55 protein-coding genes, 2 tRNA genes and 6 pseudogenes (1 of these 63 only partly in view) are annotated in these 56968 nt (G+C 63.0%); 31 read left to right on the top strand and 32 right to left on the bottom strand.

The features are described from left to right. The first annotated feature begins 143 nt into the window (after nt 1-143). From VJV41_RS14125 to VJV41_RS14105, 5 genes are all read left to right on the top strand, one after another. Nucleotides 144-674, top strand: coding sequence for a hypothetical protein (locus tag VJV41_RS14125; RefSeq protein ID WP_325334686.1), 531 nt, complete (start codon nt 144-146; stop codon nt 672-674). Between the two features lie 43 nt (nt 675-717). Next, a complete protein-coding gene (locus VJV41_RS14120) occupies nt 718-1296 on the top strand; it encodes a hypothetical protein (protein WP_325334685.1) in 579 nt (192 codons plus the stop codon). Between the two features lie 527 nt (nt 1297-1823). Beyond that, entirely contained in the window at nt 1824-4985 is a 3162-nt protein-coding gene (locus VJV41_RS14115) for an Eco57I restriction-modification methylase domain-containing protein (RefSeq protein ID WP_325334684.1), read from the top strand. Between the two features lie 142 nt (nt 4986-5127). Beyond that, nucleotides 5128-5202 (top strand) — tRNA-Ile (locus tag VJV41_RS14110). Nucleotides 5203-5244: 42 nt separating this feature from the next. Further along, the gene (locus VJV41_RS14105) at nt 5245-6294 is read left to right on the top strand and encodes a hypothetical protein (RefSeq protein ID WP_325334683.1); all 1050 of its coding nucleotides are present in this window, start codon (nt 5245-5247) and stop codon (nt 6292-6294) included. Nucleotides 6295-6345: 51 nt separating this feature from the next. Here the strand turns inward: VJV41_RS14105 and VJV41_RS14100 are convergent, their stop codons facing one another. From VJV41_RS14100 to VJV41_RS14090, 3 genes are all read right to left on the bottom strand, one after another. Next, on the bottom strand, nt 6346-6582 hold the full coding sequence (locus VJV41_RS14100; protein WP_325334682.1) for a hypothetical protein: 237 nt from the start codon (nt 6580-6582) through the stop codon (nt 6346-6348). Nucleotides 6583-6856: 274 nt separating this feature from the next. Further along, entirely contained in the window at nt 6857-7087 is a 231-nt protein-coding gene (locus VJV41_RS14095; RefSeq protein WP_325334681.1) for a hypothetical protein, read from the bottom strand. Beyond that, nucleotides 7088-7300, bottom strand: coding sequence for a hypothetical protein (locus VJV41_RS14090; RefSeq protein ID WP_325334680.1), 213 nt, complete (start codon nt 7298-7300; stop codon nt 7088-7090). A gap of 269 nt (nt 7301-7569) precedes the next feature. Here VJV41_RS14090 and VJV41_RS14085 point away from each other — a divergent pair, with 269 nt between their 5' ends. The 5 genes from VJV41_RS14085 to VJV41_RS14065 all read left to right on the top strand — a co-directional run bounded on the left by VJV41_RS14085 (nt 7570) and on the right by VJV41_RS14065 (nt 12743). Then, nucleotides 7570-7713, top strand: coding sequence for a hypothetical protein (locus VJV41_RS14085; RefSeq protein WP_325334679.1), 144 nt, complete (start codon nt 7570-7572; stop codon nt 7711-7713). A gap of 97 nt (nt 7714-7810) precedes the next feature. After that, nucleotides 7811-8566 carry an SDR family oxidoreductase gene (locus tag VJV41_RS14080; protein ID WP_325334678.1) on the top strand — a complete coding sequence of 252 codons (756 nt, stop codon included), beginning with the start codon at nt 7811-7813 and terminating at the stop codon, nt 8564-8566. A gap of 175 nt (nt 8567-8741) precedes the next feature. Further along, complete coding sequence (locus VJV41_RS14075) at nt 8742-11537, top strand: helix-turn-helix transcriptional regulator (RefSeq protein WP_325334677.1); 2796 nt, start codon at nt 8742-8744, stop codon at nt 11535-11537. 127 nt (nt 11538-11664) lie between these two features. Then, nucleotides 11665-12237, top strand: a complete 573-nt coding sequence (locus VJV41_RS14070) for a sigma-70 family RNA polymerase sigma factor (RefSeq protein ID WP_325334676.1) — start codon at nt 11665-11667, stop codon at nt 12235-12237. A gap of 77 nt (nt 12238-12314) precedes the next feature. Then, nucleotides 12315-12743, top strand: coding sequence for a VOC family protein (locus tag VJV41_RS14065; RefSeq protein WP_325334675.1), 429 nt, complete (start codon nt 12315-12317; stop codon nt 12741-12743). Between the two features lie 3 nt (nt 12744-12746). Here VJV41_RS14065 and VJV41_RS14060 read toward each other — a convergent pair whose 3' ends face one another. Continuing rightward, nucleotides 12747-13775 (bottom strand): R2-like ligand-binding oxidase, encoded by a 1029-nt coding sequence (locus VJV41_RS14060; RefSeq protein WP_325334674.1) that lies wholly within the window; start codon nt 13773-13775, stop codon nt 12747-12749. A 55-nt stretch (nt 13776-13830) separates the two neighbouring features. Between VJV41_RS14060 and VJV41_RS14055 the strand changes: the two genes are divergently transcribed. Next, entirely contained in the window at nt 13831-14094 is a 264-nt protein-coding gene (locus tag VJV41_RS14055; RefSeq protein ID WP_325334673.1) for a hypothetical protein, read from the top strand. A 108-nt stretch (nt 14095-14202) separates the two neighbouring features. Here the strand turns inward: VJV41_RS14055 and VJV41_RS14050 are convergent, their stop codons facing one another. Then, entirely contained in the window at nt 14203-15783 is a 1581-nt protein-coding gene (locus tag VJV41_RS14050; RefSeq protein WP_325334672.1) for a PTS transporter subunit EIIC, read from the bottom strand. Nucleotides 15784-15895: 112 nt separating this feature from the next. On the opposite strand from VJV41_RS14050, the gene VJV41_RS14045 reads away from it, so the two are divergent. Genes VJV41_RS14045 through nagA form a run of 3 tightly spaced genes read left to right on the top strand, consistent with a single transcriptional unit; the run spans nt 15896 to nt 18298 of the window. Continuing rightward, a complete protein-coding gene (locus VJV41_RS14045) occupies nt 15896-16366 on the top strand; it encodes a PTS glucose transporter subunit IIA (protein WP_325334671.1) in 471 nt (156 codons plus the stop codon). Further along, nucleotides 16367-17152, top strand: coding sequence for a glucosamine-6-phosphate deaminase (gene nagB / locus VJV41_RS14040; protein WP_325334670.1), 786 nt, complete (start codon nt 16367-16369; stop codon nt 17150-17152). Further along, nucleotides 17153-18298, top strand: a complete 1146-nt coding sequence (gene nagA, locus VJV41_RS14035) for an N-acetylglucosamine-6-phosphate deacetylase (RefSeq protein ID WP_325334668.1) — start codon at nt 17153-17155, stop codon at nt 18296-18298. It begins immediately after the preceding gene. On the opposite strand, the pseudogene VJV41_RS14030 reads toward nagA, so the two are convergent. From VJV41_RS14030 to VJV41_RS14020, 3 genes and pseudogenes are all read right to left on the bottom strand, one after another. Then, nucleotides 18295-19312: pseudogene (locus tag VJV41_RS14030) on the bottom strand (AMP-binding protein); the annotation flags it as partial. The gene nagA and the pseudogene VJV41_RS14030 overlap by 4 nt on opposite strands. A 50-nt stretch (nt 19313-19362) precedes the next feature. Further along, nucleotides 19363-19494 (bottom strand): annotated as a pseudogene (locus VJV41_RS14025) (hypothetical protein); the annotation flags it as partial. Between the two features lie 173 nt (nt 19495-19667). After that, nucleotides 19668-19862, bottom strand: a complete 195-nt coding sequence (locus tag VJV41_RS14020) for a hypothetical protein (protein WP_325334726.1) — start codon at nt 19860-19862, stop codon at nt 19668-19670. Nucleotides 19863-19881: 19 nt separating this feature from the next. On the opposite strand from VJV41_RS14020, the gene VJV41_RS14015 reads away from it, so the two are divergent. The 4 genes and pseudogenes from VJV41_RS14015 to VJV41_RS14000 form a co-directional block, all read left to right on the top strand. Beyond that, complete coding sequence (locus VJV41_RS14015) at nt 19882-20241, top strand: DUF488 domain-containing protein (protein WP_325334667.1); 360 nt, start codon at nt 19882-19884, stop codon at nt 20239-20241. Nucleotides 20242-20251: 10 nt separating this feature from the next. After that, nucleotides 20252-20677, top strand: coding sequence for a hypothetical protein (locus VJV41_RS14010; protein WP_325334666.1), 426 nt, complete (start codon nt 20252-20254; stop codon nt 20675-20677). Between the two features lie 12 nt (nt 20678-20689). Then, nucleotides 20690-21562, top strand: coding sequence for an LLM class F420-dependent oxidoreductase (locus tag VJV41_RS14005; RefSeq protein WP_325334664.1), 873 nt, complete (start codon nt 20690-20692; stop codon nt 21560-21562). Nucleotides 21563-21660: 98 nt separating this feature from the next. Next, nucleotides 21661-22095 (top strand): annotated as a pseudogene (locus VJV41_RS14000) (GNAT family N-acetyltransferase); the annotation flags it as partial. 87 nt (nt 22096-22182) lie between these two features. Here VJV41_RS14000 and VJV41_RS28965 read toward each other — a convergent pair. The 4 genes and pseudogenes from VJV41_RS28965 to crcB (VJV41_RS13985) all read right to left on the bottom strand — a co-directional run. Next, nucleotides 22183-22309 (bottom strand): annotated as a pseudogene (locus VJV41_RS28965) (acyl-CoA dehydrogenase); the annotation flags it as partial. Nucleotides 22310-22341: 32 nt separating this feature from the next. Further along, entirely contained in the window at nt 22342-23406 is a 1065-nt protein-coding gene (locus VJV41_RS13995; protein WP_325334662.1) for a DUF190 domain-containing protein, read from the bottom strand. Further along, on the bottom strand, nt 23403-23768 hold the full coding sequence (gene crcB / locus VJV41_RS13990; protein WP_325334660.1) for a fluoride efflux transporter CrcB: 366 nt from the start codon (nt 23766-23768) through the stop codon (nt 23403-23405). The genes VJV41_RS13995 and crcB (VJV41_RS13990) overlap by 4 nt, the downstream gene beginning before the upstream one ends. Next, on the bottom strand, nt 23765-24163 hold the full coding sequence (gene crcB, locus VJV41_RS13985) for a fluoride efflux transporter CrcB (RefSeq protein ID WP_325334658.1): 399 nt from the start codon (nt 24161-24163) through the stop codon (nt 23765-23767). The genes crcB (VJV41_RS13990) and crcB (VJV41_RS13985) overlap by 4 nt, the downstream gene beginning before the upstream one ends. A 71-nt stretch (nt 24164-24234) precedes the next feature. Here crcB (VJV41_RS13985) and pgm point away from each other — a divergent pair, with 71 nt between their 5' ends. From pgm to VJV41_RS13970, 3 genes are all read left to right on the top strand, one after another. After that, the gene (gene pgm, locus VJV41_RS13980; RefSeq protein WP_325334656.1) at nt 24235-25869 is read left to right on the top strand and encodes a phosphoglucomutase (alpha-D-glucose-1,6-bisphosphate-dependent); all 1635 of its coding nucleotides are present in this window, start codon (nt 24235-24237) and stop codon (nt 25867-25869) included. After that, nucleotides 25866-27131 carry an MFS transporter gene (locus VJV41_RS13975; RefSeq protein ID WP_325334654.1) on the top strand — a complete coding sequence of 422 codons (1266 nt, stop codon included), beginning with the start codon at nt 25866-25868 and terminating at the stop codon, nt 27129-27131. The genes pgm and VJV41_RS13975 overlap by 4 nt, the downstream gene beginning before the upstream one ends. A 55-nt stretch (nt 27132-27186) precedes the next feature. Beyond that, nucleotides 27187-27262 (top strand) — tRNA-Ala (locus tag VJV41_RS13970). Between the two features lie 213 nt (nt 27263-27475). Here VJV41_RS13970 and VJV41_RS13965 read toward each other — a convergent pair. The 5 genes from VJV41_RS13965 to VJV41_RS13945 form a co-directional block, all read right to left on the bottom strand. After that, nucleotides 27476-29062 carry a YcaO-like family protein gene (locus VJV41_RS13965; RefSeq protein WP_325334652.1) on the bottom strand — a complete coding sequence of 529 codons (1587 nt, stop codon included), beginning with the start codon at nt 29060-29062 and terminating at the stop codon, nt 27476-27478. Nucleotides 29063-29127: 65 nt separating this feature from the next. Further along, complete coding sequence (locus tag VJV41_RS13960) at nt 29128-30279, bottom strand: SagB/ThcOx family dehydrogenase (protein ID WP_325334650.1); 1152 nt, start codon at nt 30277-30279, stop codon at nt 29128-29130. 136 nt (nt 30280-30415) lie between these two features. Further along, nucleotides 30416-31450, bottom strand: coding sequence for a radical SAM protein (locus tag VJV41_RS13955; protein WP_325334648.1), 1035 nt, complete (start codon nt 31448-31450; stop codon nt 30416-30418). 40 nt (nt 31451-31490) lie between these two features. After that, complete coding sequence (locus tag VJV41_RS13950) at nt 31491-32015, bottom strand: hypothetical protein (RefSeq protein WP_325334646.1); 525 nt, start codon at nt 32013-32015, stop codon at nt 31491-31493. 320 nt (nt 32016-32335) lie between these two features. After that, the gene (locus VJV41_RS13945) at nt 32336-33364 is read right to left on the bottom strand and encodes a hypothetical protein (RefSeq protein ID WP_325334644.1); all 1029 of its coding nucleotides are present in this window, start codon (nt 33362-33364) and stop codon (nt 32336-32338) included. 896 nt (nt 33365-34260) lie between these two features. Here VJV41_RS13945 and VJV41_RS13940 point away from each other — a divergent pair. Further along, the gene (locus tag VJV41_RS13940; protein ID WP_325334642.1) at nt 34261-36171 is read left to right on the top strand and encodes a hypothetical protein; all 1911 of its coding nucleotides are present in this window, start codon (nt 34261-34263) and stop codon (nt 36169-36171) included. Nucleotides 36172-36718: 547 nt separating this feature from the next. On the opposite strand, the gene VJV41_RS13935 is transcribed toward VJV41_RS13940, so the two are convergent. From VJV41_RS13935 to VJV41_RS13915, 5 genes and pseudogenes are all read right to left on the bottom strand, one after another. Beyond that, the gene (locus VJV41_RS13935; RefSeq protein ID WP_325334639.1) at nt 36719-36856 is read right to left on the bottom strand and encodes a hypothetical protein; all 138 of its coding nucleotides are present in this window, start codon (nt 36854-36856) and stop codon (nt 36719-36721) included. Between the two features lie 29 nt (nt 36857-36885). Continuing rightward, nucleotides 36886-37452: a dihydrofolate reductase family protein gene (locus VJV41_RS13930; RefSeq protein WP_325334637.1), complete on the bottom strand. Its 567-nt coding sequence runs from the start codon at nt 37450-37452 to the stop codon at nt 36886-36888. 55 nt (nt 37453-37507) lie between these two features. Further along, nucleotides 37508-38153: pseudogene (locus VJV41_RS13925) on the bottom strand (transposase); the annotation flags it as partial. Between the two features lie 179 nt (nt 38154-38332). After that, a pseudogene (locus tag VJV41_RS13920) lies at nt 38333-38564 on the bottom strand (IS481 family transposase); the annotation flags it as partial. 7 nt (nt 38565-38571) lie between these two features. Continuing rightward, the gene (locus tag VJV41_RS13915; protein ID WP_325334635.1) at nt 38572-38799 is read right to left on the bottom strand and encodes a hypothetical protein; all 228 of its coding nucleotides are present in this window, start codon (nt 38797-38799) and stop codon (nt 38572-38574) included. A 126-nt stretch (nt 38800-38925) separates the two neighbouring features. Between VJV41_RS13915 and VJV41_RS13910 the strand changes: the two genes are divergently transcribed. Beyond that, nucleotides 38926-39621 carry a DUF4189 domain-containing protein gene (locus VJV41_RS13910; protein WP_325334633.1) on the top strand — a complete coding sequence of 232 codons (696 nt, stop codon included), beginning with the start codon at nt 38926-38928 and terminating at the stop codon, nt 39619-39621. A 56-nt stretch (nt 39622-39677) separates the two neighbouring features. On the opposite strand, the gene VJV41_RS13905 is transcribed toward VJV41_RS13910, so the two are convergent. Next, nucleotides 39678-40007, bottom strand: coding sequence for a hypothetical protein (locus VJV41_RS13905; RefSeq protein WP_325334631.1), 330 nt, complete (start codon nt 40005-40007; stop codon nt 39678-39680). A gap of 43 nt (nt 40008-40050) precedes the next feature. Here VJV41_RS13905 and VJV41_RS13900 point away from each other — a divergent pair, with 43 nt between their 5' ends. From VJV41_RS13900 to VJV41_RS13890, 3 genes are all read left to right on the top strand, one after another. Then, entirely contained in the window at nt 40051-40443 is a 393-nt protein-coding gene (locus VJV41_RS13900) for a hypothetical protein (protein WP_325334629.1), read from the top strand. Nucleotides 40444-40787: 344 nt separating this feature from the next. Then, the gene (locus tag VJV41_RS13895; protein WP_325334627.1) at nt 40788-41780 is read left to right on the top strand and encodes a GGDEF domain-containing protein; all 993 of its coding nucleotides are present in this window, start codon (nt 40788-40790) and stop codon (nt 41778-41780) included. Nucleotides 41781-42173: 393 nt separating this feature from the next. Then, nucleotides 42174-43208, top strand: a complete 1035-nt coding sequence (locus VJV41_RS13890; protein ID WP_414684951.1) for an extracellular solute-binding protein — start codon at nt 42174-42176, stop codon at nt 43206-43208. 130 nt (nt 43209-43338) lie between these two features. On the opposite strand, the gene VJV41_RS13885 is transcribed toward VJV41_RS13890, so the two are convergent. Next, nucleotides 43339-44235, bottom strand: a complete 897-nt coding sequence (locus tag VJV41_RS13885) for a DMT family transporter (RefSeq protein ID WP_325334623.1) — start codon at nt 44233-44235, stop codon at nt 43339-43341. 18 nt (nt 44236-44253) lie between these two features. Between VJV41_RS13885 and VJV41_RS13880 the strand changes: the two genes are divergently transcribed. Further along, nucleotides 44254-44433: a hypothetical protein gene (locus VJV41_RS13880; protein WP_325334621.1), complete on the top strand. Its 180-nt coding sequence runs from the start codon at nt 44254-44256 to the stop codon at nt 44431-44433. A 181-nt stretch (nt 44434-44614) separates the two neighbouring features. On the opposite strand, the gene VJV41_RS13875 is transcribed toward VJV41_RS13880, so the two are convergent. Next, entirely contained in the window at nt 44615-45712 is a 1098-nt protein-coding gene (locus VJV41_RS13875) for an acyl-CoA dehydrogenase family protein (protein WP_325334619.1), read from the bottom strand. Further along, on the bottom strand, nt 45713-46945 hold the full coding sequence (locus tag VJV41_RS13870) for an acyl-CoA dehydrogenase family protein (RefSeq protein ID WP_325334617.1): 1233 nt from the start codon (nt 46943-46945) through the stop codon (nt 45713-45715). Between the two features lie 137 nt (nt 46946-47082). Here VJV41_RS13870 and VJV41_RS13865 point away from each other — a divergent pair, with 137 nt between their 5' ends. Then, a complete protein-coding gene (locus VJV41_RS13865; RefSeq protein ID WP_325334615.1) occupies nt 47083-47445 on the top strand; it encodes a PAS domain-containing protein in 363 nt (120 codons plus the stop codon). Here VJV41_RS13865 and VJV41_RS13860 read toward each other — a convergent pair whose 3' ends face one another. Both VJV41_RS13860 and VJV41_RS13855 read right to left on the bottom strand, forming a co-directional pair. Next, a complete protein-coding gene (locus tag VJV41_RS13860; protein WP_325334613.1) occupies nt 47446-48105 on the bottom strand; it encodes a ScbR family autoregulator-binding transcription factor in 660 nt (219 codons plus the stop codon). 75 nt (nt 48106-48180) lie between these two features. Further along, nucleotides 48181-48837 (bottom strand): TetR/AcrR family transcriptional regulator, encoded by a 657-nt coding sequence (locus tag VJV41_RS13855; protein ID WP_325334611.1) that lies wholly within the window; start codon nt 48835-48837, stop codon nt 48181-48183. Between the two features lie 510 nt (nt 48838-49347). On the opposite strand from VJV41_RS13855, the gene VJV41_RS13850 reads away from it, so the two are divergent. Further along, nucleotides 49348-50283 carry a hypothetical protein gene (locus VJV41_RS13850; protein WP_325334609.1) on the top strand — a complete coding sequence of 312 codons (936 nt, stop codon included), beginning with the start codon at nt 49348-49350 and terminating at the stop codon, nt 50281-50283. Here VJV41_RS13850 and VJV41_RS13845 read toward each other — a convergent pair. From VJV41_RS13845 to VJV41_RS13835, 3 genes are read right to left on the bottom strand one after another with little or no spacing between them, the layout of a single operon-like run. Then, the gene (locus VJV41_RS13845; protein WP_414684953.1) at nt 50230-52026 is read right to left on the bottom strand and encodes a putative bifunctional diguanylate cyclase/phosphodiesterase; all 1797 of its coding nucleotides are present in this window, start codon (nt 52024-52026) and stop codon (nt 50230-50232) included. The genes VJV41_RS13850 and VJV41_RS13845 overlap by 54 nt on opposite strands. Before the next feature lie 51 nt (nt 52027-52077). Further along, nucleotides 52078-54225 (bottom strand): Rv1355c family protein, encoded by a 2148-nt coding sequence (locus VJV41_RS13840; RefSeq protein ID WP_325334605.1) that lies wholly within the window; start codon nt 54223-54225, stop codon nt 52078-52080. Beyond that, nucleotides 54222-54974, bottom strand: coding sequence for a hypothetical protein (locus VJV41_RS13835; RefSeq protein WP_325334603.1), 753 nt, complete (start codon nt 54972-54974; stop codon nt 54222-54224). The genes VJV41_RS13840 and VJV41_RS13835 overlap by 4 nt, the downstream gene beginning before the upstream one ends. A 532-nt stretch (nt 54975-55506) precedes the next feature. Between VJV41_RS13835 and purU the strand changes: the two genes are divergently transcribed. Together purU and VJV41_RS13825 are read left to right on the top strand one after the other, a co-directional pair. Then, nucleotides 55507-56409, top strand: coding sequence for a formyltetrahydrofolate deformylase (purU, locus tag VJV41_RS13830; protein ID WP_414684950.1), 903 nt, complete (start codon nt 55507-55509; stop codon nt 56407-56409). 20 nt (nt 56410-56429) lie between these two features. Further along, entirely contained in the window at nt 56430-56882 is a 453-nt protein-coding gene (locus VJV41_RS13825) for a MaoC family dehydratase (RefSeq protein ID WP_325334599.1), read from the top strand. A gap of 26 nt (nt 56883-56908) precedes the next feature. On the opposite strand, the gene VJV41_RS13820 is transcribed toward VJV41_RS13825, so the two are convergent. Next, a protein-coding gene (locus VJV41_RS13820) for a mycofactocin-coupled SDR family oxidoreductase (RefSeq protein ID WP_325334598.1) crosses the window boundary here: on the bottom strand, nt 56909-56968 show its 3' portion. Its footprint extends 762 nt past the window's final position; only the last 60 of its 822 coding nucleotides appear in the window; the start codon falls outside the window, past its right edge; its stop codon occupies nt 56909-56911.

The raw sequence follows: 56968 nt of genomic DNA, 5'->3' as shown, positions 1-56968 counted from the left end.
GATTTAATCCTTGCGCCGCTGTGGATAGTGCCGTTGAGGCCGGGCAAGATGGCAGACATCTGACCGTTGGGATGGGGCGTCAACTGATGGTTACGAGTCCCAGCAGAGGGAGCGCTATGCCTTACGACAAAGACGGCAACTCGATGTCTCTCGCCGCCGCACTGGAGCAGCTTGTGCCAGTCGCCTTCGAAAAGCTGAAGCAAACGGCGAAGACGTACAACGCGTTTGTGACGTATAAGGAGTTGGGCGACGCGGCGAAAGAGGCGACCGGCATCCGATACGACGCCACCTATCGCTGGGTGGGCAAGCTCCTTGGCCCCATTGTCTGGCGTTGCAAGGAGGAAGGCTTGCCGCCACTCACCTCGCTGGTCGTCCATGCCGACGACCACTCGGTCGGCGAGGGCTATGACGAAGTCTTTCGAGCAGCGGGTTTGCCGGTTCCGGAAGGCTCCGACAAGATTGCTCAGCTTGACGACCACGCCGCCGCCTCGCGGTTGGAGTGCTATCGCCACTTCGGCGCTGAACTGCCGCCAGATGGAGGCGTGCCTACGCTGACGCCGAAGATCAAAGCCGCGCGTGACGCATCGAAGAGTTCTAAGCCGAGGCCTCTTCAGTTCTGCGAAATACACAACATCGCCTTGCCGGCGACCGGCCGCTGCGATGAATGCGACTGAAACCGTGATTGGTTGCCGACTGTCGCGTGACAAGAAGTAAGCCGTGGCCTCTTCGCTCTCTGACGATGATGTTCGAAAGTTCCTGAGCTATCTGTACTTCGGTGACGTGCAGGACGAGATCGATGCCTCGATACGGCGGGCATATCGCGACTTCAGCCGCACCCTTCATGGTCTGGGGAAGTACGTTGACAGATCGAGGAGCAAGGCAGCCGCCAGGGAGGTGTTACGCGACTCGATACGTGAACTGACCGCTTCGGCCACGAGCCGCCAAGACGAGTTCGATGCTTGGCACAAGAACACCTGCGACGAACTGCGAGCCAGCTTTGGCGACTTCCATGTCTACTACGGCCAAGCGCAGAAGTGGATCAACATGTCACTCAAGTACCTGTTCATCCTCGACCGATCTCGTATCGCTCCGTACTGGGACTACTGCCATGTCCCCGTGGACAACATCCTGCTCGGCAAGATTGCAGGACACGAACCTCCCCGCTTTGGCTGCTGGTGGAGCCGAATCGACGACTACCAACGCTATCGTCACTTTCAGGACTGGTTTCGAAACGAGTTCCCTGGTGCCCCAATGGATAACGAATGGCGGCTGTGGCTTGGCGCAGAGGATGCTTGAAAACTACAGGCTTCGAGCATCCGCCCACAGAAGTGTTCGACAAGCGCATCCTCGTCTGCGCCGTAGCCGGTTAACTGTTCCGACTTTGCTGCCGATCCTCGTCCGCGTTGCTTCGCAAATGCCAGCCGCATCGTTCGCACATCACCCATCCCGTTTGACCGCGAACCTCCGAATACGTCGACGACGGCAACGTCACTGGTGTTGGGGTGTGCCTTGATTTGCGGTAGCGCTGGAGCCACAGCACCACGCCCAATTGCTTCTGGAATAGTTAGCTGAAGCTTAGCTTTTCGACTGAAAGATGTTGACTCACAAGCTAGTTCATATCACAACTCAGATCTTATGCGTTGCCAGAACCTTGCCCTATCGTTCGAACGCCTGTACGATCACCGTTGGCCCGGGTCAACGGCCGGTTCCACTGCGCTGCGGGCCGGGTCCCCTGTCCATCGAACAGGAGGGATAGCACCGCGGGCGATTGGTCGAAGTTGGAGTTGACCCAGGGTCGGGAGACTACTCAGAACCCTGATGTCGTGGCAAAAACTGTTGAAGCGTGGATGACCGACGACATGTCGGTGCCGCGATCTAAGCTGCGGGTTATGGCGGGGTTGTTCGGCAAGTCAAGACTGCGGGAGCGTGCGTTAGAGATCCACACGGATCAGATCATGCAGCACATTGAGCTGATACGTACCTGGCAGCACAGCTACCACCACGGAACATTGAAGTCGGACACTGAGACGAGCCGAGAGCAGCAGTACAACCAGGACTTCTTCGGCACGATCCTCGGGTACAGGTCTCTGCCCACAATCCCGACTACGTTCAAGCCGAAGGACGTGACCGAGAACCGCCAGATTCCCGACGCGATCTTGAAGTACGAGGACCCGACGCACGGCATCAACAACGTCTTTGGGGTGGTCGAGCTGAAAGGCGCGGCCATTGCTCTCGACAAGCCACAACAGCGTGCAGGCAACCTGACCCCGGTGCAGCAAGCGTTCAAATACAAGATCGACTATCCGACATGTCCGTTCGTTGTGGTCAGTAACTTTTGGGAGTTTCGCCTCTATAACAACAACACTCTCGTCTACGAATGCTGGACGCTCGATGACCTTGTCGACCCGGCAGACGACTATCTGAATTTCAAAACGTGGTACGTCCTCATGCATGTCGACAACTTCACTGTCGACCGCGGGCTCTCGAGGACCCAAGCGCTTCTCCGGCTGGTCCAGACGGCGCAAGAGAAGATCGGCAACGAGTTCTACGCGAAGTACAAGGAGGCTCGGATCGACTTGCTCCGAGACATCCTGAAAAAGAACCCCTCGGTGGAATCCGACCTCGCCATCGAGAAGGCACAGACCATCGTTGACCGCGTCGTGTTCGCATGCTTCGCGGAAGACATCGGTCTGCTGCCGCCGGACACCATCGCGATGGTTATGCGCGAGGCTGACGCGTCGATGATCGACTCCAACCAGTTCAATGCCTTCAAGCGCCTCTTCGCGGCTATCGACAAGGGCAGCAAGCAGCTTGAAATCCCGAACGGTTACAACGGTGGTCTTTTCGCGCACGACGAGGTGATCGACAGCCTCGATATCTCCGATGACGTGATGCGCAACCTCGGCAAATTGGGAGAAGACTACGAGTTCGAGGACGAGCTACCTGTCAACGTGCTTGGCCACATCTTCGAGCAATCCATCACCGATTTGGAGAGCATTCGTCGCCAGGTCCACGACGACATCGACCCTGATGAGCTGAAGCCCGATGCGAACGCTCACGACGGCCAGCGTCACAAGGAGGGGATCTACTACACCCCTGACTACATCGTGCGGTACATCGTCGACAACACGGTCGGCACGTACTTGCGCGAAAAGGAAAGAGAAATCCAAGCCAAGCACAAGCTGACAGGCCGCCTAGGAGAGAAGGGCTACGAGGAACGCCAGGGCAAGGCTTACATCGAGTATCAGTTCATCTTGCAAGACATCAAGGTGCTGGATCTAGCCTGTGGCTCAGGCGCTTTCCTCGTCTACGTTTTCGATTATCTGCGGCGGGAGAATCAGCGCGTCGCTGACATCCTGGGCGACGCGGCACTGTACTCGACCGACGAGTTCGTTCGAAACATTCTGACCACCAACATCTTTGGTGTCGATCTGAACCGCGAGTCCGTCGAGATCACCAAACTCAGCCTGTGGCTGAAGACGGCCGAGAAGAACAAGCCGCTGGCATCACTCGACGGCAACATCAAATGCGGAAACTCTCTGATCGACAATGCCATGTTCACCGATAAGCCGTTCAACTGGGCGGAAGACTTCGCCGGCATCCTCGCGAAGGGCGGCTTCGATGTCGTCGTGGGGAATCCGCCGTACGTCAACGCTATTGAGATGTCGAAGAACATCGCAGCGCCCGAACGCAGGTATATGCGGTCGGGCTACACCACAGCAGTCGGTGCGGTCGACCTCTACATCTACTTCTTCGAGCGAGGTATCGAGCTCCTGAAGCAAGGTGGCAAGCTCGGGTTCATCACTCCGAACCGATGGTTGTCCGTCAGTTACGGTGCTGCGCTACGTCAGTGGCTGATCGACAATACGGAGTTCGAATCGATCTTGAACGCCTCCGACACGCATGTTTTCGAGGATGCGGACGTGTATCCGGTCATCACCATCTTGAACAAACATTCGACAAGCGTGCCGTACAAGATCACGGCGGGACGTCTCGAAGAGATGTCTGCCGTTCCGCTTGGGACGGACCACGATTCGGCAAAGTTGTCGTCCCTTCCCGAAAACATCATGGGATTTCTGCTGAACGACAAGTTGCCGATCACCGAGAAGGTGTTCAGCCAGTCCGCCCGTCTGGGGATCGTTGGGGAGATCAATGCGACGTCGACCGCCGGCGAAGCCGACGACTATGCCGCATACGTCAGCGACCTTCCTGGGCACAAGATCATCAACACTGGCACGATAGATCAGTACACAAGCCTCTGGGGTCTTCGCGGTTTCAGGAAACAGGGTCGGGTCATCGCCAAGCCCTACCTCGACCTTGATCAGGTGAGCGACAACCGCCGAAAGCTTTACGAGACATCGAAGATCATCTTCGCCAAGGTCGCGCTGCGCGCCGAGGCCGTCTACGACAGCCTCGGCGAGTACGCGTCCATCGACACCAACTGCATCCACACCTTCAAAGAAGACTTTCTTCCCGAATACGTTCTCGCATGGGTGAACTCAAGGCTCTACAACTACGTCTTTACTTGCCTGTTCGATGGTGCGCGGATGGCCGGCGGTTACCTTGGCTTCTCCGCTCCGAATCTCCGATGCACGCCTATCATGAAGATTTCCATCGCTGATCAGGAACAGTTCGTGAAGCCTGCTGCCCAGTTGTCGACGCTGTACCGCGAAAAGATGGAAGCCGACGAGAAGTTCAAGACGCTCGTCAAGACCACCTTCAGCCTGAGCTCATGGCCGGTGGCCAACAGCGAATGGTGGCTCCTCGACGCACCCTCATTCGTCACGAACTTCCGCAAGAAGTTCAAGACGACACAGGTTGAAGACTTGATGGGTTCGCATGCAAAGCACACCGCAATTGTGGGAGACAAGGTCGCCGAGATCGTCAAGATCAATCAGCAGATCGATCGCGGCTTTTACAAGCTATTCAACTTGACGAGGCGGGAAATCGCTCTCGTCGAGGCAATGGAGTTCAGTTACTTCTAATTGAGTTGAAGATGTGAGACTCAGCCTGGCAGTTATAGCGACATCATGCAGGAACTACTCGCCTTGTCGCAGGGCCAGATATAGATATAATGGTCATAGGTGTGAGGTGTGACGTAATACCATTCTTGCGGATTCGAAATATGGGGCTGTAGCTCATCGGTAGAGCAGGCGGCTCATAACCACTTGGCAGAAGGTTCGACCCCTTCCAGCCCCACCAAATTTTACGTATTATTTAAGCTCTATCCCGACAGAGCCTGAATTGAGAACCGACACCATGCCTGCTTCCCCCGACGAAAAGCCTGAACTCACTGATGCGCAAAAAGAGCAGGTCAGAAAGGCGTACCAAGGTCTCGTCACCGGTATGCAGGGCCTCGACCTGTCGAAAATCATGCCCTCATTGGCGAAGATCCAGCGTGACGCCATGCCTAACCTGGATGCGATAGCAAAATCTCTGGTGCAGACTCAAAACTTCGGAGTGGATTTAGCGAAATCACTCCAGGTGAATTTACCGAAATTCAAGCTTGATCTTCCGCCGCTTAAACTCGATTATGCACGGCTACTTGGTCCAGCCCTCAATTTTGAATCCCTCGCGCTTAAGAATCTGATCGATACGTCGAGCCTAGAGGCCTTTAACAAGATCTATGCCGATCAACGGGCTCAGTTCGAAAGCATTTTCGAGAATGTCAGCAGAATCATCGACCGCATGCTCCCGCCGAATTGGCGTGGCGTTCGTGGTATGAGTCAGCTCGAAACTCTCCTGCTTGACGAGGGGCTTGCGCTGGCTTGGGTTCCCCCGGCCGACATTCTCAACGCTCTGTTGGCAGCCTCATCAAAGCAGGAACGTCGTCGCATTCTCGGCAGACGCTGGAAGCGGGTCGTTGCTGCCTGTCGCGAGTCGATCGAATCGGCGTCGGAGGCTGAGTTCGCTCAGTACCGCGGATTCGCGCTCAATGTCATCAAGATGCTGGAGGAGGGCCATTCCGAAGGGGCTCAGGCGCTTGCCGCCAACCTACTCGACACCATGCTGCGCGAGACGCTCGACGGGCCTTCGCATAGGGAGGTAACGAATCAACGCAACCGGCTCTCAATCGATGACCTGCCGATGCGGGCCGCCATGGTGTTCGGTGGCATCTGGGGTTCGCACACGGAGTTCTGGCAGAGTCGCGGCGATTCCATCCCTCGCGAGTTCACCAGACATGGCAGCGCGCATGCTGTTTCGCGGCTGCAGTACTCGCGAATCAACGCCGTGATCGCGCTGATGCATGTCACCGCATACATCATGCTGCTTGAGAGCGGTGATTTGTCCTAGCTTGATTTCCGCGCGTTATCCATGGAAACCGGCGGTAGCGCAGCGGTGATCTCAAGATCTACCCGACCGAGATCGAATCGCAATGCCACGTTTGCGCAGAGCTCGGAGGATAGTTGTGGGGGAGATGTCGTCGAAGTGGTGGGCGATCCAAGCCAGTGAGTGACCGGCTTGATAGAGGTCGGCGGCTTCCCTGGCCTGTTTGTCGGTGAGGCCCTGACGCCGGAGCTGGACGTCGTTCGCTTTGAGGAGCGCAGAGATGGTTCGCTTGGCGAGGTGATGCTCGGTCATGAGCTGGTTTGTGGAGACGCCTGATTGATATTTCGCGATGATCTGGTCAACTTCCTCTCTACCGACCTGTCGCTTCAAGGCACGGGTTCGGCCGGTCTTAACGGTCGGCTGCGGTCGAGGAGCTGCGTCCTGAACCCGTTTGACCAGGTCACGGTAGTGGTCTCTTAAGAATGATTTATTCGAATAACCTCGCGCCAGCTCCACCAAGTAGGGAACGGGCCAGGGCGAAAGTCCTGGCCCGTTTCGCTGAATCACTGCGCTTGCGCGGTGAGGGTTACATCGAAGCGGTTTGGCACCGCGCTTGCTCCGTCTGCAACGAGTCAAGATCGGATCCAGCGCTGCCGATCAAATTGGCGTACATGTAGTCGTTCGGATCTACGGTCGGAATTTCCTCTTGGTTGTTGGGATCGGCGAGCTTGCGCAGCTTGGCCTCCTCGACTTGTCTCTGAAACTCGAGGGCGGCGTCGGCGCGCTCTTTCTCTAGTTGAGCTTTTTCATGTGCCACTCATTCGATGAAATCGTCGATTTCCTGGTCGGCCAACGAGGCGAGCGTGGCGAACGGGTTCGGGAATTTGACGGGGACCACCACGTCCACCGAACCGGTGTTCCCGGCGCTGTCAAAGACCACCATGTGCATCGTGTACTCCGTGATCCCGGACAGGACAGTGGTTATCGACGGTGTCCAGCGGAGTTCGCCAGTGGTGCCGTTGATGTACAAGTTTTCGTCTATCGGCCGGCCCTGCAGTGCGTACAGGTAGGGGAAGACTCCGCCTGTGAGCCGTAGTGGACTTCAATCGGGGGAACTGCTGCCTGGATCGTGAACGAGATCGTCGTGGTGACGGCGGCGCCGCAGCCGTCGTAGATCGAGACGTCGAAGGTGTCGATCCGCTTCGGGTCGTTCGCAGGGTGCCCCAGGCGGCGGGCCGGGTGTCGGCCTTCGGCGTGCAGGTGTAGGTGCCGTCCTAGTAGACGGTCAGCGTCCCCTTGGTGCTCGTGCCGCCGCCGAAGTACCTCAGCGGGTCGCCGTCGCCGTCAGTGGCCTTCAGCGTCCCGGTGATCGTCCCGTCCGACCTCGGTGTGGATTTCGTCGGCGCCGTCAGTGCCGACGGCAGCGACGGCACCGACGGGTAAGCCGGTCTGGACCAAGTTCTTTGGTGCCGGGATGAATTCGCGACGGCCCATCCGTTCTGGCTGTCGGAATGCTGTCAGAGACAACGGAAGGCACATCATGAGAATCGTCGTAATCGGTGGCACCGGCCTGATTGGGTCAAAGTTGGTGCATACCTTGACCGAACACGGTCATGACGCCGTCGCCGCGGCGCCCTCGACCGGTGTGAACACGCTCACGGGCGAGGGTCTGCCCGAGGTTCTCGCGGGCGCCTCGGTCGTCGTCGACGTGTCGAACTCGCCGACGCTGGACGACGCGGCGATGGAGTTCTTCCGCACGGCAACCACGAAATTGCTGACGGCCGAGAAAGACGCCGGGGTCGGGCACCATGTCGCTCTCTCAGTGGTGGGTACCGATCAGTTAGCCGTACAGAGCGGCTACTTCCACGGGAAGCTTCTGCAGGAGAAGCTCATCGGCGACGGTCCCGTCCCCTACACCATCGTCCACGCGACGCAGTTCTTCGAGTTCATCAAGACCCTCGCCGACTCCGCGACGGTCGGCGACACGGTGCGCATGCCACCGGCCTATTTTCAGCCGATGGCCGCTGCCGACGTCGCGGAAGGGCTCGCCATCGCCGCGGTCAATGCCCCAGTTAACGGCATCACCGAAATCGGTGGGCCAGAGGCGTTTCTGCTTCCCGATCTCATCCGGACCGCGCTGACCGCTCGCGGAGATGCTCGCGAGGTCGTCGCTGATCCCAAAGCGCAGTACTGGGGTATCGACATCGAAGAGCGCACCCTTGTCCCCGGTGACGGCGCGACTCTGTTCGAGACGCGGTTCGAGGACTGGATTCTCGAAGTGGCCGCCAAAGCGTAGTCGGAACTGCTTGGACGCCACGCTAATTCATTGACGGATGAACCTCGGGTCCGCAGCTGCGGTCCCGGGGCCCTGTGCCACGACGGGCGCCGTCTGGGCCCCTCACCGGTCCGGTGATGGGTGTTCGCGACTGGCCAACCGGTAAGGTTCACTGCAAACGGACGCAGTGGAGCTTATGTCGAGCCAGGGTCGGGGGCAACGTCTTCGCGGTCGCGACACCGAATGCGAGACGCTTCGGGGTCTGCTATCGACCGTTCAATCCGGCAGTAGCCAGGTGCTGGTACTTCGCGGTGAGCCGGGCGTCGGCAAGTCCGCACTGCTCGGGTATGTGTCAGAGCTGGCGTCGGGGTTCCGCTGTGTCCAGGTGGCGGGCGTGCAGTCCGACATGGAACTCGCATTCGCCGGCGTGCAGCAGCTTTGCGCACCGCTGCTGATTCACCTCGATGAGCTACCGGAACCGCAACGGGAGGCTCTGAACGTAGCGTTCGGCCGCGGAGTCGGCGCGACCCCGGATCGTTTCCTGGTCGGATTGGCAGTGCTGAGCTTGATCGCCGCCGCTGCGAACGATCAGCCGTTGCTCTGCATCATCGATGACGCGCAGTGGCTCGATCAGGTGTCGGTACAGACCCTTGCGTTCGTTGCGCGGCGACTGTTGGCCGAGCCGGTCGCGTTGGTCTTCGCGGCGCGCGATGGCGGCGCGGAGGCGTTGGGTGGTCTGCCGGAACTCGTGATCAGAGGCCTGTCTGAAATCGACGCTCGGCAGCTGCTGGAATCGGTTTTGTTGGGGCGGATCGACGAGCGGGTGCGCGACCGCATTGTCGCCGAGACGCGGGGGATTCCACTGGCCCTGCTTGAGGTGCCGCGAAACGTCTCCGCGGCGGAGCTGGCCGGCGGATTTTGGAACACCGGCGGTGCGCGCAAATCAGCGGGACAGATCGAGGAAAGCTTTGTAAGTCGTATCGAGGCCGTCCCAGCCGACACTCGACGGTTGTTGCTTCTCGCGGCTGCCGAGCCGGTTGGCGACGCTGCCTTGTTTCTACGCGCGGCGGCGAAACTTGGTATCCCCGTCGATGCATTGGCGCCGGCCGAGGCTGCGGGGTTGATCGAGTTCGGTCCGCGCATGCGATTCCATCATCCGTTGGTGCGTTCGGCGGCTTACCGTGCGGCCGATCTGATCGAGCGCAGGGCAATACATCGGGTTTTGGCCGATGCAACCGATCGGCAACACGACCCCGACCGTCGGGCATGGCACGCCGCCAACGCCGCGGCGGGACCCGATGATGCAGTGGCCGCGGAGCTGGAAAGCTCGGCCGGTCGGGCGCAAAGCAGGGGCGGCATAGCCGCGGCGGCGGCATTCTTGGAGCGCGCGACCGTACTGTCGTCGGACCCGGCCCTTCGGGGGGCCAGGGCGCTCGCGGCCGCACAGGCCAAACGAGATGCTGCAGCGCCGAGGGCGGCCTACGAGCTCCTTGCGATCGCTGAACTCGCGCCGCTGTCCGACCTGCAACAGGCTCAGGACGCTCGATTGCGCGCCCAGATGGAGTTCGCCCGCCGCCGCGGAGGGGATACCGGTGCGCCCCAACTCAGCGAAACCGCGTCGCAATTGCTCAACGCCGCCAAGCGATTTGACACCCTCGACGATGACTTGGCCCAGGAGACCTACCTCGAGGGTCTTGCCGCTGCCATGTACGCCGGTCGACTCGGTGAACCTGGCGCAATGGCGAAGGTTGCCGAGGCTGCAGGCGCCGCGGTCGGCCGAGTGTCGAAGCTGAATCGGCCGATCGACGTCCTCTTGAGCGGTATGGCAAAGCGGATCACCGGCGGTGGGGGTGCCGGTTCCGACCTGCTGCGCACCGCGTTGGAGATGATGTGCAGTCAAGCGCAGCAAAACGATGGTCAAGCGCTGCGCTGGATGTCGCTCGGCCTGTCGATCGTGCAGGAATCCGCGGTCGGCGAAGTGTGGGACGACGCGATCTACAGTCAACTCGCCGCCGCCGCGGTTCGCCAAGCCCGGGACGCCGGTGCACTGGCCGTACTTCCCCCAGCGCTGGCCTACCGGGCGGGAGTCCACGTGCTGGCGGGCGAGTTCGCCACGGCAGCAACACTTATCGAAGAGGCAGCGTCCATCACCGCGGCGACGGATTACGCGCCGCTGAGGTATCACTCCCTGACCCTGGCTGCCTGGCGGGGGATCCCGGCCGACGCAGTCGGTCCGATCGAGGCGGCCGCCGCAGACGCGACTGTTAGGGGTGAAGGCCGCGTACTCGGTCTGACGGGGTACCTCTCCGCCGTCCTGTACAACGGGCTCGGCCGATACGAGGAGGCATTCGCGGCTGCGCGGGATGGCTGTGAATACGACGATCTCGGCTTCCACGGCTGGTGTCTCTTCGAACTGATTGAAGCCGCGACACGTACCGGTGACAAGGAAACCGCGGCGCAGGCGGTGCGGCGGCTCGAAGAACGCGCGGGCGCTAGCGGGACCGACTGGGGATTGGGTGCCCTGGCCAATGCGCGAGCCTTGCTCGCCGACGACGAGCGGTCCGACAGCCTTTACACCGAAGCCATCGAACGCTTGGAGCGCACCCGCGTCGTCGTGCACCTCGCCCGCACCCGCTTGCAGTACGGCGAATGGTTGCGTCGTATGAACCGGCGCGTCGATGCCCGCAGGCACCTCAACGACGCCCACGAGATGTTCACCCGAATGGGCGCGCAAGCCTTCGCAGAGCGGGCTCGCCGAGAGTTGGTGGCCACCGGCGAAAAGGTGCGCAAGCGGCCGGTCAGCTCGGGAGGCGAATTGACGGCCCAAGAGGAGCAGATCGCGAGGCTGGCCGCTGACGGTCTGACCAACCAGGAGATCGGTGCGCAGCTGTTCATCAGCACGCACACCGTCGAATGGCACCTACGGAAGGTCTTCGTCAAGCTCGGCATCAAATCGCGCAGGCGGCTTCGCACCGTGTCCTGGGCAAGCTGACCCGGCCGTCACTCACGACCGTCAGTACTTTGTCGTCCACTACGGACTACTGACTACGGACTTCCAAGGGTTCGCTTCACCTTCAGCAACCGCGAGTCTGATCTCAACAACGACTTGGAGGTTTCCCGTGACTGTTACTGCTGTTCGCAACGCGTCCGAGCCGGACAACGACCTCGCCGCGCGTTTCGCCCGTGAAGTGGAGCCCCTCTTCCATGTCCTGATGCGTGGGTCGCGGCGGCTTACCCGCAGTCAAGCGGACGCCGAAGATCTGCTGCAGGACACACTTCTGCACGCATATGCGGGCTTCGGCACCTTCCGGGAAGGCTCCAACCTCAAGGCGTGGCTGTTCCGGATTCTCTACAACCGGTGGGTCAGCACGTATCGGACCAAGCAGCGGCGTCCAGCCGAGGTCGCGGTCGACGAAATCACCGAACGGGATCTGGCCAGCAGCGCCGCACGGCCGCCTGTAGGAATGCGTTCCGCCGAAGCGCAGGTCCTTGATGCGTTGCCCGACAACGAGATCAAGGCTGCGATGAGCGCTTTGCCTGAGGGTTTCCGCGAAGTGGTGTACTACGCGGATGTCCAGGGATACACGTACGCGGAAACCGCTGCGATTCTCGGCATCCCTCACGGCACTGTCATGTCGCGGGTGTCCCGCGGTAGGCAACGGCTGCGCATCGCGTTGGCGCATGTCGCGTAACCCACGTTCCGCGCACAGGCAGGCGACCGAGAAATTCCCGTTACGGTGCTCCAGCCCCGTTAAGTACGCTGCCAGGCATGAGTGACGACGCCCCCGGCATCACCGGAATCCACCACTTCTCCGTGACGGTGCGCGACATCGAGGCCAGTGCGGCCTGGTACCAGCGGGTGTTCCGCGCCGATCGAGTGCCAATGGAATTCCCGCATTACGAGCGGGAGGAGACCGGTTACGGTGTGCTGCTTGTCGAGCCGCGTTCGGGTCTGGCCATCGGGCTTCACGCGAATACCGGCAATGCCGGCGAGCAATTCGACGAGGCCCGTACGGGATTGGACCACGTGGGCTTCAACGTGGCCACACGCGAAGAGCTGGAGGCGTGGACGGCCTGGCTCGACGAAGCCGGCGTCGAGCACTCTGGAATCAGAACCGGCGATGTACCGTTCGGATTCGCCACAGTGGTGTTTCGAGACCCTGACAACATCCAACTCGAACTCTTCACGGTGCTCTGAGAACTAGACCGACGTCGCCAGCGCCTTGTCGTCCTCGTCGGCGAACGCGTCCTCCAGTTGAAGCGGCGAGCAGTCGACGTCGATCTCCCCGACGGGCCGGCCGCGCGCGTTACTGATCGTCCCGAGCCGGCGCATCCCCTTTTCGGCGGCGTACTGCTGGAACTCGTCCTTCGAGAAACCGAAGGGGACGTCGTCGCCGTAGATGGCGAAGACCTCATCGGTGTTGCGCAGTGCCAGCGGGATCAACTCGTTCATCCGCGCTTCGAACACCGTCCAGTTGGCATCGTCGGCTGCGACGTGGCGCCGACATGTGAACGTGCCCCACGCCATATGGCGTCGCTCGTCGTCGCTGATCCGCTGGACGAGTTCCTGCATGCCGGGCAGGATGCCGCGCTCGGCGCAGATCTTGTGCCAGGCGAAGTATCCGGTCAGCGCCATCATGCCTTCGATCACGTGGTTATACGTTGCGGATGCCCGGACCTGGGCGGCCGGCGAGGGATCCGACGACAGCGCCCCGAGTGATTCGGGGAGCTCCTCGTAGAACATCTGCCGGTATGCCGGAAGCTCGTCGATGTAGCTGTGCAGGTCGTCGGTGAGCCCGACTGCGTCGAGCCACAGCCGAAACACTTGCGTGTGCTTGGCCTCCTCAAATGCGAACTGCGTCAGATACATTTCGTCGCCCAGGCGCCCTTCTGCGCGCATCGCGGTCATGAAGGGCTGGATGTCCTGGGTCACCGCTTCTTCGCCGGCAATGAACTGTGCGCACAGCCGGGTGGCGGAGTCCCGTTCGCGATCGGTCAGCGCCTCCCAGTCCGCCCGATCACGCGAAAAATCGATGTCGGCCGGATCCCAGAACTTCGCGTTGCCCCCGGCGAACAGCCGCAACGGAAGGCTGTTCCAATTGAGCCCGCCTGCACCCAGCGAGCCGAGTCGTGTTCGTGTCATTGGACTGACCTCCTCACTGCTTTGACGGTAGGCCGATTCGGGGGAAGGGCAACGGTTTCTTGGGATCGGTAGCCACCCCCGCCGCATGTACTTGGCGCCATGACGACGCCAACGAGGCGCGCCTGACGAAAGGAATACAGCAGTGAACATCGTGCCGACTCGCATCCAGGAACAGATCAACCGCGTCGACCGCACACGGAGCCTGTGGTTCGGGATTTCCGCCGGTATTACCGCGCTCTGGTGCATCTATCGACTCTTCTGGCTGCTCTACACGGCCACGGCGCTCTCCAGCGTCGGCTGGTCGCCGGTGTCGCTGGTTTTCCCGTTTGTGTTGTGGGGCGCGATCGGTGTCGTCGCGGTGATCGCGGCGATCGCGTTCCTGACCCGATACGCCAAGCAACCCTGAGTTTCGGCGGCCGGTGGTTCCGCGCTGAACACGTCGAACCACCGGCGCGCGGCGCTTTTCTGAGTCGTCAACACATGCTGACGGCTCGGAAAAGAGACTCCTCTCGCTTTACAAGATTTCGTTGATGTCGTTCTTCAGCGCTTCGGCGTCGGTGCCGAACACCGCTTGGACACTGTTGCCGACCTCGACCACACCCGCGGCTCCCAGACTCTTCAGACGAGCCTGATCGACCTTGCCCTTATCGGCGACCTCCACCCGCAGACGCGTGATGCAGGCGTCGACGTTCACCAGGTTCTCCCGGCCGCCGAACGCCCCGATGACTTGCTCGGCCTTGCTGTCGGTCGCAACGGGGGCGGGTGCAGTGAGTGTGGCGACGGAGCCACCCGCCGCGACGGACGTGACGGCGTCGGCACCCTCGCCGAGGTTTGCTTCCTCCTCTGCCTCGAATTCGTTCTCCGGTTCCCGTCCCGGAGTTCGCAGGTTCCACCTCGTAATCGCGAACCGGAACAGCAGGTAATAGACGACGAAGAACACCGCACCCATCGCGAGGAGCAACGGGATGTTCTTCGCGGCCGGCGCCGTACCGTAAAGGAGCAGGTCAGCCAGCCCTGCAGAGAACGAGAAGCCTAGGTGGATATCGAGCAGGTAGGCGATGGCCAGTGACAGCCCAGTGAGCACCGCATGGATGAGATACAGCGGGAACGCCACGAACATGAACGCGAACTCGAGGGGCTCAGTCACGCCGGTCAGAAACGCGGTCAGTGCTGCCGCGGACAGAATGCCGACGGCGACCTTGCGTTGCTTCTTGTTCGCCACGTGGATCATCGCCAAAGCGGCGGCGGGCAGCCCGAACATCAGAATCGGGTAGAACCCGGACGTGAGATGGCCCCCCGTCGGATCTCCAGCAGCGAAGCGGGTGAGTTCACCGGTGACGACTTTGCCGTCGGGCGTCTGGTAGTCGCCGTAGAGGAACCAGACGTACGAGTTCGGAATGTGGTGCAGGCCCAGTGGAATCAGCATGCGGTTGGCGAATCCATACACGAATGCGCCCAGGGCGCCCGAGCCGCCGATGAACTTGCCGAGGCCAGTGAGCCCCGCATTGAAGATCGGATAGAAGTAGCTCATCGCGAACGCGAGGAACAGGCACGCCAACGACACCACGATCGGCACGAAGCGCCTGCCCCCGAAGAATCCGATGTAGGACGGCAATTGGATGGTGTGGTAGCGATCGAAGAGCCACGCAGTGACCAGACCGACCACGATTCCCGCGAATACGCTGTAGTTGATCTGCGCCTGGTCGCCGGACTTGTCGACCTCGCCGGCGAGAACGATCGGCGACATGGTCTTGAACACGGCTTGCACCACCAGGTAGCCGACGACGGCGGCCAGGGCGGTGGAACCGTCCGCCTTCCTCGCGAATCCGATGGCGACACCGACGGCAAAGAGCAGCGGGAGGTTGGTGAACAGCGCGTCGCCCGCAGCGCTCATCGCCTTGAAGAACGGCCCGATGACCGGAGCATGGATTCTGCCGAGCAGATCGTCCTGGCCCAGTCGCAGCAGGATCCCGGCCGCGGGCAGCACCGCAATCGGCAACATGAGGCTCTTGCCGAGCCGCTGCAGCTGAGCAAATCCCGGAATCCTCATGCCCGACTTCGTCTGCGCCCCTTCAGGTTTCGTCGTATTGCTCATCTATCCTGACCTCCTGTCGCGCAAACGTCACCGCTGCCGAAGCTCAGCGGAAGCCTAGACGAGAACCGCCGAACTTGAGGCCGTCTTTCCGGCACGCTCGTATTGTTGGTGCGTGAGCACGACGCAGGTCCTCGCCCCGGTCGCAGGGCGTGCAGTTCCGCTTCACGACGTCCCTGACCCCGTCTTCTCGCAGGGCATGGTGGGCTACGGCGCCGCCGTCGACCCTCCGCGCGGGGTTATCGACGCGGTCGCTCCTGTCAGCGGCAAGATCTTGAAGTTGCTTCCCCACGCCTACATCGTCATGACCGCCGACAACGTGGGCGTCCTGGTGCACCTGGGTATAGACACCGTCGCGCTGAAGGGCGAAGGCTTCACGGCCCACGTCAGCCAGGGTGACGACGTCACCGCGGGACAGGTCGTCATCACGTACGACGTCCCGTCGGTCGAGGCCAAGGGGCTTAATCCGATTGTCCCCGTTGTCGTCATGGACGAACGCGAGCCAAACAACGTCATCCCGTCCGAGGCCGTCTTCGAAGGCGCTGATATTACTTCGGGGACAAGCCTTTTCACGGCGAACAAGTAAATGGAAGTCGTCATCCTGGCCGACGCCAAGGAGATTGCCGGGGTCGCGGCGGATGCGGTCGGCGCGCTGCTCGGTCGCAAACCGGATGCCGCCCTTGGCCTTGCCACCGGATCGTCGCCGCTGGCCATCTACGACGAACTAGTCACACGCCACGATGCCGGGCTTGTCTCTTTCCGGCAGGCACGGGGTTTCACCCTCGACGAGTATGTGGGCCTGCCCGCCGACCATCCCGAGCGATACCGAAATGTCATCGACAGGGTCTTCGTATCCCGGGTCGACTTCGCTGCAGGGTCGGTGCAAGGCCCCGACGGCCTGGCCGATGACATACCTGCGGCATGCGCGGCATACGAGACCGCGATCCGCGAGGCGGGCGGCGTGGATCTGCAGATCCTCGGCATAGGCACGGACGGGCACATCGCGTTCAACGAACCGGGATCGTCGCTTGCGTCCCGAACGCGCATCAAGACGCTGACCAGACAAACGCGGATGGACAACGCCCGCTTCTTCGGCGGTGACATTGACTCGGTCCCGACGCACTGCGTGACCCAGGGGCTGGGCACCATCATGACGGCCCGGCATCTCATCCTGGTCGCGATCGGCATCCGCAAGGCCGAAGCGGTACACCATCTGGTCGAAGGGCCGGTCAGCGCGATGTGGCCGGCGACCATCCTGCAGCATCATCCGCACGTGACCGCGCTATTGGATGATGCTGCCGCGCACCGGCTTCAGCTTGCCGGCTACTACCGCGAGACATACGGCGCCAAACCGGACTGGCAGGGCATCTGAGTGCTGTTGACCGCTGACACACTGCTCACCGGCCGAGGATTGTTGCGGCCCGGCTGGATTGAGATTTCGCAGGGCATCGTGAATGCCGTTGGGTCAGGCCCTGCGCCGCGGCCCCCGGATCGGGACCTCGGCTCGGTGACGGTGGTACCGGGTTTCGTCGACACACATGTGCACGGGGGAGGAGGGGCGAACTTCACAGCTGCGTCGCACGCCGACACGTCCGCCGCCGTGGCATTGCACCGCCGGCACGGCACCACCACACTGGTTGCCTCTCTCGTGACCGCCGGTCCAGCCGAATTACGGTGCCAGGTCGAGGAATTGGTCGACTACGTCGGCGCCGGCTTGATCGCCGGGATCCACCTGGAGGGCCCCTGGATCTCGACCAAGCGGTGCGGGGCCCACGATCCGTCGCTGATGCGTGACCCGGACAGCGCCGAGATCGACCGCGTGCTCGATGCTGGTGCAGGAGCCATCCGCATGGTGACGCTCGCGCCGGAACGCGACGGTGCGTTGGCGGCGATCGGCAAGGTCGTCGGTGCCGGCGCAGTGGCTGCCGTTGGTCACACCGAGGCGACCTATGAGCAGACGCGATCGGCGATCGCGGCGGGCGCGACGGTAGGCACGCACCTGTTCAATGCGATGCGACCCATCGATCGTCGCGAGCCGGGTCCCGTGATCGCATTGCTCGAAGACCCCAGGGTGACAGTGGAAATGATTGCCGATGGAGTGCATGTCGATCCCGCCCTGTATCGCCACGTTTGCCGGAGCGTGGGACCCGATCAGGTGTCGGTGGTGACCGACGCGATCGCCGCGGCCGGGATGAGCGATGGCAGTTATCAGCTCGGGACCGTGGCGGTGGAAGTCACCGACGGGGTGGCCCGCGTGGCCGGAACGCAAACCATCGCAGGCAGCACCGCGACGATGGACCGTCAGTTCAGATTCGCCGTCAAGCACAGCGGGCTTCCCCATGACGAGGCGCTGATGGCTGCCGTGCGCCAAACTTCGATCAATCCCGCTGGGGCGCTGGGTCTGTCGTGCACCGGTCTCGCTAGCGGGTCTGCCGCTGACTTGGTGGTGTTGGACTCCGAGCTTGCCGTGATCGGCGTGCTGCGCCAAGGATCGTGGGTGATCGAACCTGAGGGCTAGGTCGGCAATGCGTCTCGTTGCACCTTGCCGGCAGGATTACGCGGGATTTCTGTGACGATCTCGATGTCACGTGGTTGCTCATAGCGTGACACCTTGTCTTTCAGGTAATTTCGCAGTTCGTCCGCGCCCAGGCTGGCTTGCGGCCGGGGAACGACGTATGCCGCGAGTCGTTCGCCGTAGTCCTCGTCGGGGACGCCGATCACCGCGTTGTCGGCGACATCGGGATGTTCGGCGAGGGCGTTCTCGACGGCGCGTGGATAGACGTTCTCTCCGCCGGAGACGATCATGTCGTCTTCACGGCCGACGATGTACAGCCGTCCTGCCTCGTCGAAGTAGCCCATGTCGCCGGCGCTCATCATGCCGGCGACCACGTCCTTGGTTTCCCCGCCGGTGTAGCCGTCGAACGTCAGTTCCCCGCCGACGTAGACCCGCCCCGTGACGTGTGGCCCAACAGTTTTGCTGCGTTCGTCGAGAATCCGCACCGGGCACCCGGCGACCGGCCTGCCGACCGTCTCGGGCGCTTCGCGCAGGTCTGCCGGTGTCGCCAGCGCACCGACGCCGACTTCTGAAGAGCCGTAACAGTTGTAGATCACGTCGCCGTATGCGTCCATGAATCGTCGCGCAAGGCTGGGATCGAGGCGCGCTCCGCTCGATATCACCACGCGTAGCGACGCGGGGAACGCCTTTCGGTTGGCCCGTGGTGCCGGAGGTGAGAAGGACGATTCGACCACCCGCAGCAACCTTGGGTCGCCGTTTCGCCGCGCACGCATCGGCCGCGCCGGGATGGGCGACGGTGACGGACTCGTCGGCCGTCCTCACGCGATCAGCGAATTCGTCGTCGCAGATCACGGTTTCGATCCGGTGCGTGCTGACGCTGGCGGCAAGCGCATCGGCGTGAAAGTCGGTGTTGAGCAAGACGATATCGGCGCCGAGCAACGCCGCCCCGAATACGGCCTCGACGAAACCTCGCCCGTTGCGGCACAAGATCCCGACCGCCTGTGAGGAGCGAAGGCCGCGGCCTTGAGCGCCGCCGCCGGCACCTCGACCATCATGCCCACCTGTAAATCGGCCGGTCTGTCCCGGCCGGCGCGGCCGATCACTTCATCCAAAAGCTCACGCGCCGCGAACAATTCGTCGAGCGTGGTGACCATGGGGAACATCACGCCCACCGGCGTGTGTTGCGCGAGCCGCACCATCGCCAACAGCTGGTCGGCCAGCAATTCCGGATGTGCCAGCGACATCTCCGGAATAGGTCGCAACGCCCAGTCCGGCGTTGCGGGCGGCCGTGCCGAGCACACCGAGGATTGCCGCCGTGCCGACGGCCTGCGCGGCGATGTATGCAGGCACCCGCGCTTCCCGATCGTCACCCTCAATCCGCACTCCTGCGCCGATCGCCGATGAACGAAAGCAGGCGTGGATCGTCGGACGTGAACCGGTCGACTTCTTCGCCTCCGTCACAGCGCAGTAGACCAATCGTCACGCTGGTATCCGTTCGGGAGATCACCTCCCAGACCGCGCCCGCGTCTTGCCAGCGCTGCAATTCTGCGACCCGATCGACGTGCATGCTCATACGATTCCACTCCATGGGCGGCCGCAAACGCATCAAAGCCGCGCGCGTCTACGACGATCCCGGTCCCGACGACGGCGAACGGGTGCTCGTCGACCGGTTGTGGCCGCGCGGTTTCCGCAAGGGAGATCCGCGGGTGGGCCAATGGATACCGACGGTCGCACCGTCGACCGAGCTGCGCAAGTGGTATTCACACCAGACCGAGCGGTTCGATGAGTTCGCGGCCCGCTACGCCGACGAACTCGATAGCGAAGACGGAGCGGCGGCGTTGGCCGAATTGCGCGACCTGGCGCGCCACGGCACCGTCACGCTGGTGACCGCCGCGCGTGATCTGGATGCCAGCCACGTCGCCGTGCTGACCAAACTGCTGTCGTAGGCTGCTGGCGGTGGAGGCAGCCTCGGCCGTCGCGATTGCGGCAGTGTTCGTGTGGTTGGGCATGGTGCTGGCGATTTCCTTCATCGAAGCCCCGCTGAAGTTCCGCGCACCCGGCGTCACGCTGCAGATCGGACTTGGCATCGGCCGCCTGGTCTTCCGCGCACTTAACGCGGTCGAGCTTGCCCTGGCCGCCGCCGTCGTCGCATGCTTCGCCGTCAAACTGCCTGCGACCGGCATCGTGGCCGCGGCAGCCGTCGCTGTTCTCGCGCTACTCGCGCAGGTCCTGCTGGTGCGGCCACGGCTGTCTCGGCGATCCGACGCCGTGCTCGCCGGCGCGGAGGGACCGCGCTCGCGGGCCCACTGGGCATACGTCGGCCTGGAAACCGTCAAGGTAATCGCACTGCTCATCGTGGGTGTATTGCTGCTGGCCGCGTGAGACGATCGCCGGATGCGGCTGGGATTGCACGCCCTTGGCATCGGCGCAGGCGCCAGCCGCGCGGTCATCGACGCTGTCGCGGCCGGCGCTCAGCGGTGCGGCTTCGCGACGCTGTGGTCCGGCGAGCACGTCGTGATGGTCGACCGGTCGGCCTCGCGCTACCCATACTCCGATGACGGGCAGATCGCCGTGCCGTCAAGCGCCGACTGGATCGACCCGCTGATCGGGCTCAGTTTCGCCGCCGCGGCCACGTCGACGATCGGTCTCGCGACCGGCGTGCTGCTGCTGCCCGAGCACAACCCAGTGCTGGTCGCCAAGCAGGCGGCGACTCTGGACACGTTGTCCGGTGGGCGGTTGACGCTCGGCGTCGGTGTCGGATGGTCGCGGGAGGAGTTCGACGCGCTCGGCGTCCCGTTCGAGCGGCGCACGGCGCGCACAGCGGAGTATGTCGCCGCGATGCGGACGCTGTGGCGCGACGACGTGGCGTCGTTCGACGGCGAGTTCGTCAGCTTCGACTCGGTGCGAGTCAACCCTAAACCCGTTGCCCGCCGGGGTATTCCGATCGTGGTGGGCGGCAACAGCGACGCCGCTTTGCGCAGGGTGGCGGCATGGGGCGACGGCTGGTACGGCTTTAACCTCGCCGACGTGCAACAGGTGGCCGAGCGGATTGCGTATCTGGACCGGCAGTGCGACGAACGCGGGCGCGATCGACGGGAACTGCTGCTCTGCGTTGCGTTGCGCGACCTGCGCATCGGCGACGTCGGGCCGCTCGCCGACCTCGGCGTGGACGAGTTGGTCGTCGTGGACGGTCCGCCGGCGGACCCGCGCGTGGCGGCCGACTGGGTGTCGGCGCTGGCCGATCACTGGATGTCGCGGCTGCGCTAGCCGCAGCTGCTGACCAAACATCGCCGTGGGGCATATTGCCGTGGGGCAGAAACGAAGGTAAACCTAGCCTCACTTGATCGGGCACGCTCGGCGGTCAAATGACCGATATTGACGAGGTGCTCCAGCCCGTCCTGCCGCGCGAGCTGACGTCGATTTCCGACGAGGTCCGCGCAGTTGGCGCGCCGCCGACACCGATTCTGGCCGAGCCGTACGCGATGCGTTTGGTCGTTCCGGACGCGGACGCCGACACGGAGTGGATGAACCGCCCGCACTTGGTAGAGGCCTGGGAGTAGGACTGGCCATCATGGCGTTGGCAACGGTATCTGCGCGCTCAACTCGACGGTGAGTATTCGCGGCCGTTCATCGGCAGCTTTCGGGGGCGCGACTTCGGCTATGTCGAACTGTGCGGGGCGGCAAAGGATTCCATTGCGCCGCGCTATGCCGCCGATCCGCACGACATCGGCCTGCATGCCGCGATCGCTGACCTGAAGTTCGTCAATCGCGGAATCGGCCCGATCGTGTTCCCGCGGATGTCGCAGGACGAACCCGCCTAGTCGCCGAACGTTCCTTACCACTCGAAATTTCGACAGTTTTTCGGGCGGTAAGGAACGTTCGGTCGGTCAGGGCAGCTGATTGAATTCGGCATACCCGTCGTAGTCCGGTTTCATCGCCGCGGCCACCAGCTCCCACAGCACCTCGTCGTGCCACCAAGATGTGCATGCACTCCGTGAGCACTTCTCCTCCAAGCGAAAGTTGGGCTGGGCGTACCTATATAACTGTCAGTAGTCGTGGCGGGCCATTGCCGTGCCGCCGACCATCCTTCCGTCGTCGATCGACACGGTCGCGGGCACCAGCTCGCTGGTGATCAAGCCGTGCTCGCCGGTCAGTTCGTCGATGATGTCGAAGCTGGCCTGAATTCGCTCAGGGGTTTCGACGACGATTGTGATCACCGGGACGCGTCGCGCCATCTGAATCAGCTTGTCGCCGTGGGGTTTATGGTCGCCGTAGAAGCCCCATATGCCTCGCAGCACCGTTGCACCGCTGGCTCTTTGTGAGTCGAACAGGCGCCGGGCGATCGCGCGGTGGATGGGGACCCCATCGTGAAGCGTGGCCTCCGACGTGTAGACCATCAGCTTCTGCCAGAGCTCACGCCCCTGCCCATCGACGGCCGGTAGGGCAGCCGGTCGGGTCAGAACCTGGCCGTCGCGTTTGCACAGTTGCACACGTTCGACCGTCATCAAGGGTGCGGGGAGTTGCGCCTGGAGTTCGGGAATGGCGGCGTCCACCTTCGAGGCGGCGCCGACAGCGATGATCATCACCGGGACGTCGACGTTGCGGCTGAAAAAGCGGGCCCGCCGACGTTGGCCCAACTTGGTGCCGTCGACGCCGAGAAAGACTGAGGCACCGGCGAATCCGTGACGATGCAGCAGATCGCACGCGACCTGATGGGCCGGCCGTCCCGACGCGCGGTCCTGGCGTCCGATGTAGATGGTGAGTTTCGCGTTGTCCGGCGTCGGCGCCGTCGGAGTGGAGCGACCGACGAGGCGGGCCCGCTCGAGCGTGACGAACCCGCGCGTCGTCTTGGCCACGATCTCGTCGGCCAGGGCGCCGATCTTGTCGGCGGTGTCGACTGCCGCGATCGCGATCGGCGTGTCCTCGGACAGGCTCAAGGACTCGTCGCTGCGGAACTCGTGGTGCGGGCCGAAGCTGGCGATACCGCGCAACACGATGCTGGTCGCGACGGCTTCGCGCGCATAGCTGTCGAGCAGGGCGTCGGCGAGAAATCGGTCCCCGCTGCGCAGGCGCTCGGCGAAGTATGTGGTGAGCTTGAGGTAGTCGCTCACACCCGGCCTCCGATCCACAGGCCCAGCCACGCCGCCGTCAGGCCGAGCACAACGCTGACCACGATGTTGGCCAACGCAGGCGAGACTTGACGCTCTTCGCCCAGCCGTTGGGTTTCGAGCATCCACGTCGAGAACGTGGTGTAGGAGCCGACGAAACCCGTGCCGACGAGCAGAGCGAGATGAGGGCTGAGCGCGAGTCCGGCCAGGAATCCGAGAAGGAGCGCGCCGCTGAGGTTGACCGCCAGCGTGCCAAACGGAAAGGACCCCGCGATGCGCGCCGACACCGCGCGGTCGACGAGGAAGCGCAGCACGGCCCCGACGCCGCCGATGACACAGACGCCCGCCCAGACCGCGACGGTCATCGGCGCACCCCGACCCGCCGCACCGCCGCGGTGGCGAGGTATACGGCGACCAGGCCGGCAGCGATGCTGGCGGCGGTATATCCGGCAGCCAGGCCGTAGTGGCGGTCGTCGATCATCTTGATCGTCTCGACCTGCATCGTGGAAAAGGTCGTGAGGCCGCCGCACAGTCCGGTCCCGAGGAGCGGACGCCGATAGCTCGATACCGGCAAACGCTCGAGCAGACGGGTGACGAAGTAGCCCAACAGGAATGCGCCCACGATGTTGACGATGAACGTCGGCCACGGCCAGCGTCCGGGCTCGGGAGCGGCGAACGTCGCCAACGCTGCCCGGGCCAGGGTGCCAAGCGATCCGCCGACGAAGACCGCGGTCAACTCGCGGACGTCGAAACTGAACATGAGCCAAAGTATCGCCGTCTAGCCGTCGGACCGGCGCACGACGCGTTTGTGGGAGGAGCAGAATCGGATCCATGGCGGCGAATCCCCGTGCCGGTCAGCCGGCGCAACCCGAAGACCTCATCGACGTAGCCCAGGTGGTGACGGCGTACTACACCGTGGAACCCGACCCCGACGACGTCGACCAGCAAGTGGCGTTCGGTACGTCGGGGCATCGCGGGTCGAGTCTGGACGCCGCGTTCAACGAAGCGCACATCCTGGCCACGACGCAGGCCATCGTCGAGTACCGCGCCGGGCAGGGCACCACCGGCCCGTTGTTCATCGGGCGCGACACCCACGCGCTGTCGGAGCCGGCGTGGGCGTCGGCGCTGGAGGTGCTCGCCGCCAACGATGTTGTGGCGATGATCGATTCGGCTGATCGCTACACGCCGACTCCCGCGGTCAGCCACGCGATCCTGACCTTCAACCGAGACCGCGACGGTGACCTGGCCGACGGGATCGTCGTGACGCCGTCGCACAACCCACCGCGCGACGGCGGCTTCAAGTACAACCCGCCCAACGGTGGACCCGCAGACACCGATGCCACCGGCGTGATCGCCAAACGCGCCAACGAGATCCTGCGCGACGGACTCAAAGCGGTGAAGAGAGTGCCGCTGGCCCGGGCGCTGCAGACCGCGCAGCGGCACGACTACATGGACGCCTATGTCGCCGACCTGCCGAATGTGGTGGATGTGCACGCCATCCGCGCTGAAGGCATCCGCATCGGCGCCGATCCGCTCGGTGGGGCCAGCGTCGACTACTGGGGCGCGATCGGCGAACGGCACGGGCTCGAGCTGTCGGTGGTCAACCCGCTGGTCGATGCGACGTGGCGCTTCATGACGCTCGACACCGACGGCAAGATCCGGATGGACTGCAGCTCGCCAAACGCGATGGCGTCGCTGATCGCCAACCGGGACAAGTATCAGATCGCCACCGGCAATGACGCCGACTCCGACCGGCACGGCATCGTCACACCCGACGGCGGCCTGCTCAACCCGAACCACTATCTCGCGGTCGCGATCGACTACCTCTACAGTCATCGACCCGAGTGGCCGGGTTCGACGGCGGTCGGCAAGACGGCGGTGAGCTCATCGATCATCGACCGGGTGGTCGCCGGGCTGGGCCGCAAGCTGCTCGAGGTGCCGGTGGGCTTCAAGTGGTTCGTGGACGGATTGATCAGCGGCACAATCGGGTTCGGCGGTGAAGAGAGCGCGGGCGCATCGTTCTTGCGTCGCGACGGGTCGGTGTGGACGACCGACAAGGACGGCATCATCCTGGCGCTGCTGGCGTCGGAGATGCTGGCGGTGACAGGGCAGACGCCGTCGCAGCGGTATGCCGCACTCGCCGAAAAGTACGGTTCGCCAACGTATGCACGCATCGACGCGCCGGCCGACCGCGAGCAGAAGGCGCGGTTGGCGAAGCTTTCTCCTGAGCAGGTGACCGCGACGGAGCTCGCGGGCGAAGCGATCACCGCGAAGCTGACGACGGCGCCGGGTAACGGGGCGCCGCTTGGCGGTTTGAAGGTGACGACGGAAAACGCCTGGTTCGCGGCGAGGCCGTCGGGCACCGAAGACGTCTACAAGATCTACGCCGAGTCGTTCAAGGGGCCCGAGCATCTTGCGGAGGTGCAAGAAGCCGCCCGCGAAGTGGTGAATAAAGTCATCGCGTGAGCTCAACCGCGGAGGGCGACTGTCCGACAACTGAGAAGCAGCGGCTGCCGCGTGAAGTCTGGGTACTGATCGCGGCGAACGTGGTGGTTGCGCTGGGGTACGGGGTGGTGGCCCCTGTCCTTCCGCAGTACGCGCGCCACTTCGGGGTCAGCATCAGCGCGGCAACGTTCGTCATCTCGGCCTTCGCGCTCATGCGCTTGGTTGCGGCCCCGCCGGCCGGACTGCTCGTTCAGCGTTCGGGAGAGCGGCGCGTCTACATCAGCGGTCTGCTGATCGTGGCGTTGTCCACCGCAGCATGCGCGTTCGCCGAAACGTATTGGCAACTGCTGCTCTTCCGTTCGCTCGGCGGGTTGGGGTCGGCGATGTTCACGGTGTCATCGCTCGGCCTGATGATCCGGATCTCGCCGCCAGACGCGCGCGGCCGCGTCGCCGGCCTGTTCTCGTCGGGGTTTCTGGTCGGCTCGGTCGGCGGACCGGTGCTCGGCAGCCTCACCGCGGGCCTGGGTTTGGCGGCCCCCTTCGTGATCTACGGCGCGGCGCTGCTCGTCGCCGCAACGGTGGTGTTCGTCAATCTGCGGCACTCGGCCGTGGCGGCACCGGAGGCGAATATCGAGCCCGCTGTGTCTGTGCGGATGGTGCTTCGTCATCCGGCATACCGGGCCGCGCTGTTCTCCAACTTCGCAACGGGTTGGGCCGCATTCGGGTTGCGCATCGCGCTCGTACCGCTGTTCGTCGTCGACGTCCTGGGCCGCGGGCCCGGCTTCGCGGGCATCGCGCTTGCGACGTTCGCCATCGGGAACATCTCCGCCGTCATCCCCAGTGGTTATCTGTCGGACCGGGTAGGGCGCCGAAAACTGCTCATCGTCGGCCTTACGGTGTCGGCGGCCTCGACCGTTCTGGTCGGCTACACGTCATCGCTGCCGGTGTTCCTCGCCGCCGCCTATGTGACAGGCGCAGCAACAGGAATTTTCGTCTCGCCGCAGCAGGCCGCGGTGGCCGACATCGTCGGGAACAAGGCGCGCGGTGGGACGGCCGTCGCGACGTTTCAGATGATGGCCGACCTCGGATCGATCGTCGGATCAGTGGTGGTCGGTCAGGTGGCCGAGCACACCTCGTTCGGTTGGGCATTCGTGATCAGTGGCGTGATTCTGATGATTGCGGCGGTGGGATGGACATTCGCTCCGGAAACCCGCGGCCGACCACCCGCTGAACACACGCCGGCTCGGGCCATAGGCCCAGAGGCCGGCGGGGAAGTGCCCTGACCAGCTGTTTTGAACGCTTCCCGCGGGTGGTGTAACTTCGATGAGCACGACTTACGGGGCTATGGCGCAGCTGGTAGCGCACCACACTGGCAGTGTGGGGGTCAGGGGTTCGAGTCCCCTTAGCTCCACCATATGGGTCTTACTCGAAACAACGACCTCTTCAATGCCGCTTGTACGAAAAGAGGGCCTCTGTCGGCTTGAACCACTGCTTTCGGCGGTGGGTTTTGCGTTTCCAGGCAGGCTGTGGGCGCTGACGTTGCCTCGGAGAGCCGCGAGACCGTCAAACTCGGGATTGAATTGATGGCCCGGTCACGTCGTCTTGGTGGGTGTATAGCCTCTATACCTTAGGCCAGCGGATGGAGTGATGGACCCGCAAACTCGGCCAGTTGTGCAGGTGAAAGATGCAGGCGTGCATCAGGAATCGTTCGCGTGCCGCAATGAAACGGGATTGCGTCGGGCACCAGCACGCGCACCACTCGCCACCCGACTGTCTCGAGCACGTCCCTGGGCGTTAGATCGACGAACAAGGCCGGCCCCAGATCGGCTTTAGCCGACGCGCAACTAAGTGATCGCTGAGCTCCTAGGCCGAACGGCCACGGGACTGCGGACGCGTCACGCTGGGAATAGAGCAGTCCGTGGTCATACGGTTCGACCGGCGCGATATTGCCCGCGGCAAGCGAGCGGGCACGGCCAGCCAGCGAGGGTCGCTGAAGCGCCCAAGTCAAGCCACGGTAGACCTGAGCCAGTTCAAGGACGGCATCGGTTAACGCCGCCACCGCATCGTGGGCGGCGCCCAGCCCGAGCGTGAAAGCCGGCTGGTCGGGAGTCGGATTGCGCGGCCAGCAGCATGCACAGCCGACCACCACACCATTGCGCCGACCCAGGACTAGGACTCGTAGCTGTAATCCGCACGCTGTAAACGCCTCTTGCAGCTCGGAGTCGAGCGCAGTGTCGCTCGAAACGTCCTCGGCATCGGTCAGGCCGTACCACACTGAAAAGAACTCGTGGCGTTCGATGACCTCGCGTAACGCCGAATCAATCGCACCGGCAAGATCCGCACCGCATGCCAACCCATTCGACGACGTCGGGAGATCCCCGCGGTGCCGCCACTGCGCAGGCAGGTTGAGGTAGACCGCTGAGGCTGGCACCCACCGTTGTTCGCTGCCGTCGATCGGCTGGCTGGCGACCCATGCGTTCGTTGCCGTCGGATCGAGGCCGGCAGCAGCCGCGGCGGCCGGACTCATACCCGTCAATCGCGAGGGGTGAATCGCCGCGTTGAGCTCATCAAGGCGGGCGGTAATGACGGGCGCGCTAACGGTATTGGCGCAGTAGCGTTCGACGGACTCGCCGAGTGCCGACCGGAGGGCATCCCGCGCGGTCCAACCCTTACCCGACGCTCCGGTCCAGAACGGTCGGTCGGGAACCAGCGAGCTATTGGCCAGCCGCGAGATCACGACGTGGGGGTCCGGTAGCGCGCCGGTCGACGACGGCACGTCGAGGAGCGCCGTGACAATTCCTGCAGTTTCACCGACAAAGTTGAGTGGCCCTCGCCGGTCAGGGGCTACGGCGGCGTCCTGCCAGCAGGTGGTGCAGCTGGGTAGCGGAACAACCGGCTCGATGCGCACCAGCCCGTCCCGCCTGATCCTGGCGAGTTGATAGGGAATCTCAGCTCGACCACGGTCAGCATTGACTCTTCTGGCGTCGACGTGGCGATCGAGTTCGCGTCGTTGGGAGTAGCTCATCTGCAACTGCTGCTTGTCGACGCGCTTATTGAATGCCACCAGTAAGTCCCCATCCTCGCCGCCCCATTCAGCGAGGTCGCGTGGATTCGTCGCCGCCGCTCGTCGGCGGCGCCAGCACCGTTCGCACAGCCTGCCCTTGCCGAGCAATGGGCTGACCACAACGTCCTCGCCCTCGGCTTCAATGCGCACGAGATAGCCTGCGCCAACGGAAATTCCGTTGGAGGGCCCAGCGAGGGAGATCGACGATTCAGCTATCAGGACGGCACTCCCAAAACCATGGCGCCTACCACCACGCCACCGCCGAGAAACTCTGCCAGGGTGCGCTTTTCGAGTCGTCCCCAGCCACCCCCGACGGCGCAGCTGCCGGCGCCGATCGCCGTCGCGGCGAGCGATACGGTTTGGTACACGCATCCGACGTCGCGCAGGATGTTGGCGTAGGCGATGCTGGCGTACTTGGCGGCCATCACCGCGTAGTCAGCGACAAACACCAGTGCGGTACAGGGCAACGGCGTCGCGATTCCGCATGGCGCGCAGAGCACCTCGATCACTCGGTGGGCGCGCTGCGTAGAGTCATCGAGTTGTTGGAGCTCGTGGTCTTTATGCCGATACAGGCTGACGCCGGCGACCGGTCCCGTGCTGGCGACAAGAGTGGTGATCTCGTCGAGTGCGCCGGCGCTGGGATAGCTATGGAAAACCACATCGCGCGAGCCGGATAGGCGTGCCGATCGTGAGCGCAGAGCCAGATCGAGCACGCTGACCAGCGCTGATGTGCTGAGCGGTTCGGCGGCGAATGTGCGACAGGAACGCCGGTCGACGAGCACCTCATGCAGTGGGGGGGTTGAGCGTTGCCGTTGCGGCAGTCGGCTACCGGCACCGCGGCAGTCCTGCTTGACAACGGAGGTCCCTGGTCTTGGACGCGTGCCATAACCGGTCGCGGTCGCCTCGCCGTGCACAGAGACCGCATGGAGTAGGGCGTCCTGGAATTCCCATGCGTTCTCGCGTGCCGTGTCCTCGGTGGTATTCACGAGTAGCTCGTTATCCAGAAGGAGCGTCTCGACCGCGGTCAGACCGACTGTATCGAGTGTTCTACTTAACCGCCCGATGTCGGTTGTGGCGGAGTTGATCTCGATATATGCGGCGGTATCGGCGCGATATATGGTCCACCCGATGTCGCCGCGGCGCATGAACGCCGATTCGTGCAGGCGAACTTGTCCGTCCTGGCACAACTGATCGGCTGTCTTCGCAAGCATCGGGCGATGCGCAATCGCCAGGACCTCACCGTCACTGGAAATGACCCGTTCTGCCAAGACGCCGGCGTGGCCCAGTGCGCCCAGAACAGCGGCTGCGTCCCCATCAATCTTGTTCGCCCGCTCTATCGCTGATCGCACGGGCAATGGCAATGTCATCAAGAGAGCGTCGAAGGCAGGCGGCAGCGGGGGGAGCTGCATTGCGCCGACCGGTGTTTCGATGCGGCCAGGTCGTCCTTTCACCGGGAGATAGCGGTGACCTACGCTAAACGACAGGATGCGTGTGCCATCGGCGTTATCGCCGTGAGGTGACAAGTCCACTCTGAACGTCGTCGCGCATCTCCTCATACGGACAGTGCAGGTTGAGGATGTCACCGTCGGACCATCCCCGTAGCCACGGACGCACGGCGTCTGCACGGACCTCCAGCGACCCGTCGGGAAGCAGGCGACCCACGTTGTTGCGGTCGTCCTCGAAACCGACGGTGCACTTCGCAAGCCTCCCGTCAGCGCGGACTACCCACGCGTTCGGTTTGGCCGCGTAGCACACGTATGCCGAATCACATCCCTTGCCCTTCTTGGCTTTTCGTTTCTGCACCGCTGCGACGCGTGCGGTGAGCCGTCGCATCACCGCGTTCGCCTCGGAAGGATGCAGCACCCGAAAAGCCCCCTGGTTAGGGCCGCCGAGATCGACGATCGGAAAGAAGTAGGCGGAGAACCGGTCGTCGCCGAGGAAGGTGTCAATGAGATGAGTGGTGAAATCGTCCAGCAGGTCGACGTTGGCCGGCGTCACGTGTACGCGCAGATCGATATGCGCGTCGACATCGCTGTCGAGGATCTCTCGCAGATTGGCCTCAATCCGCTCGTACGTGCCGCGGCCACCGCGCAGTCTGCGCGTCAGATCGTGAGTCGCGCCCGGCCCGTCAAGACTGACGTGCAGGTGCGTAACACCGACTGTCGACAGCCTGCGTGCGTAGTCGGCGGTGAGCAACACTCCGTTCGTCGTGATCGAGGACTGGTAATCCAACAGAGGATTGGATCGAGCGAATTCCTCGGCCAGACCGCTGATGTCCTCGATGACGTCCATCGCAAGCAGTGGTTCACCGCCGAACCAATCGATGACGAGTCTGCGCAGTTCCGGTTGCCGCCGGGTCATCAACTCCTTGACGGCGGTGACGACCCAGTCGTCCATCCGGCCGACCGCGAAGGTCTCATAACAGTAGGTGCACCGCAGATTGCACTGCTCGGTCGGCAAGAGCGTCAACTCGAGTGCGTCCGGCGCGAAAGCATCGGCCGCAGCTGTCCAATAGTCGCGGGCGGGCAGAGTTGCCACGGGTTCTCCTCGTCGGGCAGTCGACGTGTCGGACGCAGCGCTACTGAAGGGCCTCGTCGACGCTGCAGCAGCCGATGTTTTTGATCTCGGCCTCGGTGAGCTTGGCAAGTTCGGGGTTGTCCGCGCCCATGCTTTCCACGCTGCAGCAGCCGATGTTCTTGAGGTCGAAGTCGGCGATCTCTTTGGCGGCCGACGTACGCGCAGCCTCCAACTCCGGAGAGCTGCAGCAACCGGCGTTCTTGATCATCGCGTCGCCCATGTTGCTCAGTGCTTCTTTGAAGGACGGCTGCTTGAGAGCCTCCAGCGCAGAGGCGCTGCAGCACCCGGCGTTCTTGATGGCGGCTTCGCTCAGCTTCGAGACCTCGCTGATCAGCGACGGCTCCCGCAGGGCGTCGGCGACCGAACAGCAACCGATGTTCTTGAGCTCATCGGCGGCGGAGATAGCCACTGTGTCGCCACCGCTCAGCGAACGCAGACGCTGCACAATGTCAGGGTTAGAGATGACAGCGCGTCCCTGATCGTCGAACTCGACATCTGTAGGTGAAATGAAGTCCTTACCGGCCATAACGTGATCCTTTCTCACCCTTACATTCGAATTGTCGGCCGACGGGAGTCGCTAGGTCGGCCACTGGTATGGAAAGCTATTCCGGCGTTTGCCTGAGTGTCAATGGCTGAGTCATCGACACGCGAAGATTTCCCGATAGTCGTTCTTGGCGTAAGACGCGCATAACGTACTATTACGCACATATTCATTTGCTTCGAAAAGCCTGAGAATATTCTGGCCGTATTTCTGCCGTGTAATTACGACAATAGGGTATGGATGAGAACGGTGCAAATTGGTCGCGCTTTATCAACAGTGGGGATACTGCTTTGGTGCAAGTCAGGTCAGGACAGTCGCATCTCAGGCCAATGCGCGGTTGCTTCGGACCCGAGTAGTGTCTGCACCCTGTCATATAGACGGACGTAGGTCTGTAGGCGTTCGGCGGGGACCGTGGAGTTGCATTGCGTACTCCTGCGAATGGCGGCGTAATCACACCCCACGATCGCCTCGGCCAGCAGGTCGGTATACCGGCCGCCGGTCGCGCCGCCATCGACTGCGCTCAACGCCTGCAGTGTATTGATGCGCATGACCTGGTCTCCGGCGCGGGTAGCAAGCGCGACAAGCTTGCGACCTAGCGCGATAGTCCGCCGGTCTGCCCCGAGCCGTTCTGCGGAATGAGCGCCGGCCGCGAATAGTCGGAAGAACTGGGGCAGACGCACCGGTGGAACCGTATCCCAGTCGCGGTCCAGCAACAGCTGCGTCACAAGGGCGAGCAGTTCGTGGGCCTGTACATCGACACCGGCATCGATCAGGCCGTGCAACAGATGACAGCGCAGCGCAAGCTTGAGGTCGTCGTCCAGCTGGCTCGCTGACGCCACTACATCGAGCGCTGCATCGACCTCGCTCAGCTCGATTTGGCACAAGAACCGCGTCTCCACAAGTGCGCGTCGATATGCAGTTTCGGCCATCTTCTCCACGTCGTCGACGAAACTCATCGCGGCGGCGTAATCGGCAGTGGCAAGCCACGACTCGACGGTGTCAACGACGTAGGCGTTCATCACCGCAGGACGAAGCAGGGGGTCCGCACCGATGAGGCAACGCCAGTCTTCCGGCGTAATCCGGCAGCCATCAAGCTCAACCGTCTCGTGGTGAGCCAACTTGGCGGCAACCGCCAGGCGACTGCGGCCCTGGCTACGGTGCCCCGCAAGAATGTCGAGGCGTCCAAGATTTATCCAGGGTTGGATCGCCTGTGCCAACACGCGGTGATCCGAGGGGACGAACCGCCCGACCCAGGCGATGTGCGCGTGGCACACCGCAGCGGCCACATCCGTATGCCCGAGATGGCTGAAGATGAGTGCCGCCTGATTGAGCACCGTCGCGTTCGTCGCCGCCGGGCTCGATGGTGCGGTATCGAGTTGTGCGATTAGGCAGCTAGCCCACCCGTCTAACGGACTCTTTGGAGGTCGCTCGTACGGCCACAATAAGCCGGTCGGGCGGCGAAACCCCGCCGACGTGACTTCGACCGCCGAGGCGCGACTCACCGATCGACGGACCGGTAGGTATCGCTGCATCGCGCCGCTACGCCTGACACGATCCTCCTTCAACGGATTCCAAACGTATGCGTGGAGAGCGCCTTCGGCGTGCATACGGATTGCTATTCACCGCACGGCCACCGACGATTTACCTGTGATGACTCCGTGCAAGAAGAAATAGCTTCTCGAAGCTGCATTGGCGCAGTTTTTTGCCCCATTATCCGACCATGCGATCAGCGCTGTGACAAACTGCGCGCCTATGGGCAGTATCTCGCCAGTCATAAACGCAGAACCGTGCAGTCTTGCCTCAACGCAGTACGCTCGGGGCGTTTGTGCGTACCGCATTTTCGACTGGCTCGTATCGGGCCGCGCGATAGGACATCTGCGTATCGCGGTATCGCCGTGGTCAGTACTGGTGCCGCACTTGAATTCAAGTGTGGTCGCCAGGAGACGGTTTGGTGACGGGCAAACGCCGTGACGCAGATGCAGGTCACCTCGAAGGACGGGTGTTGTAGGCGTTGGTTGTGGTCATCAGCAACGGCCAGGCGCCTCTTCCGGGCCAGGCCCCGCCGGAGTCCGCTTGTAACCTCGTTCGGGCAGCTCCCATCGGCGGATGTTTCGGTGCCCGACGCTTTGAGGATGCCTGATCGAGTCCTCTGGAGAGCACGCGGTCGGCAACATATATGCGCAACTTGCCGATCGGGCACGCCCCTTGTGGCGGCGAGGAACGTCGCATCGTGTTGACCACCCCGTTGAACCTGCTTGCCACACTGGAGCATTCGCTGCGGCCGCCGATTCCACGGATGGTGAGTCTGATTGAGCGCCAACTGGATTCCGCGCCGGGAGTCGTCAACGGCGGTTCCGCGCATGTCTACGCCCTGGTCAAGTGTTTCAACTTGGCGGCACTGACCGAAGCGATGTTCGGCCGCGCCGCGATGGCACGGCGCCTATGCGAGGCCGAGATCAGATGGCTCGAGCGGTCGGCCCATCTGTCAGCCAACCCGGGCTTGATGGCATTTGCGTTTCAACCCTGGGTGAACTTGGTCCGCCTCGATCGCGCCGAAGGAAACCTGTCCTCGGCCGTCAAGCGACTTGATGTCCTTCGGAGCGCATGGCAGACGAAATATGCTGCCCTGGGCGATGTTACGGTCTCTGCCACCGATTGGGCCTCGCTGCTCAGGCAGGTGGATGTGCTGCCACAGTTCCTTCGATTCAATTGGACCCACGAAAGCCTGCTGTGCGCACTCCGCGCGGGTGAATATAGCCAGATCGAAACGATAGCGGCCGAGCTGCGCGATCACGGCTCGGCCGCCGAGCTGCACAACATGGTTCTCGAGTCGCGCCTGATCGCCGGCCGACTGGGGTATCGGCCATCCGATGCCGCGGTGGAACAGGCACGATCACGGGCGACGGCAAGCATGGTGGGGGCAGTGTTCGCCGTCCGGCTTGCGGAGCTGCAACTAGGCGGCGGTTCCGTGGTCAGCGCTGACGTGTCCGCCCTCGATTCAGCGGCCAAATACCTGCTAGGCCGCCGAGTTGGTGGCTGGGAGCTTGCCATGTTGCAAGCAATCGTCGCCGTTGAGTGGGAACTCAACCGCGAGGCCGTAGTGCGGTGGGCCACGACCGGATACGACGCGGCATGTCGCCTCGGGGACGAGGTTTTCGAGCGGTGGTTCGCAGATGCGTGCGCCCGCGCACTCGAGGGGCAGCAGGTATGGAAGGAGCGGATCGAGGAGTCGGAGGAGCGGTCCTGGCATTCGGCGATTCGACGCAGTGAACACCAAGACGATAAGGCGCGCTGCGCAACCCTCGAGCGGATTTCGACCCGGCTGCTCGATATCGCCGAGCAAAGAGTCGGCGCGTGTCAGGTGCGACCAGACACCGCGCAGCGTGGTTTCCACTACCCGCCCATCGAACGCGGTAGTGCCATCGCGCCCGTGCTGGTCCAAGGCATTCGGCCAGAACTCGATGATCCGACCCGCGGCACCGCGATCTTGCGGTTCAGCACGAGACGGATCGACTCGCTTGGACCGGTCATCGATAAGGACACCCCCGAGACCGTTCGATCGCGCATCGAGTCATGGGACTTCGCGGGTCAAGCCACGTTTGCGGCGAAACCGTACCCAGCGGCGATCAGGACGGCGACATCGGTCACCGCATACGTTCTGGCAAGGATGGCACGACAGTGTCGGCTTCTGTTCCACGATGACTTCGACGAAAACGACCTAGAGGTCACGATCCGTGTTGACCGCAAAGATGCGTATTTACAGCGGCAAGCCGCTCACATCGACTGGTGCAAGGGCACCGACTTCGATCCGGGCGACTGGGAAGGCGACGCGCCAAGTCGCGCGGCAGGCAACACATTTCGTGCCCTAGAGAACTGCCATTCGATCGACTGTATTCTCGGGGGACCTCCGACGGAATACTTCGTGGAGGAACAGGTGGGCATACTTCGCCTGCGGCAAGAAGGCGGTACGCCGTGGAAGATTCAAGCCATCGACTTCCCAAGCCCGGGGCTGCCACAGCCCGGTTTGACCGGCGAAATTCTGTATCGGCCGCCCTACACCATTCACCAGTTTCCCCCCGCTACGCGGTGGCAGCGCAATAACCCTCTGCGGCTGTTCATTTCGTTCGACTATCGGCTCTAAGACGCCAGTTGTGTCGACCATCGAGTTGCAATAGCTAACGAGCCCATGAAGTTAACAGAGCGCCGCGTGCTGCACCGTCACTGTAAGGTCCGCGCAACGCATAGCTCCGTGAGAGCCTCGGGGCAACACCCTCATGTCGGGCGGCCGGAGACAACCGGTCCCGCCCCAAGACAGCTGTGAGAGATGGTCGCCGGACCGCTGGGTGGAGGATCTTACGCTCAACCGTGTTCGGAAGGGTTGGGTGTAGTTTGCGCCGGAGATCGATTCATCTGAGGAGGCGTCCGCTTCTGACACTTCCTGATTCTGTGCTGCGCGGGACGCTTCGTCGGGAAGCGGCTGCGCCAATGTGCCTTCGTAACCCGGCCAGTTTCGTAGCACGGGTAGTCCGGTGTCATCGCCACCATTGTTGATGTACCGGCGCTGAGTGATGGACGCTCGATGCCATCGACACGCTCGAGACCCACTACGGCACACCGCCGCCGCGCCAGCCCTTGGCGCTGGCCCATGCCGCTGCGAGATATTGTCAAGACCTGCGGATGAGCGAGTTTCAGGCGGCCTCCTCGGTGGTTGGCGGTTCGTCGAGTTTCCCGGGTAGCAGTTCGCCGAACTGCTGGTGGATGTCGAACAGGCCGCCGTGCAACAGCAGTAAGGGGGTGCCGCTCGAGTCGTGTACCTCGTAGTGCATCCGCACGTCACCTGGCTGTGCATGTCCGATCAGTCGTGTTTCGCCTCGTAGCGCAGCAGGACCGTGCCGCCCGGGAAGGTGCGGTTCTCCAACAGTCGCAGCGAGATCCATGACGGTAGTGTCGGGAAGAACGGTGTGCCGCCGCCCACGGCGGTGGGCGTGACCACGATCCTGTACTCATCCACCAGTCCGGCCTGCACGATCGGTGCGGCCAGCGTCGCGCCGGCCACCTCCAGCCTGCCGTCGGTTTCGGCTTTCAGCTTCGTCACCACCTCGACCGGATCGCGGCGTTCCAGGCGGGAGTTCCAGTCGACGGACTCCAGGGTGCGCGAGAACACGACCTTAGGCATGTCGCGCCAGATGCGGGCGAAGTCGACGATCAGAGGGGTGGCGTCCGGGGTCTTGTCGGCGGTCGGCCAGTACGCGGACATCAGTTCGTAGAGCCGCCGCCCGTAGAACGATAGGGCGGTCTCCCGCTCGAAGTCGTTCCAGTACTGGTGCAGTTCTTCGCTCGGATCGGACCAGTCGATGTTGCCTTGTGCGTCCGCGATATACCCGTCCACCGACACGTTGAAGCCGTAGATGAGTTTGCCCATGCAGATCAGACTGCACCGAAGGGCAAAACTCATCGCGACGCCACATGAGATATTGTCAAATCCTTGTGGATGGGCGAGCGTCAGGCGGCCCCTTCGTAGTTGACGAATCGACCGGTCGTTCTATGAGTTTGCCCTTCTCGAACACAGCTCGGGCCCGAACGAGGGCGACCAGGTGCGGCGCGTTCACAGCGCGCCAGCGTGCCTCAGCGGCCTCGATCAGCTTGAACGCCATCGCGAGCCCGGCCGCCCGCGAGCCCGGCCCCTTGGTGACCTTGCTCCTCAAACGCACTGTCGCGAAAGTAGATTCGATGGGTTCGTCGTGCGCAGATGGATCCAATGCTCCGCCGGGTAGTGGTAGAACTCCAGCAGCACGTTGGCGTCGTCGACGATCTTCGCGGCGGCCTTCGGGAACTTCGCGCCGTAGTCTCGTTCGAACGCGGTGATCGCCGCCCGCGCCTTGTCGGCGTCCTCGGCCTTTTAGATTTCCTTCATCGCCGCCTGCGCGCCGGATGTGCCGACTTCGGAAGCGCAGCAAGGGCATTCGCCTGCTTGTGGAACCAACAACGCTGCTCCTTCGTCTGCGGGAAGACTTCGCGTAGCGCTTTCCAGAAGCCCAGCGCACCGTCGCCGACCGCGAGGATCGGGGCACGCATGCCGCGGCGGCGGCAGTCGCGCGGCAGGTCGGCCCACGACTCGTGCGAGCTGGGCTCCCTCCATTATTACCGACTGGTTGGTGCCATCTCCGCGTGACCAACGTTGTGAGACACCCACACCTAGGTGTACGAGGCCATGAGAATTCTCGCCAAAGAATTCCTCTTTGCGCACGCATGGACATCAGAGCAAGAGCGCGCAAATGCCCTCGGCATATGGAACGGTTTTACCGCTCCACTTTCCCGTTATGGTGTGGGGTGTAGGGGTTTGATTCTTTGGTGGCGCGCTCCGAGCATGGCCCGCGCGAAGGCGTCGGCTCGGTAGCACGCTCCATTGTCGGTGATGATCCGCTCGATTCGGGTGATGCCGAGCGCGGCGAACCATGCTCGGGCTCGGTGCATGAATCCGATTGCGGTAGTGGCCTTCTCGTCTGGAAGCGCTTCCGTGTAGGCAAGGCGGGAGCTACACCTAGGTCTCGCGCCCATGGCTGTCGCGCATCTTGACACCCCGCATCTTGAGCTGCTGCCAGACGGCGGTGTGGTCGACGCCGAAGTGGTCGTCGATGCGATACAGCGACTTGCCATCGGCATACAACTTCACTGCTTCATCAACCTGATCGTCCGTGAGGCCGCGCTGGCGGACATGTCGCAGGCCTTGCGTTTCAGCGATCCCTGCATCACGCGTGTATTTGCTCATTCGCGTGAATCCGTCTGCGTATAGGCGAATACTCAGGACATTCACAAGGCCCCACCTAGTTGCCAACGAAAGAAGTCCGTAATTCCGTGGGGAATTTCAGGGGCGTGGATAGGGGATGAAAACATCATGACAAGAAACACCTTGGGACGGCGAGCTCGGATCGCCGCGGCCGCCATGCTCCTTGCAGTCGGCGCCGGGGCCGGGCTGGTCGGCCTTGCTACGCCGGCCAATGCCGCCGACCAGTACGTCGTCGTTGCGGTAGGACTCGCGAACGATAACCCGCCCGTTGTGTCCATCGGTGGCATGTCCGTCGGAACCGACGAGCAACAGACCGGCATTAACGCGCTATCCAACTGTCAGAACAACGGCGGTAGCCACTGCGTCCTCGAGGCCAGTGCCAAGAACGCTTGCGCCGCAGCCGCTGCCAACGACTACGGCGAATTTGCAGGCGCGACCGACGCAAATCTCTCTGCGGCCCAAAGCGCCGCCACGAGTAAGTTGCAGAACCAACAGGGCGCACACATCGTGGTGTCGGGCTGCACCAACCCGCAGCAGCCTCCGAGCCAGCCTCCGGCCCCCAAGCAAGGCCCGACGGTCTCTTGGGATGTGGTCGTGGGTGGTCTGGAGGCCCACATCACGGACCGCAGCGGCGTGTCGTCGCAGTGCACGTACGCGACCGACTACATCAACCGCAGCTTCGCGCTGCCGGCCAACTCCACCTACGACCTCAGGATCGTTCCGGCGATTCCACAGTTCCGGAATTGGACGGTGACGATCACCTGTGACAACGGCACCAGCACTACGGCCACGCACTACTTCTGAGCGAACCGGCGAGCTGTCTGCTCACACGCGATCAGCGGTGAGCAGGCCGTTATCGCCTATCCGCGACTGCAGTTCGGGTTTGCCGGCTTTGTCGGCCATGCGCAGACGTTGAGGTAGGTAGTGGTTTCGAACCCGCCGCCATCAAAGACGCCGTAGGCGTCGCCGTTGGTTCCGGTGTAGGTGGCGCCGCCGCCCCCTCCTCCGCCGTTTGAGGTCACGATGGTCGTCACCTGCCAGCCCTTGCCTTCGAGCGCGGCCTTGTACGCGTCCATCACCTCATTCGGTGATCCGTTGACTTGGAAGTACGTGTGGATGCCGCTGTCCGCAATGTTGTCAGGACCTTTGGTCTGCTGACTGTTCGGCGGTGTGGGTAACAGCGATTGCACGCCCGCGCCGCCTGGGGCGGCCGTTGCCGTGCCCGGCGACGTTGTGGTCGCGGCTGCGCTGGGGGCAGCGGTCGCGGCTGCGGGGCTGCTGGAAGTCGCGCTTGTCGCGGCTTCAGTCGTTTTCTGCGTCCCGGAGTCTGAAGAACCGCTGCAAGCCGAGGCAACTAAACCGATCGCCATCGCCACGGCTGCCAAGGCAGAGGTGTTTCGGGTTTTGCGCATCATGATCATTGCCTTTCGTCAACCGGCACCGTACCAACGAGTACGGATCCGCTTCGGCAAAACAATCGAAAACGTTTCGCAACCGGACCCTGGCGTGGAGGGTGTTCGGTCCATCCGCTATCCACCGATGGCGTCGATGGGTGGCCATTCGTTGGAGCCGCGAATCTCGAAGTGCAGCAGCCCGATTCGTGAACTCAATTGCGCGCGAGGCTAAATCAAATGAGACAACCCTTGATGGATTCTTGATGCCGGTTTGCGCCTGCCCGCCGAACAACTCGAAGGAACAGAAACCGCAGTTCAAGACGTACTTCCCGCCGCGCTGCGTGACCGGCGAAGCCGTTTGCGATTGAGAGGCAGAGCCCCTCGATGTCGGCTTGGGCGACTATCGCCGGCCGACCCGCTTGCTCTAACCCAAAATGCGTCTCGAATCTGGAGAAACGCGGTCGATCAGATCTTGTCCAGCTATCGAGCAGAATGGCGCGATTTCGTAGGAGAACCCGATAATGTGGTCGTTGACCTCGCGGTTGATGACCGACTCGGGCGCAGGCAGGTTACCTCATGTATCGCGTCAGCTCACTCGCCGACGCGAACAACCATTTCTACGGTAAGCAGCGAGTGCGGTTGTTGCGAATCTATCTGAGCGCTACGACATTTCTCTATATATACGGGGTCGTATTCACGCTGTTTCCGGTGCGCGCCGACCTTACCTATGGCAACCCGATCGGCGGAATCATCGCCATCTTCCTCGGGACGTTGGCGCTGGCGTACCTAGCTATCAAGCCGGATCGCGTCACGTTGGCCACCGTGATTGCGATTGCGGCCACCCCCATCGTGATGGCCTTTCACGTCACGATGACTGCCGAGTACGTCTGCTTGATCGGCCCGATGTTCCTGGCGATGTACCTGCGGGCATTCCATCCACCCCACCATGCGTGGGCATTGATCGTTTCGCTCATTGCTGCCTGCGTGATCGCCGTCGCTGTCGCTCCGGCGCCGCACGTGGGTGTCATTACCTTTCTCATCATCGTCGTGGCGATCACGGTAGCGGCCGAGTCCTTCGGACTTCTCATGCGTGCGACGTTCACTGCGGCATGCACGGACCCCCTGACTGGTCTCCTCAATCGCGCGGGCTGGGAGATCGCAACGACCGATCTGCTTGCCCGGTCCCGAGCGGCTGCGGCAACCGTCACTGTCGTCGCTCTCGACATCGATGGTCTCAAGAGCCTCAACGACACATACGGACATCAAGCCGGGGACCGTCGCATCACGGAGTACGCACACCACTGGGCACAAGCCGTTCCTCGACGCGCTGTCTTGGCCCGACTAGGGGGCGACGAGTTCGCCGTCTGCATTGCCGGGGAAAGCCCCGACGTCGTCGAGGAGTTCCTTCGCAGTATTCAGTTGAATACGCCCGCGGTGAGCCTCGGCACGGCCACGCAGACACCGCTAAACGCGAGCATCGCGGAACTGTATGCCCAGGCCGATGCCGCCCTATATCAGAGCAGGGGACGTCCCCTCCGTGATGATTTTGGCGGCGCCGCCAACGCGTAATCGTCATCGGGCCGAATTGATCAACCCTGCCTTTTCGAGCCCGCGCCCTAATGCGCGGTTTGTCATTTCGGGACCGAAGACGCCCACAAATAAGCGGTCCCGGCCGTCGGGGGGTAACGGCCGGGACCTAGGCCTCCGCGAAGAGGCAAAATTGACAATACCGTAACTTAGCTGTCTTCGCTACTCTGTCTGACCTGGGGTTATTTGCCTGGCCGAAGGGCATAAATGCAAGACAAGATGGTTCGCTATTCGCTCGGGTCCTGTAGCGGGGACGCGTTTGCCGGCCCGCGACGACATTTTCGGCCCAACATACCGACACGGCGCAAAAGGTACGTTACCATTTAACGGCCGTGCAAATTTTCGTCTCGGAGATGGGTTATCTCGATGCGCGTAATGAGCGGGCGCGACAGGGAGCATTGGTTTCACGCTGTGACTATCAGCGCGATCTTGGCAATGGTTTTAGCTGTAGCTGCGTGCGGCGAAGTCGCGGAAGCGGGACGGACGGATAATCGAACAGCCGAGAACACGCTGTCTGTGTTGGCCTTCAATGCCTCCGAGCCCGGTTGGAACGCCGTTCTCCCGGCGTTCGCCGCTACCCCCGAGGGCAGCGGCATCACCGTGAGCGCCTCCTATGGAGCGTCCGGCGATCAGGCGAAGGCCGTCTTAGACGGTCAACCGGCTGACGTCGTCAACTTCGCCGACGAACCCACCGTCACCCAGCTTGTGAAGGCCCAGCGGGTCGCCGCCGACTGGAACGCCGGCCCGGATCGGGGCAACCCGTTCGGTTCATTGATCACTTTGGTGGTGCGTCAGGGCAATCCGCGGCAAATCCACGACTGGTCTGATCTGCTACAGCCGGGTATCGAAGTGATCGTTCCCAATCCGACACCAGTGGGCTCCGGAAAATGGGCGTTGCTCGCCGGGTACGCCGCGATGAGTGACGGAAACAAGGATCCCCAAGCCGGCATGGACTACATCCGCAGCATGGTGCTCGAGCACGTCAAGATCGGCCCGACGACCCTCCGGGAGGCCACCGACGCCTTCAACAGCGGCAGTGGCGACGTGTTGATCACTCCGGAGGCCAATGCCATCAACCTCGAAAGGCAAGGCAAGCCGGTCGAGCACATCACGCCGCCTCAGACACTGAAGACCGACTATCAAGTCGCGGTCGTGAGCACCAGCGCGCACTCGGACGCCGCCGCCCAATTGGTGAGATTCCTCTACACCACCGAGGCGCAGCGGCTGTGGGCCAGAGCGGGCTTTCGCCCCGTACAACCCGACGTGACAGCGGAATTCGCCCGCGACTTCCCAGTGCCGCCAACGCTGTGGACGATCGCCGACCTGGGAGGCTGGAGACAAGTCCAGCTTCGATTCTTCGACATCAAGAACGGCTCGATCACACGCGTCTTCAACGAGGCGACGCGGTGATCAAGCGTCGGTCCGCTTGACAGTCGGTCGATATCCCATGGCGCAGGGCCGTCGCGGTATGACGCATCCCAAGGCAGTCCCGTCTGTCGTTCGTGACTGGTGGGCCGCCGACCACCGAAAGGATCGGCCATTATCTCGGTGCCACCGTCGTCGGCTCCGATGAGATATCGGGAGCCTGTTCCTTCGGTCGCCGGGTCGCCAAGATGCAACCGGCCAGGATGAGCGCGAGCGCGGCCACGTTCCATGCGGTCAACGGTTCGTTCAACACGATCACACCGGCCGCCAGGGCCACCGCCGGATTGATGTAGGTGAAGACCAGAGCGCGCGCCGCGCCGATTTCACGGATCAGCGCGAAGAACACGATGAACGCAATCGCCGTGCAGATCACCGCGAGCCCTCCCAGCGCCAAAAGCACACGGGTGGAAGGCATTTGGTCGGGCCAGGTCGCGGCCGCGGGCGCGGCGTACACAAGCGCGGCGAAACCCAGGCACACCGCAGTCATCGGCAAGGTCGGAACGTCTGCGAGGTATCGCGCGGCGATCAGCGGGGCGATTGCGTAACACGTCGCCACCAGAAGCACCTCGATGACCGGCCAGGTGTTCCCGCCGATGTTCGGGCCTGCGAGCACCGCCACGCCCGAGATGCCGATGGTCAGACCGAGAATCCGTTTGACGCCCAGCCGTTCTCCGCCGGTGACGCGGTCTAGGAACGCGGCGATGATCGGCGCTGCGGCGATGAGTAGACCGGTCATCGAGCTCGTCAGATGGCGTTCGGCGTCCGACAGCAGCCACCACGCGGCGATGATCTCGAAGAACGCGAAACCCAGCAGCGCCTTCCAGTGGTTCCGCACGATCGTCGATGTTTGGCGCGAGAATGCGAGCGGCAAGAGAACCGCCGCCCCGACGGCGGTGCGGGCAAGGACCAGCACCGGCACCGATACGCCCTCGACCGCGACCTTGATCATCAGATAGGGGATGCCCCAGATGATGCTCATCGCGAGGAACAGGATCCATCCACGCGAGCCCACATCCATACCCTACGAAACGTGGACAACCGAAATTCCCGAGTGGCCGACGCTGTCGCCGCTGCCGGCGTCGAGCCGAAGATCAAGATTCTCGACGCCGACGCCAAGACCGCGGTCGCTGCCGCCGAACAACTCGGCTGCGAGGTCGGCGCGATCCCAACAGTCTGGTCTTCGAGTGTGACAGTGAGCCGTTGCTGGTGATGTCCAGCGGTGCGCATCGGGTGGACACTGAGTCGTCGACGAGACTCTTGCGCAATATCCGCTCATCTGGACCGCGGCCGGCACGCCCGACTCGGTGATGCCGCTGACCTATGAACAGCTGTTGACGGTCACCGACGGCGTCGCGCTCCGCGTGCGCTGAGCGCGTATACGCGCGCCGAAATCACCGAGTCAACTCCGTATACCGCGCAACGTGAAAGTCCGTTGACCCGAATTCGTATTGAAAAGCGGTGAGCCGCTTGAAGTAATGTCCGATCGCGAGTTCTTCGGTCATGCCCATCCCGCCGTGCAGCTGCACCGCCTGCTGACCGACAAAACGGGCGGCACGCCCCACAGTCGCTTTGGCCGCAGACACAGCCCGAGCGCGCACCTCCGGCGCGGCCTCGAGGTTGAGCACCGCCAGATACACCGCGGCAACCGCCTGCTCGAGCTCCATGTACATATCGACCATCCGGTGCTGCAACATCTGGAAGCTGCCGATCGGCTGACCGAACTGGTGACGCTGCTTGCAGTATTCGACTGTGTCTGCCAAGACTTTTCGCATACCGCCCACCGCCTCGGCACAGATCGCCGCCGCGCCTTCGTCGCGTGCCTGTGCCAGAGACGGCCACGCCTGACCTTCCTCGCCGAGCAGCGCGCCTCGCACACCGTCGAACACCAGGTCGGCGGCGCGGCGGTCATCGACGGTCCGGTAGTGATGCGCCTCGATCGCCGACCAGTCGGCGTCGACCAGAAACAGTGAGAGCCCGCCAGTCGTGCGCGCTGTGACTAGTAGATGCGTTGCCAGCGGTGCGCTCATGGCGACGATCTTCGACCCGCGCAGCACCCACCCGTCACCGAACCGCTCGGCCACTGTCGACACGTCTTGCCAATCGTCACCCGAGTCAGGTTCGGCGGCGGCTAACGCGACGATCGCGGTTCCCTCGACGACCTTCGACAGCAACGCAGTGGCGCCGGCTCGCCCGAGCAGTCCGCCCGCCACCACGACGGTGTCCACATACGGCTCGATCACCAGCGCGTGACCCAGCGCCTCGGCGATGACCATCACTTCGACTGCGCCGCCGCCGATTCCACCGACATCTTCGGGCAGCGCAGCGCCGAGGATGCCGAGTTCCTCGGCCAACCCTCGCCAGATATCCGGCTGCCAACCAGCCCCGGTCTTGGCGGCGGCGCGGCTCTTCTCCAGGTCGTAACGCGTCGACAGAAACTTGCGAAGCCCGTCGCGCAGCAGTTCCTGTTCCTTGCTCAGATTGAAGTCCATCTACAGCCCCAATGCCGCCTTCGCGAGAATGTTCCTCTGAATCTCGTTGCTGCCGGCAAAAATTGAGCCGGCCCGGTCGTTGAAGTAATGCAGCGGGGCGGCGGCCTGCCACGGCTCGCCGCTGACATATCCGTCGGCAGGCGGCTCGAACTCGGACACCGGGCCCCCAGGCCGCGTCGCGTGCGGCTGATACACCCGCCCGCGTGGACCGGCCGCCTCCATCGCCAATTCGGTTAGCGCCTGGCTCAATTCGGTGGCCAGCACCTTGAGCATCGACGACGCTGCGCCCGGATTGCCGCCCTCGGACACGGTGGCCAACACGCGATACTCCAGGATCTCCAGCACCTCCGTGCGGATACGGGCATCGGCGAGCTTGCGCGCAAACGCCGGATCGTCGATCAACCGCCCGCCGGCCGGCGCCGGCTGATCCGCGGCCGCCGCGGCGATCTCCTCGGCCATCACCTGTAGTGCGGGCGACGACGCGCCCCCGCCGCGCTCGAACTCCAGCAGGTACTTTGCAACGGTCCAGCCGTCGTCGATCGCGCCGAGAACATTCGACTTGGGCACCCGCACCTCGTCGAAGAAGACCTGGTTCTGGATCTCCTCGCCCGACGTCATGACCAGTGGCCGGATCTGAATGCCCGGCGACGTCATGTCGATCAGCACGAACGTGATGCCCTGTTGTTTCTTGTCGGTCCGCGACGTGCGCACCAGGCCGAACATCCAGTTCGCCTCGCGCGCATGCGTCGTCCAGATCTTGCTTCCGGTGCACAAGAGGTGGTCGCCGTCGTCGACCGCGGCCATCGACAGCGATGCTAGGTCGGAGCCTGCCTCCGGCTCGGAATACCCCTGGCAGAAGAACACTTCGCCGGTCAGGATCCGCGGCAGGAAGTACTCCTTCTGCGCCTCGGTGCCGAACGCGATGATCGCGTGGGCGACCATCCGGATTCCCATCGGTGACAGCGACGGTGCTCCGGCCAGTGTGGATTCGCGGCTGAAGACGTAGTGCTGCGTCAGGCTCCAAGCACAACCGCCGTAATGCACCGGCCACGCCGGCGCCGCCCAGCCGCGTTCGTGCAGTATCCGCTGCCATTGCATGCTCGCGGCGTGGTCGGCGTAGACGCTCGTCATGAGACGGCCGGCCTGCCGCAGCTCAGGCGTCAGCTTCTCCTCGAGAAACGCCCGCACCTCATCACGAAATGCCAAATCGGCGGTCGACCACGTCAGGTCCATCGACATTCCCTCCGTCCGCGGGGCGTGATGCAGACAGAGTAAACCTAGTTAGTTAAGTGAGCGACGGCAGGTCGCTGCGTTCCGGCATAATCGGGATTGTGGAGCGGCGACGAGACGGCCGAGACGACCAATCCCCGATGGCCCTTCTTGCAGACCTGCCGGCACTGGTGGTGCTGGAACGTATTCCGGTCCCGGTTCTCGCCATCGCCGAGGACGGCACGATCCTGTTCGCCAACACAGCGTTCGCGGAGATGGTCGGCCGCACTCTTGACGCGGTCAAGGCGCTCAGGTTCGGACAGATCTTTCACACCATGCCCAGTGACGGGTCCGCTGTATCGGCTGTGCGGGCGCATGCCGATCTGGTTGTCGAATTGATACACGAGGACAGCTCGATCGTCCGCGCCCGGATGAGCAAGTCCGCTTTGTTGCGCGGCGACGACCCAGTGGCCCTGGCGACATTCCAGGATCTGACCGAACGGTTGTGGGTCGACGAACCCTGATTACTCCGCGAGCGGCATCGTCGACTGCCGCAGCGACTCGCGCGCCAAGAACTCGCAGAAGTAGGGCAACGATTCGGCGCTGACGATCGCCGGCAGCAGGACCGTCCATGTGCGGGCGACCCGTTCAAGGACGTCGGCTCCGGCGGCGGTCGCGTTCGACAACAGTTCCGCCCCCAGCATCGCGGCGACAATCGTTTCGCTGACAGCCTGCGCATCGAGGTCCGCGCGAAGGTCACCCTCGGCGACGGCCTGCACTGTGGACGCCGTCATCTCGGTCACCCAGCCGGCATACGTGCGGGCGGCGGCGTCGTTGAATTCACCGAACGCGCGCAAAAGGTATGTTCCACTGCGGGCCACCTTGTCGGTACTGAGCTGGTCGGCGACGACGAAGACGCCATGGATGATGCCTTCGAGCGCGGGCGCGGATGATTTGGCGATGCCCTGGAAGGCGTTCATCAGGTTCGCGCTGGCTTCTTCGATGATCGCGGTCGCCAGCGCTTCCTTCGAATCGAAGTGGTAGTACAGCGCACCCTTGGTCATCTCGGCGCGCTCGATGATGTCGCCCAATCCGGCAGCCGGATAACCGATCTCGTTGAACACCTCGACCGCAGATGTGATGATCTTTCTGCGAGTAGCCTCGGATCGGGCCTGGCGCACCATTGTCCGAGTACCTCCGGAAGTTCCGTCGGCCTACCCGGGTGGTGAGGGCCTGGACCGGGATCCTAATTGATTCGGTCACAGGGGTCGCGCCTTCTTCATCGCAATCGCTGTGCGTCGCTTGATGAACTGCGTCACATAGGCGATCCGCTCAGGTTTGGTGAAGCCGGGCAACACGATCACCCACACACTTTCGAACTCGCGCAGGAACCGCTCAGGCTCGGCGAGATCGCCAGTTTGCCGCAGTCCCAGATACATCGACACCAGCAGCTTGGCGACGGTCTCGGGATCCGAGACGATGTCGCCTTCTTCGACGGCCTTACGGGTGATCTCGGTGAAAACCGCAACCCATTGCCCAAGCACGTCCCCCCGCAGGCCGTCGGTCTGCCCAATGGATTCCAGCAGATTGAGTCCTGCTCGAGCCGACTCGTCGCCGATGTCATCGATCGCGACGAGGAAGGAGATGTCGATCAAGGTCTCTAGGCCGGAGAGTTTGCGGGCCAGCAGTTCGCCCACCGCCGCGCGCGCCACCTTCGCCCGGTACTCGACGATTGCCGACGCCAGTGCATGCTTCGACCGGAAATGGAAGTACATCGCGCCCTTGGTGACGTTCGCGTCGGCCAGGATGTCATCGAGGCTCACGAAGTTGTACGACTTGTGCGCGAACTGGCGTGACGCCGCGCGGAGAATCTGTAGCCGCGTGGCGTCCGCCCGTCTGTCGAGAGGAACGGTCACTGCGAGACCTCGAAATCTAGACGGCATCGCTGGCCGGCGGATAAACGCCGAATCCGTAAATTAGTCAATTCCCGAGGGCAAACCGGTCGGAGCGGCAAACGCGTCAACTGCCCTCCTCGATGGAATGAGCGAGCGCCCAAGGCAAATCAAACGGAAAATACCGTAAGTCATCCACTCCGCGCTATAACAGCGAAAAAGTATGTAAACTTCGTAATATGATGACTTCCGGTTCGGCGAGCGCGACAGAACCGGTATTTTCTCTTTTGAGGCCATATATGTCGCGCCCGAATCAAGCTGGGGAGCACCGAATTGTTGCTCCGTGGTATTTTACTGCCGTTGCCATAGCATGATCTGGCAAACCTCATAGAATCCCTGCGCGGGCCGTCGCAACTCTACGTCGGCGGGCGGTTCGCCTCGATATTTCCCTGTATGCTCGCTAGCCAAAGGTGCGGGTTGGCGCGCTGGTCGGCGCGGGCGCCGGCCTGAACAGCAATATCGAGGTAGTTAACGGTGGATTGGGACGACGAAGTCGACGTGGTCTGTTCCGGCTCGGGTGTGGCCGGGTTGGCACGCGCCATTTCGGCCGTCGACATGGGCGGCGAGGTGTTCGTCGCGAGCCCACATGGCGCGGCTCGCCCAGGCCCCAGCCCTCTGGCGACGCGTTCGCGGGTCGACAGCCTGATTCCGTGGCTGGATGTCGAAGTGTGGGATGCGGAGACCAACGAGTACTTCGCGGCGCTGTCGGCCGACGTCGGCCCGCTGAGACGATCCACGTCCGATGTCGACGTTCCAATCAGATCGGCGCACCAACTGGAGCCAGTCGACCCTCGTGGCACCGTCCCTCCGTTTGTTGGCGCCAGGCTTCGGGATTGGACCGCGCGGTGCCTGGCCTCGCCGTCCGGATATCTCTACACCCGGGTCTCCGATTGGCCGTCGGAGACGTTTCGTGCTCCCGACGGCGACACGATCGAAGTCGTCGAAATCGGGTCCATGACACCGGACCCCGATGACGTGGGCGGCTCCGTGGTCGATTGGCTGACCGCTCAAGCCCGCGACCGGCAGATCGAGGCGCAGCCGAACTGCGAGCTTCAGCGCATCCTATTCGAGGAAGGCGAAGTGGTCGGGGCGGTATTCAGCACACCGGACGGGCCACTGGCGATTCGAGCCTGGCACGGTGTGCACATCGCCGCCGACAGCCTTCAGAAGGACGTGTCCGCGCGGCAGGAATTCGCCGTGGGTACGGTGCCGCTGCGCATCTGCCTGGTCGGTCGGACAGGCAGCCGGTTCGGTCGCGTCGAGCTGCTGACCTCCGAGCCTCTCGCACACGGTGCCCCGACTTGCCGGCCCAACAACCGCGCGCTGCAGGCCGGCCTGGGCGAGACGCACACTTACTTACAGACGTGGCGCAGCAGAAAACTGAACGGGGATCCGCCCCTCGGCCAGTAGTGCCTCCATCGCATCGCCGGCGACGGGGCGGGAAAGCAGGAAGCCCTGAGCGCGGTGGCATCCGTGCCGTAGCAATGTCAGTGCAGCGGTTTCGGTTTCCACGCCCTCGGCCACCAGCTGCAGACCGAAGGCCTCGGCCAGCGCAATGACCGCCCGAACGATAGCGAGATCGCCGGGGTTGGAACCCAATTCGCGCACGAACCCCTTGTCGATCTTCAGCGTGTCGACCGGAAGGGACTTCAAGTGCGACAACACGCTGTACCCGGTGCCGAAGTCGTCGATGGCGACCTGTACGCCTACCTCCTTGAGCCCGGCGAGCGTGATGCGGGTCGTCTCGATGTCTTGGACCACCACGCTTTCGGTGATCTCCAGGCATACCGCCGCGCCTTCGAGCCCGAATTCGGCGACGATGCCGGCGACGGATTCCACGAAGCCGTCGGTGACCAACTGCACCGGTGAGACGTTGATTCGCAGCACCGCTTGGTGTCCGACACCGCGACCGCGCCATCGGGCGAACTCGGCGCACGCCGAGCGCATCACCCAGCGTCCCAGTTCTCCGGCCAGGTTGATCGACTCGGCCACGCCGATGAACGACTCAGGGGCGAGTAGTCCGCGCGTCGGATGCTGCCAGCGCACCAGCGCCTCGACCGCGAGAATCTCGCCAGTCCGCATATCGACCTCGGGCAGGTAATGCAGTAACAGCGAGCCGTTTTCGATCACGTTCTGCAGGTGAAGCTCGATATCGTTGCGAAACTCGTTCTCCAGCGACATGTCGTCGGAGAACGCCGCGACCTTGTTGCCGCCCGAACCCTTGGCGGTGAGAACGGCTTGGTCTGCCCGGCGGAGCAGATCCGATGTGGTGTCGCGGCCCGGAACGCCAAGTGCCACCCCGATGCTCACAGTTCGGGTCAGCATCTCGCCGTCGATGGCCACCCGTTCGCGGAGCGCGGATTGCAGGCGATAGGCCAGTGCCTCGGCAGTCTCGGCGTCCATCGGCATGGCCGGCACCACGACGAACTCATCCCCACCGAGACGGGCGATCAAGTTCGGGCCCTCTGCGCCTTCCCGCAGCCGTTGGGCGAGGACGCGGATAAACCAGTCGCCCGCGGTGTGACCGAGGTAGTCGTTGATTGCCTTGAGCCGATCGAGATCGAAGAACAACGCCGAGACTGGTCCTGGTTGCCCCGCGGCGAGCCGTTCGTCGAGGTGAGCCAACAGCGCGCGGCGGTTGTACAGCCCGGTCAGATCGTCATGCTCGGCCAGGTGGCGGAGCTGCTCTTCGGCGACGATGCGCGCCTGTACCTGTGCGAACAGCGACGCGATCGCCTTGAGCGCGTTGAGTTCTTCGGGTGTCCACTCCCTGTCGCCGAACTTGACGAAGCCGAGCACGCCGGTGGTGAGGTGCCCAGAGATGAGCGGCACACACGCCATCGAGGTGGTCGGAATGTGCCGACCCTCCTCGATGGTGCGCTGATACTCGTCTGTCGCTTCCGGCCGAAACACGGCCGGTTCCTTCAGGGTTTCGGCGAGCTTGAAGACGGGGTCGGCGTCCACAAAATAAATCAGTTCGAGAGGATCCGGATCCGGCACGTCGGGTCGCACCGGCCATTCCGCGATCAATCGCGTGGCGTGTAGCTGGTGATCGTTGTAGCGAAGGAAGCTCACGTCGACGGCGAAGTGCTCGACGAGCTCGGCGAGCACCTCGCGGCTTGCCACGGCCGAGGTAGCCGCATTCACCGCCATCAATCGCGTTGCGACGGTGGTGACCACCAGTTCCAGGCTGCGCGGCAAATTTCACTCCATGCTTGACTGCGAGGCCATCGGCAAGGAGCGGAGGCTCCGTCGGTTGCTGCGCACCGTGGTTTGGGGCGCCTCGCTGAACCTGAGCACCAACACCTGGGACTCGTCATCTCGTGTTCTGGCCAGTCTACGGAATTTGACCCGCGCGTCATGTAGCGCTGCAGCGAAGGCAGGGGAGAGCTGATGCAGGTCGTTGTCGTCGTGGGCATAGAGGAACACCGGCGAGACCGGCTGGATTGCCAGCCCATCCTGCTGTGCGCGAATCCACACCGCTTCAACGGCTGAGCCGCCCCGCGCATAATCCGTCAACGTCTGGCCGGTAACCGAAACCACGCCCAAGGCCGCGCATGAGTGAACTCGCTCGCGGGTGTCGTCGCCGAGCGCGGCGCCGCCACCCCATCGCGCCAGAAATTCCATGACCTCCGGCCGTCGCAAGATGTCCAGCTTGACGAGATCCGTCGGATCGAGTTCCAAGCTTCGGACGTCGATACCCGTCTCCGGCGATTCGTCGTCGGGAAAGCGAATCTCCGAGAACATCTCCTTGTGCAGGCGGGGAGTGAGGTAGCGGATACGGTCGACCGTGGCGAGGATGTCTGCGGCGGTGCCGATGTCGTCTCGCGAAGCCATCAGGTGCAGCCGTGCGCCTTCGCGCAGGGCAGCAGCCGTCAGCGCCTCGACGGTGTGATCGGGGATCTGGCTGCGCATTCCGCGGTGGCGGTTTGTTTCTCTGCGAAGCATTGCCGTGTACAGCTGCGCAAGTTCGGGATCGCGACGTCCGTCCAGCCGCACCGTCGCGCGCAACGGCGACTCGTCGTCTTCGCGGAAGCTCACCGCACCGAGGACGCCGTGCGCCGCGGCCGCGACCCGTGCGTTGAAGATCGCGGCCCCGACGGCGACCGCACTGCCTCGGTATCCGATGTCCATGGTTGATGTGTGCTCCGGCGCCAGTGACACGCTCACCGAGTCCGGCTGCACGTATAGCCGCCACGGTTGCGAGTTGCCTCCTGACGGGGCACGGTTCGCCGCCGCTGCAACGATCTCGGCCGGTTCTGTCGGCTCAGTCTTGGATCGGTCGTCGAGCATCGAGGGGCGGAAACCGCTTGGTGCGGTTGGTGCCTCGGGTGTCTCGAGTGTGTCGCCGATGTCAATGCGAACCCGGCCCGACGGCAGTGACTCCCCGAGCCCGATTCGCCGGACGGCGTCGGCGATGACGCTCGCACCGATGTAGACCTCGCCTGCCAGCTGTGGCCATGTCGATAGCGACTCGCCGACCTCGACCAGCGAAGCCGCCGTCCGGGCTGACAGTTGTGCGCCGTCGAGGATGCGAAGCACATGGGGAACCTTGTCGCGACTCGTCAGGCCCGCCAGCGCTGCGGCATCCATATCGCCCAGCAACCCGTGCAGGATGGGGCGCGCGTGGTCGAGGTCGTAGCGTTCGATGTCGGTGAGCCCACGGTCACTCGTCGCCATCAGCACCGGAATACGCCCGGCCCGTGCGGCTTCACGCACGAGGACTTTGATGTCCAGCGAATCACATTCCTCCACAACGACATCCAGTCCTTCGACAAACTCATCGATGGACTCGGCCGTGATTCCGGATGTCACTATTTGCACGTCGATGTAGGGGTCGACTTCGGCGATCCTTCTGGCGGCGACGACAGCTTTGTTCAGTCCGAGGTCGAACACCGTCGCCGGTACTCGATTCAAGTTTTCCAGCTCCAGATCATCGAAGTCGGCAAGTCGAAGGTGACCGCACAATCCTTGCGCTGCAAGCGCATGTGCAACGACGTGGCCAACGCTCAACCCGACGATGCCGACCCGGAGTTTTCGGAGCCGGGCCTGTTCGCCGGAGGTGATCAGGTTTCTGTTGCGGTCCAGTCGGACAGCCTCAAACGCGCGACGGCCGAGAACGCTGACAACTGCTCGGCGCCAGGGGTAATACGCCCACTGCATCGGTTCGGTGAGCAGATCGGAGTCGCGTGCAGGACGCAGACGCCGAACGCTGGCGGCCTGCTGGCTCCGCGTATCGATGAAATCGATCCGCGAATCTGCCCGGAGTTCGTCGAGGACGTGGCGATCGTGCGGATCATCGGGGTTAAGGATCAGTGCGGTGTGATCACCATCGGTGACACCGGAACTCACACGGAGCTCACTTGGGGTGTGGCCACCTCGTCGAGTTCATCCAATTGCTCGTTCAGCGTCTTGATCTCCACAACGGTCTTCGAAGCTTGTCCTGGCTCAGCGTGGTTGGCATACGTCTGGCGGTCCCACCACATCACCTTTGTGCGGTAGCGGTCATCTGGATACGGAGTCGCAGGGATACGCGATGCCACCACGCCGCCCGAGGCGACCCATCGAGCGATCACATGCGATGCGGCCGTCGCCAGCGCGAATTGCACACCGAGGACTGCCGTCGAATGGAGTGGCAGGCGAGCGATGATATTGGTCAGCGAGTGTTTGCGATCGAAATCATCGGCCACCCATGCCGATTTCATTTCGAGGACACCGAACGGCAGTCTGTCGGCGATCATCTTTCGCACCTTCAATAGGCCCGGCTGCTTGGCCCATTCGATCACGGCATGTGAATCGTCTGCGCAGTTCAGTGGACCCTTCGCCCGAAGGCCGCCTACGACTCGACCGGCGGTGTCGATCGTCGCCCAGAACAGGCTCGTATCGTCGCCGCTTCGGATTGCGGCGATATCCAGTGCACATTCCACGCCATGCCTGCGATAGCTGCGCTCGGCGCCGCGCAGGTACTCGTGCCAGAGATCGGGGTCCACCGTAGGCTGTGACATCACCACCGTGCATGCGGCATCCGAATCCCAGAAGCTGACGTTTCCAGCCAGCCGGTATTCGGGGCAGATTGTGGCGTCCAGCTGAGGAACGGTCATCGTTGTCCCATCTGTCGGGCAGCCGGGCGAAACAAGCTGTCGCGGCGACTGCCGGGTATCCGCATCCGGCCGGTATGCGAATACGCGAAGATCAGTATCTCGCCACAGGTCACTCAGTTTCTAGCTAGCGGCGCGATCTTGTCTCGAAAACAGATTTTGGCGCATGAATGATGCATTGGGTATGACTTCTCCAAATGCGATACGGCAACTCCATGAGCGCCAGTAATTACTGGTTAACGCCGCTATTTTATCGGATCGGCGAACTCAGCGCCAGCCTCGCAAATTGCCTGGCGGCTGCGTTGGGATTTCGGGCATTGTTTCGCTATCCGTCCGGTGAGTTTCCATAATTCGGCTGGGTATAGCCCTGCGCACGGTGGGGCCGGCGAGGTAGATGGCTGCTTGGAAAGTCGGATGCCCGTCCACACCGTGCCAAAAGGGGCAGTCGTTGCATGTGCGGCTCACGCGGCGGCCTGCCGCGCTCAGGTCATAAGTACGGATTTGCCGACCGTCGCAACCTGCGAGTGACACCCTGATGCAGGTGAAAGAGGAATACCCGCGGGCGGGCGGCGGGGGGTTGCTCGTGAAGGATGTTGGCCGGCTCTTGTTGCGCTGCGCCGACCGACCGGGACTGGTCGCAGCGGTCAGCGGTTTCCTCGCGGGCGCAGGGGCAAACATCGTGTCCTTGGATCAGCACTCCACCCTGCAGTCCGGCGGCACCTTCATGCAACGGACGATCTTCCATCTCCCAGGCCTGACCGCGGCGCGCGACGCCCTTGAACGCGATTTCTCCGCTCAGGTTGCGTCTCGGTTCGACATGGACTTTCGGCTGACCGAGGCCTCCAAACCCAAACGAGTCGCCATCATGGCGTCCAAAGAGGACCACTGCCTACTCGATCTGCTGTGGCGCAACCGTCGCGGCGAGCTCGACATGTCGGTTGTCATGGTGATTTCCAATCACCCGGATCTCGCCGAACAGGTCCGCCCGTTCCGGGTGCCGTTCCTTCATGTGCCGGCGACCAAGGACAACAGGACCGAAGCAGAACAGCGCCAGCTCGACTTGCTCCGCGGAAACGTCGACCTGGTGGTGCTGGCCCGCTACATGCAGATCCTCACTCCGCGACTCCTGGCCGAAGTGGGCTGTCCGCTGATCAACATCCATCATTCGTTTCTGCCGGCGTTCATCGGCGCCGCCCCGTATCGGCGGGCCAAGGAGCGCGGCGTCAAGCTGGTCGGCGCGACCGCGCACTACGTAACCGAGGACCTCGACGAGGGACCGATCATCGAACAGGACGTGGTGCGGGTGGACCACCGGCACACCGTGGAGGACCTGGTGCGGCTGGGTTCCGACGTCGAACGCCTTGTTCTTTCCCGTGCGGTGCTATGGCACTGTGAGGATCGCATCATTCGATACGGCAACCAGACGGTCGTGTTCTAGAGCGGGTAAGGAGAGCAGTGGTGAAGAAGTTCAAGGGGCTCGACGAGTTCGTGGCAGCCGAGGGCAGCCAGCTCGGTCCCACCGACTGGTTGGAGGTCACGCAGGACCGCGTCAACCTGTTCGCCGACGCCACCGACGACCATCAGTGGATTCACATCGATCCGGAACGGGCGGCGAACGGGCCGTTCGGCGGAACGATCGCGCACGGCCTGCTGACTCTGTCGCTGCTGCCGCATTTCACGCATCAGCTCTACACCGTCGACAACATCACGATGGCGATCAACTACGGCTACAACAAAGTTCGGTTCATCACCCCGGTGCGGGTGGGATCAAAGATCCGGGCACGCGGCGAGATCGCCAAGGTCGATCAGCTCGACAGCGGCGTGCAGGCGACCGTGACGGTGACCGTCGAAATCGACGGTTCGGATAAGCCTGCAGCGGTGGCCGAGTCGATCGTCCGTTTCATCGGCTGAGATTTCCTCGCGAGCTGGGCAGCTCGTTAGTATTGCGTCATTCCCTGATCGATCGGAATTGCCGCAGCCGTAACGTTTTTCGATTC

The organism is Mycobacterium sp. (assembly GCF_035274705.1).
Lineage (GTDB): Bacteria > Actinomycetota > Actinomycetes > Mycobacteriales > Mycobacteriaceae > Mycobacterium.
The sequence above is the reverse complement of the archived record's forward strand: the minus strand, read 5'-3'. Positions and strand labels throughout refer to the sequence as shown.

Excerpts from the sequence above, each read along its gene's own strand:
- VJV41_RS13930 (WP_325334637.1), bottom strand. The coding sequence starts at position 37,452 with ATGGGCAAACTCATCTACGGCTTCAACGTGTCGGTGGACGGGTATATC.
- VJV41_RS13935 (WP_325334639.1), bottom strand. The coding sequence starts at position 36,856 with ATGCACTACGAGGTACACGACTCGAGCGGCACCCCCTTACTGCTGTTG.
- VJV41_RS14080 (WP_325334678.1), top strand. The coding sequence starts at position 7,811 with ATGAGAATCGTCGTAATCGGTGGCACCGGCCTGATTGGGTCAAAGTTG.
- crcB (WP_325334658.1), bottom strand. The coding sequence starts at position 24,163 with ATGTTCAGTTTCGACGTCCGCGAGTTGACCGCGGTCTTCGTCGGCGGA.
- VJV41_RS13835 (WP_325334603.1), bottom strand. The coding sequence starts at position 54,974 with ATGACCGTTCCTCAGCTGGACGCCACAATCTGCCCCGAATACCGGCTG.
- VJV41_RS14020 (WP_325334726.1), bottom strand. The coding sequence starts at position 19,862 with ATGCACGTCGATCGGGTCGCAGAATTGCAGCGCTGGCAAGACGCGGGC.
- VJV41_RS14100 (WP_325334682.1), bottom strand. The coding sequence starts at position 6,582 with ATGACCGAGCATCACCTCGCCAAGCGAACCATCTCTGCGCTCCTCAAA.
- VJV41_RS13960 (WP_325334650.1), bottom strand. The coding sequence starts at position 30,279 with ATGACATTGCCATTGCCCGTGCGATCAGCGATAGAGCGGGCGAACAAG.
- VJV41_RS13870 (WP_325334617.1), bottom strand. The coding sequence starts at position 46,945 with ATGGACCTGACGTGGTCGACCGCCGATTTGGCATTTCGTGATGAGGTG.
- VJV41_RS14075 (WP_325334677.1), top strand. The coding sequence starts at position 8,742 with ATGTCGAGCCAGGGTCGGGGGCAACGTCTTCGCGGTCGCGACACCGAA.
- pgm (WP_325334656.1), top strand. The coding sequence starts at position 24,235 with ATGGCGGCGAATCCCCGTGCCGGTCAGCCGGCGCAACCCGAAGACCTC.
- VJV41_RS14050 (WP_325334672.1), bottom strand. The coding sequence starts at position 15,783 with ATGAGCAATACGACGAAACCTGAAGGGGCGCAGACGAAGTCGGGCATG.
- VJV41_RS13950 (WP_325334646.1), bottom strand. The coding sequence starts at position 32,015 with ATGGCCGGTAAGGACTTCATTTCACCTACAGATGTCGAGTTCGACGAT.
- VJV41_RS13915 (WP_325334635.1), bottom strand. The coding sequence starts at position 38,799 with ATGAGCAAATACACGCGTGATGCAGGGATCGCTGAAACGCAAGGCCTG.
- VJV41_RS14005 (WP_325334664.1), top strand. The coding sequence starts at position 20,690 with ATGCGGCTGGGATTGCACGCCCTTGGCATCGGCGCAGGCGCCAGCCGC.
- purU (WP_414684950.1), top strand. The coding sequence starts at position 55,507 with ATGCAGGTGAAAGAGGAATACCCGCGGGCGGGCGGCGGGGGGTTGCTC.
- VJV41_RS14125 (WP_325334686.1), top strand. The coding sequence starts at position 144 with ATGTCTCTCGCCGCCGCACTGGAGCAGCTTGTGCCAGTCGCCTTCGAA.
- VJV41_RS13895 (WP_325334627.1), top strand. The coding sequence starts at position 40,788 with ATGTATCGCGTCAGCTCACTCGCCGACGCGAACAACCATTTCTACGGT.
- VJV41_RS13845 (WP_414684953.1), bottom strand. The coding sequence starts at position 52,026 with ATGGCGGTGAATGCGGCTACCTCGGCCGTGGCAAGCCGCGAGGTGCTC.
- VJV41_RS13865 (WP_325334615.1), top strand. The coding sequence starts at position 47,083 with ATGGCCCTTCTTGCAGACCTGCCGGCACTGGTGGTGCTGGAACGTATT.
- VJV41_RS14060 (WP_325334674.1), bottom strand. The coding sequence starts at position 13,775 with ATGCGGCGGGGGTGGCTACCGATCCCAAGAAACCGTTGCCCTTCCCCC.
- VJV41_RS13890 (WP_414684951.1), top strand. The coding sequence starts at position 42,174 with ATGAGCGGGCGCGACAGGGAGCATTGGTTTCACGCTGTGACTATCAGC.
- VJV41_RS13860 (WP_325334613.1), bottom strand. The coding sequence starts at position 48,105 with ATGGTGCGCCAGGCCCGATCCGAGGCTACTCGCAGAAAGATCATCACA.
- VJV41_RS14015 (WP_325334667.1), top strand. The coding sequence starts at position 19,882 with ATGGGCGGCCGCAAACGCATCAAAGCCGCGCGCGTCTACGACGATCCC.
- nagB (WP_325334670.1), top strand. The coding sequence starts at position 16,367 with ATGGAAGTCGTCATCCTGGCCGACGCCAAGGAGATTGCCGGGGTCGCG.
- crcB (WP_325334660.1), bottom strand. The coding sequence starts at position 23,768 with ATGACCGTCGCGGTCTGGGCGGGCGTCTGTGTCATCGGCGGCGTCGGG.
- VJV41_RS14065 (WP_325334675.1), top strand. The coding sequence starts at position 12,315 with ATGAGTGACGACGCCCCCGGCATCACCGGAATCCACCACTTCTCCGTG.
- VJV41_RS13910 (WP_325334633.1), top strand. The coding sequence starts at position 38,926 with ATGACAAGAAACACCTTGGGACGGCGAGCTCGGATCGCCGCGGCCGCC.
- VJV41_RS13875 (WP_325334619.1), bottom strand. The coding sequence starts at position 45,712 with ATGGACTTCAATCTGAGCAAGGAACAGGAACTGCTGCGCGACGGGCTT.